The 57,671-nt window shown below is 46.0% G+C and carries 58 protein-coding genes, 1 pseudogene and 1 riboswitch (1 of these 60 running past the window's edge); of the genes and pseudogenes, 21 read left to right on the forward strand and 38 right to left on the reverse strand.

What is annotated here, in order from left to right; genetic code table 11:
- Positions 1–464: 464 nt before the first annotated feature.
- A complete protein-coding gene (locus B8880_RS06060; RefSeq protein WP_084256729.1) occupies positions 465–1,043 on the forward strand; it encodes a thymidine kinase in 579 nt (192 codons plus the stop codon).
- A gap of 56 nt (positions 1,044–1,099) precedes the next feature.
- On the opposite strand, the gene pfkA is transcribed toward B8880_RS06060, so the two are convergent.
- The 5 genes from pfkA to ung all read right to left on the reverse strand — a co-directional run bounded on the left by pfkA (position 1,100) and on the right by ung (position 5,263).
- Positions 1,100–2,065: a 6-phosphofructokinase gene (gene pfkA, locus B8880_RS06065; protein ID WP_084256730.1), complete on the reverse strand. Its 966-nt coding sequence runs from the start codon at positions 2,063–2,065 to the stop codon at positions 1,100–1,102.
- A gap of 166 nt (positions 2,066–2,231) precedes the next feature.
- Complete coding sequence (locus B8880_RS06070; protein ID WP_084256731.1) at positions 2,232–3,131, reverse strand: cation diffusion facilitator family transporter; 900 nt, start codon at positions 3,129–3,131, stop codon at positions 2,232–2,234.
- 17 nt (positions 3,132–3,148) lie between these two features.
- Positions 3,149–3,712, reverse strand: coding sequence for a hypothetical protein (locus tag B8880_RS06075; RefSeq protein WP_084256732.1), 564 nt, complete (start codon positions 3,710–3,712; stop codon positions 3,149–3,151).
- 3 nt (positions 3,713–3,715) lie between these two features.
- Positions 3,716–4,492 (reverse strand): peroxide stress protein YaaA, encoded by a 777-nt coding sequence (gene yaaA / locus B8880_RS06080; RefSeq protein WP_084256733.1) that lies wholly within the window; start codon positions 4,490–4,492, stop codon positions 3,716–3,718.
- A gap of 96 nt (positions 4,493–4,588) precedes the next feature.
- Positions 4,589–5,263: a uracil-DNA glycosylase gene (gene ung / locus B8880_RS06085; RefSeq protein ID WP_084256734.1), complete on the reverse strand. Its 675-nt coding sequence runs from the start codon at positions 5,261–5,263 to the stop codon at positions 4,589–4,591.
- Between the two features lie 302 nt (positions 5,264–5,565).
- Here ung and grcA point away from each other — a divergent pair, with 302 nt between their 5' ends.
- Entirely contained in the window at positions 5,566–5,949 is a 384-nt protein-coding gene (grcA, locus tag B8880_RS06090; protein WP_084256735.1) for an autonomous glycyl radical cofactor GrcA, read from the forward strand.
- Positions 5,950–6,203: 254 nt separating this feature from the next.
- A complete protein-coding gene (locus tag B8880_RS06095) occupies positions 6,204–7,178 on the forward strand; it encodes a TerC family protein (protein WP_084256736.1) in 975 nt (324 codons plus the stop codon).
- A gap of 94 nt (positions 7,179–7,272) precedes the next feature.
- Here B8880_RS06095 and B8880_RS06100 read toward each other — a convergent pair whose 3' ends face one another.
- The 5 genes from B8880_RS06100 to metN form a co-directional block, all read right to left on the reverse strand.
- A complete protein-coding gene (locus tag B8880_RS06100; protein ID WP_084256737.1) occupies positions 7,273–8,511 on the reverse strand; it encodes a saccharopine dehydrogenase family protein in 1,239 nt (412 codons plus the stop codon).
- Between the two features lie 142 nt (positions 8,512–8,653).
- On the reverse strand, positions 8,654–9,757 hold the full coding sequence (gene nspC, locus B8880_RS06105) for a carboxynorspermidine decarboxylase (RefSeq protein ID WP_084256738.1): 1,104 nt from the start codon (positions 9,755–9,757) through the stop codon (positions 8,654–8,656).
- 106 nt (positions 9,758–9,863) lie between these two features.
- A complete protein-coding gene (gene metQ / locus B8880_RS06110; RefSeq protein WP_084256739.1) occupies positions 9,864–10,664 on the reverse strand; it encodes a methionine ABC transporter substrate-binding lipoprotein MetQ in 801 nt (266 codons plus the stop codon).
- A gap of 40 nt (positions 10,665–10,704) precedes the next feature.
- Positions 10,705–11,370 carry a methionine ABC transporter permease gene (locus B8880_RS06115; protein WP_084256740.1) on the reverse strand — a complete coding sequence of 222 codons (666 nt, stop codon included), beginning with the start codon at positions 11,368–11,370 and terminating at the stop codon, positions 10,705–10,707.
- Complete coding sequence (gene metN, locus B8880_RS06120; protein WP_084256741.1) at positions 11,363–12,397, reverse strand: methionine ABC transporter ATP-binding protein MetN; 1,035 nt, start codon at positions 12,395–12,397, stop codon at positions 11,363–11,365. The genes B8880_RS06115 and metN overlap by 8 nt, the downstream gene beginning before the upstream one ends.
- A gap of 216 nt (positions 12,398–12,613) precedes the next feature.
- Between metN and gmhB the strand changes: the two genes are divergently transcribed.
- On the forward strand, positions 12,614–13,177 hold the full coding sequence (gmhB, locus tag B8880_RS06125) for a D-glycero-beta-D-manno-heptose 1,7-bisphosphate 7-phosphatase (protein ID WP_084256742.1): 564 nt from the start codon (positions 12,614–12,616) through the stop codon (positions 13,175–13,177).
- Between the two features lie 75 nt (positions 13,178–13,252).
- On the opposite strand, the gene dcuC is transcribed toward gmhB, so the two are convergent.
- From dcuC to B8880_RS06175, 10 genes are all read right to left on the reverse strand, one after another.
- On the reverse strand, positions 13,253–14,620 hold the full coding sequence (gene dcuC / locus B8880_RS06130; protein ID WP_084256743.1) for a C4-dicarboxylate transporter DcuC: 1,368 nt from the start codon (positions 14,618–14,620) through the stop codon (positions 13,253–13,255).
- A gap of 16 nt (positions 14,621–14,636) precedes the next feature.
- Positions 14,637–15,854, reverse strand: coding sequence for a M20 family metallopeptidase (locus B8880_RS06135; protein ID WP_244165612.1), 1,218 nt, complete (start codon positions 15,852–15,854; stop codon positions 14,637–14,639).
- Positions 15,855–15,994: 140 nt separating this feature from the next.
- Positions 15,995–18,061: a glycine--tRNA ligase subunit beta gene (gene glyS, locus B8880_RS06140; protein ID WP_084256744.1), complete on the reverse strand. Its 2,067-nt coding sequence runs from the start codon at positions 18,059–18,061 to the stop codon at positions 15,995–15,997.
- A gap of 41 nt (positions 18,062–18,102) precedes the next feature.
- Positions 18,103–19,071: a PDDEXK nuclease domain-containing protein gene (locus B8880_RS06145; protein ID WP_084256745.1), complete on the reverse strand. Its 969-nt coding sequence runs from the start codon at positions 19,069–19,071 to the stop codon at positions 18,103–18,105.
- A 4-nt stretch (positions 19,072–19,075) separates the two neighbouring features.
- The gene (locus B8880_RS06150; protein WP_084256746.1) at positions 19,076–19,339 is read right to left on the reverse strand and encodes a hypothetical protein; all 264 of its coding nucleotides are present in this window, start codon (positions 19,337–19,339) and stop codon (positions 19,076–19,078) included.
- Positions 19,340–19,352: 13 nt separating this feature from the next.
- A complete protein-coding gene (gene glyQ / locus B8880_RS06155) occupies positions 19,353–20,261 on the reverse strand; it encodes a glycine--tRNA ligase subunit alpha (protein ID WP_084256747.1) in 909 nt (302 codons plus the stop codon).
- Between the two features lie 149 nt (positions 20,262–20,410).
- Complete coding sequence (locus B8880_RS06160; RefSeq protein ID WP_336244926.1) at positions 20,411–21,088, reverse strand: DUF799 domain-containing protein; 678 nt, start codon at positions 21,086–21,088, stop codon at positions 20,411–20,413.
- Entirely contained in the window at positions 21,085–21,456 is a 372-nt protein-coding gene (locus B8880_RS06165; protein WP_115306339.1) for a DUF4810 domain-containing protein, read from the reverse strand. Before B8880_RS06165 ends, B8880_RS06160 begins: the two co-directional genes overlap by 4 nt.
- A 9-nt stretch (positions 21,457–21,465) precedes the next feature.
- The gene (locus B8880_RS06170; RefSeq protein ID WP_084256749.1) at positions 21,466–22,134 is read right to left on the reverse strand and encodes a CsgG/HfaB family protein; all 669 of its coding nucleotides are present in this window, start codon (positions 22,132–22,134) and stop codon (positions 21,466–21,468) included.
- Positions 22,135–22,204: 70 nt separating this feature from the next.
- Positions 22,205–22,702, reverse strand: a complete 498-nt coding sequence (locus B8880_RS06175; RefSeq protein ID WP_084256750.1) for a YbhB/YbcL family Raf kinase inhibitor-like protein — start codon at positions 22,700–22,702, stop codon at positions 22,205–22,207.
- Between the two features lie 149 nt (positions 22,703–22,851).
- A riboswitch (TPP riboswitch) is annotated at positions 22,852–22,949 on the forward strand.
- Between the two features lie 88 nt (positions 22,950–23,037).
- Here B8880_RS06175 and B8880_RS06180 point away from each other — a divergent pair.
- From B8880_RS06180 to B8880_RS06215, 8 genes are read left to right on the forward strand one after another with little or no spacing between them, the layout of a single operon-like run.
- Positions 23,038–23,772, forward strand: coding sequence for an ABC transporter ATP-binding protein (locus B8880_RS06180; RefSeq protein WP_084256751.1), 735 nt, complete (start codon positions 23,038–23,040; stop codon positions 23,770–23,772).
- Positions 23,759–24,514, forward strand: coding sequence for an ABC transporter permease (locus tag B8880_RS06185; RefSeq protein WP_084256752.1), 756 nt, complete (start codon positions 23,759–23,761; stop codon positions 24,512–24,514). Before B8880_RS06180 ends, B8880_RS06185 begins: the two co-directional genes overlap by 14 nt.
- Before the next feature lie 23 nt (positions 24,515–24,537).
- Positions 24,538–25,191, forward strand: coding sequence for a thiaminase II (tenA, locus tag B8880_RS06190; RefSeq protein ID WP_084256753.1), 654 nt, complete (start codon positions 24,538–24,540; stop codon positions 25,189–25,191).
- A gap of 27 nt (positions 25,192–25,218) precedes the next feature.
- Positions 25,219–26,163: an ABC transporter substrate-binding protein gene (locus tag B8880_RS06195; RefSeq protein WP_084256754.1), complete on the forward strand. Its 945-nt coding sequence runs from the start codon at positions 25,219–25,221 to the stop codon at positions 26,161–26,163.
- Between the two features lie 35 nt (positions 26,164–26,198).
- Entirely contained in the window at positions 26,199–27,044 is an 846-nt protein-coding gene (gene thiM / locus B8880_RS06200) for a hydroxyethylthiazole kinase (RefSeq protein ID WP_084256755.1), read from the forward strand.
- Positions 27,031–27,861 carry a bifunctional hydroxymethylpyrimidine kinase/phosphomethylpyrimidine kinase gene (gene thiD, locus B8880_RS06205; protein ID WP_115306454.1) on the forward strand — a complete coding sequence of 277 codons (831 nt, stop codon included), beginning with the start codon at positions 27,031–27,033 and terminating at the stop codon, positions 27,859–27,861. The genes thiM and thiD overlap by 14 nt, the downstream gene beginning before the upstream one ends.
- 1 nt (position 27,862) lies before the next feature.
- A complete protein-coding gene (gene thiE / locus B8880_RS06210) occupies positions 27,863–28,522 on the forward strand; it encodes a thiamine phosphate synthase (RefSeq protein ID WP_084256757.1) in 660 nt (219 codons plus the stop codon).
- A gap of 7 nt (positions 28,523–28,529) precedes the next feature.
- Positions 28,530–29,753 (forward strand): NRAMP family divalent metal transporter, encoded by a 1,224-nt coding sequence (locus B8880_RS06215; protein ID WP_084256758.1) that lies wholly within the window; start codon positions 28,530–28,532, stop codon positions 29,751–29,753.
- A gap of 723 nt (positions 29,754–30,476) precedes the next feature.
- Here the strand turns inward: B8880_RS06215 and cas2e are convergent.
- The 16 genes and pseudogenes from cas2e to B8880_RS06295 all read right to left on the reverse strand — a co-directional run bounded on the left by cas2e (position 30,477) and on the right by B8880_RS06295 (position 46,627).
- A complete protein-coding gene (cas2e, locus tag B8880_RS06220) occupies positions 30,477–30,761 on the reverse strand; it encodes a type I-E CRISPR-associated endoribonuclease Cas2e (RefSeq protein ID WP_084256759.1) in 285 nt (94 codons plus the stop codon).
- Positions 30,739–31,617 carry a type I-E CRISPR-associated endonuclease Cas1e gene (cas1e, locus tag B8880_RS06225; RefSeq protein ID WP_084256760.1) on the reverse strand — a complete coding sequence of 293 codons (879 nt, stop codon included), beginning with the start codon at positions 31,615–31,617 and terminating at the stop codon, positions 30,739–30,741. The genes cas2e and cas1e overlap by 23 nt, the downstream gene beginning before the upstream one ends.
- 10 nt (positions 31,618–31,627) lie before the next feature.
- On the reverse strand, positions 31,628–32,353 hold the full coding sequence (gene cas5e, locus B8880_RS06230) for a type I-E CRISPR-associated protein Cas5/CasD (RefSeq protein WP_084256761.1): 726 nt from the start codon (positions 32,351–32,353) through the stop codon (positions 31,628–31,630).
- Positions 32,346–33,395, reverse strand: coding sequence for a type I-E CRISPR-associated protein Cas7/Cse4/CasC (gene cas7e / locus B8880_RS06235; protein ID WP_084256762.1), 1,050 nt, complete (start codon positions 33,393–33,395; stop codon positions 32,346–32,348). The genes cas5e and cas7e overlap by 8 nt, the downstream gene beginning before the upstream one ends.
- A 15-nt stretch (positions 33,396–33,410) precedes the next feature.
- Positions 33,411–34,058: a type I-E CRISPR-associated protein Cas6/Cse3/CasE gene (cas6e, locus tag B8880_RS06240; RefSeq protein WP_159460728.1), complete on the reverse strand. Its 648-nt coding sequence runs from the start codon at positions 34,056–34,058 to the stop codon at positions 33,411–33,413.
- Complete coding sequence (gene casB / locus B8880_RS06245; RefSeq protein WP_084256764.1) at positions 34,051–34,566, reverse strand: type I-E CRISPR-associated protein Cse2/CasB; 516 nt, start codon at positions 34,564–34,566, stop codon at positions 34,051–34,053. Before casB ends, cas6e begins: the two co-directional genes overlap by 8 nt.
- A 3-nt stretch (positions 34,567–34,569) precedes the next feature.
- Positions 34,570–36,105 (reverse strand): type I-E CRISPR-associated protein Cse1/CasA, encoded by a 1,536-nt coding sequence (gene casA, locus B8880_RS06250; RefSeq protein ID WP_084256765.1) that lies wholly within the window; start codon positions 36,103–36,105, stop codon positions 34,570–34,572.
- 412 nt (positions 36,106–36,517) lie between these two features.
- A complete protein-coding gene (cas3, locus tag B8880_RS06255; RefSeq protein ID WP_084256766.1) occupies positions 36,518–39,160 on the reverse strand; it encodes a CRISPR-associated helicase Cas3' in 2,643 nt (880 codons plus the stop codon).
- A 72-nt stretch (positions 39,161–39,232) separates the two neighbouring features.
- Positions 39,233–40,255: a porphobilinogen synthase gene (hemB, locus tag B8880_RS06260; RefSeq protein ID WP_084256767.1), complete on the reverse strand. Its 1,023-nt coding sequence runs from the start codon at positions 40,253–40,255 to the stop codon at positions 39,233–39,235.
- Between the two features lie 70 nt (positions 40,256–40,325).
- Positions 40,326–41,072 carry a twin-arginine translocase subunit TatC gene (tatC, locus tag B8880_RS06265; RefSeq protein WP_084256768.1) on the reverse strand — a complete coding sequence of 249 codons (747 nt, stop codon included), beginning with the start codon at positions 41,070–41,072 and terminating at the stop codon, positions 40,326–40,328.
- Between the two features lie 131 nt (positions 41,073–41,203).
- A pseudogene (gene tatB, locus B8880_RS06270) lies at positions 41,204–41,605 on the reverse strand (Sec-independent protein translocase protein TatB); the annotation flags it as partial.
- A 3-nt stretch (positions 41,606–41,608) separates the two neighbouring features.
- Positions 41,609–41,836, reverse strand: coding sequence for a twin-arginine translocase TatA/TatE family subunit (tatA, locus tag B8880_RS06275; RefSeq protein ID WP_084256770.1), 228 nt, complete (start codon positions 41,834–41,836; stop codon positions 41,609–41,611).
- A 109-nt stretch (positions 41,837–41,945) separates the two neighbouring features.
- Positions 41,946–43,580: a ubiquinone biosynthesis regulatory protein kinase UbiB gene (gene ubiB, locus B8880_RS06280; protein WP_084256935.1), complete on the reverse strand. Its 1,635-nt coding sequence runs from the start codon at positions 43,578–43,580 to the stop codon at positions 41,946–41,948.
- Positions 43,576–44,256 (reverse strand): ubiquinone biosynthesis accessory factor UbiJ, encoded by a 681-nt coding sequence (locus B8880_RS06285; protein WP_084256771.1) that lies wholly within the window; start codon positions 44,254–44,256, stop codon positions 43,576–43,578. Before B8880_RS06285 ends, ubiB begins: the two co-directional genes overlap by 5 nt.
- Positions 44,257–44,271: 15 nt before the next feature.
- The gene (gene ubiE / locus B8880_RS06290) at positions 44,272–45,075 is read right to left on the reverse strand and encodes a bifunctional demethylmenaquinone methyltransferase/2-methoxy-6-polyprenyl-1,4-benzoquinol methylase UbiE (RefSeq protein ID WP_084256772.1); all 804 of its coding nucleotides are present in this window, start codon (positions 45,073–45,075) and stop codon (positions 44,272–44,274) included.
- A gap of 88 nt (positions 45,076–45,163) precedes the next feature.
- Positions 45,164–46,627: an aminoacyl-histidine dipeptidase gene (locus B8880_RS06295; protein ID WP_084256773.1), complete on the reverse strand. Its 1,464-nt coding sequence runs from the start codon at positions 46,625–46,627 to the stop codon at positions 45,164–45,166.
- Between the two features lie 207 nt (positions 46,628–46,834).
- On the opposite strand from B8880_RS06295, the gene gpt reads away from it, so the two are divergent.
- Entirely contained in the window at positions 46,835–47,296 is a 462-nt protein-coding gene (gene gpt / locus B8880_RS06300; protein ID WP_084256774.1) for a xanthine phosphoribosyltransferase, read from the forward strand.
- Between the two features lie 165 nt (positions 47,297–47,461).
- On the opposite strand, the gene typA is transcribed toward gpt, so the two are convergent.
- Entirely contained in the window at positions 47,462–49,324 is a 1,863-nt protein-coding gene (gene typA / locus B8880_RS06305) for a translational GTPase TypA (protein ID WP_084256775.1), read from the reverse strand.
- A gap of 281 nt (positions 49,325–49,605) precedes the next feature.
- Here typA and glnA point away from each other — a divergent pair, with 281 nt between their 5' ends.
- The 6 genes from glnA (at position 49,606) to ruvX (ending at position 54,880) form a co-directional block, all read left to right on the forward strand.
- A complete protein-coding gene (gene glnA / locus B8880_RS06310; protein WP_084256776.1) occupies positions 49,606–51,024 on the forward strand; it encodes a glutamate--ammonia ligase in 1,419 nt (472 codons plus the stop codon).
- Between the two features lie 240 nt (positions 51,025–51,264).
- Entirely contained in the window at positions 51,265–52,056 is a 792-nt protein-coding gene (locus B8880_RS06315) for a TatD family hydrolase (RefSeq protein ID WP_084256777.1), read from the forward strand.
- 120 nt (positions 52,057–52,176) lie between these two features.
- Positions 52,177–52,908 carry a 16S rRNA (uracil(1498)-N(3))-methyltransferase gene (rsmE, locus tag B8880_RS06320; protein ID WP_084256778.1) on the forward strand — a complete coding sequence of 244 codons (732 nt, stop codon included), beginning with the start codon at positions 52,177–52,179 and terminating at the stop codon, positions 52,906–52,908.
- Between the two features lie 19 nt (positions 52,909–52,927).
- On the forward strand, positions 52,928–53,881 hold the full coding sequence (gshB, locus tag B8880_RS06325; protein WP_084256779.1) for a glutathione synthase: 954 nt from the start codon (positions 52,928–52,930) through the stop codon (positions 53,879–53,881).
- A 4-nt stretch (positions 53,882–53,885) separates the two neighbouring features.
- Positions 53,886–54,446 (forward strand): YqgE/AlgH family protein, encoded by a 561-nt coding sequence (locus B8880_RS06330; RefSeq protein ID WP_084256780.1) that lies wholly within the window; start codon positions 53,886–53,888, stop codon positions 54,444–54,446.
- Positions 54,446–54,880 carry a Holliday junction resolvase RuvX gene (gene ruvX / locus B8880_RS06335; protein ID WP_084256781.1) on the forward strand — a complete coding sequence of 145 codons (435 nt, stop codon included), beginning with the start codon at positions 54,446–54,448 and terminating at the stop codon, positions 54,878–54,880. The genes B8880_RS06330 and ruvX overlap by 1 nt, the downstream gene beginning before the upstream one ends.
- 52 nt (positions 54,881–54,932) lie before the next feature.
- Here the strand turns inward: ruvX and B8880_RS06340 are convergent, their stop codons facing one another.
- Positions 54,933–56,288 carry a TolC family outer membrane protein gene (locus B8880_RS06340; RefSeq protein ID WP_159460729.1) on the reverse strand — a complete coding sequence of 452 codons (1,356 nt, stop codon included), beginning with the start codon at positions 56,286–56,288 and terminating at the stop codon, positions 54,933–54,935.
- A 160-nt stretch (positions 56,289–56,448) separates the two neighbouring features.
- On the opposite strand from B8880_RS06340, the gene nudF reads away from it, so the two are divergent.
- Positions 56,449–57,069 (forward strand): ADP-ribose diphosphatase, encoded by a 621-nt coding sequence (gene nudF, locus B8880_RS06345; protein WP_084256783.1) that lies wholly within the window; start codon positions 56,449–56,451, stop codon positions 57,067–57,069.
- A gap of 159 nt (positions 57,070–57,228) precedes the next feature.
- On the forward strand, positions 57,229–57,671 hold the 5' portion of the coding sequence (cpdA, locus tag B8880_RS06350; RefSeq protein WP_084256784.1) for a 3',5'-cyclic-AMP phosphodiesterase. It continues 388 nt past the right edge of the window; only the first 443 of its 831 coding nucleotides appear in the window; its start codon is at positions 57,229–57,231; the stop codon falls past the right edge of the window.

Raw genomic sequence — 57,671 nt, forward strand, 5'->3', positions numbered from 1 at the left:
ATTATGAATTTACTATCAGCACTCATTAAGACTTTAGTTTTTAAATCTTTTTTAATTACCAATGCCTTGCACAAGTGCCCACACAGATTGTCTGATATATTGTTAAAGAACAGTCACAACCGCCAACCTCTTAAACAGAACGCTGCGTCGTTGTGAGGTGCGCATTATAGACATTCGGCAAATCTTTGCAACCCCTTTTTCGACCTTTTTTCTAATCTTTTTCTCAACCGCTGTTTTTTTATACCGAAACACCGTGAAAATCACTTTCCAGCTCATCTTTTAAACTAAAGCCGCTTGATTTTTTATCTTGTTATTTATCGCTTGCTTTTATTTGCGAACTTCTTTGGTTATGGTAGCATTCTGCCAGAACTCTTTATTTTAAATAGCTTATACAAATCAGTCGATTAAGATTGCCAGGCTGGATTGGCAACTAAGCTAATTTTAACTACTGATGACAAAACAATATGGCAAAACTTTATTTTTATTATTCTTCGATGAACGCAGGCAAGTCGACGACCTTACTGCAATCCTCATACAACTATCAAGAACGGCAGATGAATACGCTGGTTTATACCGCAGCAATCGATAATCGCTTCGGTACCGCAAAAGTGACTTCTCGAATCGGTATCAGCCAAGATGCCTTAGTTTTCACAACGGAAACAGATTTATACCAACAAATCAAACACCAGATTAATCAGAAACCTTTACACTGTATTTTGGTAGATGAAGCGCAATTTTTAAGTAAAGCGCAAGTTTATCAATTAAGCGATGTTGTGGATAAACTTCATATTCCGGTGCTATGCTACGGCTTGCGCACCGATTTCCAGGGGGAATTATTTGAAGGCAGCCGCTATCTGTTGGCATGGGCGGATCAGTTGGAAGAACTGAAAACCATCTGTTATTGCGGACGCAAAGCCAATTTCGTGTTGCGCTTGAATGCAAACGGTGAGGTCGTGCAAGCCGGTGAACAAATCCAAATCGGTGGCAACGACAGCTATCTTTCCGTCTGTCGCCGCCATTATAAAGAGCGGTTGGGGAAATAAATAATAAAAAACCCATCGCATAATATGTGATGGGTTTCGTAGCATTCTGCAATGAATTAATACAGTTTTCTTGAGGCTTCAAACCAATCTGCTTTAAACGGACGTTTCATATTGGTAATGGCATCAATAATGTCATGGTGTACCAGTTTTTCATTCTGGATGCCGATGCAACGCCCACCGATGCCTTCTTTCAATAGTTCAACGGCATAAACTCCCATGCGTGAAGCCAAAATACGATCGAAAGCGCAAGGTGCGCCACCACGTTGAACATGTCCCAATACAGTAGCGCGGGTTTCCAGTTTCACTCGGGATTCGATTTCTTTCGCCAATTCATTTACATCGCAGATATATTCGGTAATCGCAATAATGGCGTGACGTTTGCCTTTTTGGAAACCGTATTCGACTTTCTTGATCAAAGCCTCACGCTCAAACGGACGCTCCGGCACCACGATAAATTCACAACCGCCGGCAATCGCCGCGCCCAGCGTTAAATCACCGCAATGGCGCCCCATAATTTCGATAATCGAAACCCGTTGATGTGAGCTTGAGGTGTCACGCAGGCGGTCAATCGCTTCCAATGCGGTTTCAAGTGCGGTTTGATATCCGATGGTATAATCCGTACCCGCCACATCATTATCAATAGTACCCGGAATCCCGATACATGGAAAACCATACTCTTCAGTGATCAATTTTGCCCCCATATAAGAGCCGTCACCGCCGATGACTACCAACGAATCAATACCGTGCGCTTTCAAGTTTTCAACCGCCTTAGCTCGAACCGCTGGATCTTTAAATTCCGGAAAACGGGCAGAACCTAAAAACGTGCCGCCGCGTCCAATAATATCAGAAACGGAAAATCGCTCTAACTTTTTGATTTCATTATTATAAAGCCCTGAATACCCATTATATACACCGTAAACTTCTATACCTTCAAACAGTGCCGAACGCACCACGCCACGAATGGCTGCATTCATACCCGGGGCATCGCCGCCGCTGGTTAAAATCGCAACTTTTTTTACCATGTTGAATTTCCCTTCTATTTCTTTAAATGATTAAAATAATTTTGTGTGTAGGGTACACGATCCCTTATTTACTCTCTATAGAAAAATGACGTTTTCTCAATTTTTTTATCTACTTTTAACATTTTGCCAATTTTATGTTTCGATTTTATGACAAACACAAAACACTTTAGCGTTTTATTAATTTTTGCTCTTTTTGCACCACCGAAGTTGGCTCTTGATGAATAATAATATCCGACATCGGAAACGCCATTAACAGCCGGTTTTCCAAATTATCGGTGATCTGGTGGGCTTTCCATAACGGCAGGCTATCGTCCAATTCCAAATGCAGCTGGATAAAACGAATCGCGCCGGAGCGACGGGTGCGCAGATCATGAATGCCGATAATATTTGCTTGGCTGGAAGCGATTTTCCAAATGAGATCAATTTCATCTGCTGGCAAAGTGCGGTCAAGCAACAGTTGCATCGCCTCAAACAGCATTTTGAGTGCATTCGCTAAAATATACAGCGCAATTAGCAAGGCAAAGATCCCGTCGGCATAAATATAACCAAACGCACTCAGCCCCAGTGACAACAACACCGCCACGTTCATCAACAAGTCGGTTTCATAGTGCAATTTGTCGGCTCGGATTGCCGGACTTTGGGTTTGGCGAATCACATAACTTTGATAACGAATCAAGACAAACGTCAGGATCAAGGCAATCACAGTGACCACAATCCCGACTGAAGCCGATTGTAACGGCTGTGGATTCATAATCCGTTCAATGCCCTGCAATAGCAGTAAAATCGCCGAACCGGAAATAAACGCACCTTGAATCAAGGTGGCTAAAGACTCTGCTTTTCCATGACCGAAGGAGTGGTTATCATCGGCAGGCATCAGCGAAAAACGCAGAATAATCATGCTGGTAAACGAGGCAAGCAGATCCAATAACGAATCAATGATCGATGCCAACATACTGACCGATCCGGTTTGCCACCATGCCACGCCTTTGATAAGAATCAGACCAAGTGCGGTCAACACTGCCAAAATTGAAGCGCGACGCACTAAGCGTCCATATTTTTCATACATAATCGGTCACTGCACGTTTAATCACACTGCCATATCCACGGCTGTTGTTGCAATTGTTGTAGGATTTTATGCGCCTTCGGATAAACCCGCTGTTGTAAAAAAGCGTTTTCTTTCGCTTTCGCCTGTTTTTCCCCATTCACGCCATAGCTGTATTGAAACTCCAGAAAGCCGCAATCAGCCATATTCCGCCCTTTCGCCACTTCGACGCCCCAATAAGCAAAGCGCTCGCTCGGGCGGTAAACCAGTTGTGAATAGAGGGTATCATCCGTAATCGTCATTTCGGCTAAGGTATTATCGCTCTGTTGATAACTTTTTTGGCGGAGTTCCAGCCGCTGTTGCAGGCTTAAGCCATACTGGTTGCGATCAAAAAACAGGACCACTTTCTCCCTTGAACTGCCATCGCCGTTCGGGTTATAGACATAACGCACCATTTCCACCAAATCCAGCATTTTGCCACGCTGAAAGGTTTTGCCGTTAAACGTCACTTTTTCACTGGCGCGAAAGGTTTTGCTCGGTTCCGTTGCCGAGCAAGCGGTCATCAGTAAGGCGAAAACAAGCAGCAAATACGATTTGAAGTGCATAGTTTAATCCTGCGAATCGCGTTTGAACACCAGTTCATCGCTACCGGAGGCATTGGAGTCAAACCAGTAACCGGCCGAATTAAATTGTTTTAAACCGTCCACACTGCTGATTCGATTTTGAATCAAATAACGGCACATCAAACCGCGCGCTTTTTTGGCATAAAAACTAATCACTTTATAAGTGCCGTTTTTATAGTCGAGGAAAATCGGTTTAACAATGCATGCCTTTAGTAAACGCGGTTTAACCGCTTTGTAATATTCATCGGACGCCAAATTAAGCAGAACGGCATCTTGTTGCTCGTCAAGTGCGGTTTGTAACTGTTCGGTAATCACATCGCCCCAAAACTCATACAGGTTTTTACCGCCTGGATTGGCCAGTTTCGTGCCCATTTCCAAGCGGTACGGCTGCATGAGATCCAACGGCTTTAATAAACCGTAAAGCCCTGATAACACTCGCAAATGCTGTTGCGCATATAAAATATCATCATGACTCAAGCTCTCCGCCGCCAGTCCGGTGTAAACATCGCCTTTAAACGCGTAAATCGCCGCTTTAGCGTTTTCCAAGGTATGTTCCGTTTGCCACTCGGCAAAACGTGCCGCGTTCAGGCCGGCCAATTTGTCGCTGATGTGCATTAAAGAACCGATTTGTGCCGGCGTCAGGTCACGGCATACCTCGATCAATTGTTGGCTGTATCGGGTTAGTGCCGGCCGAGTGAAATTAAATTGCGGAATTTCAGACTGAAAATCCAGCGTTTTCGCTGGAGAGATAATCGCTAACATAGGGTTTCCATAGATGAAGTAAAACCAAAGCGTGATTATAACAAAACTCACGCCAATTCTCTAATTCCAAATGCTAAACCGCACTTTTGCCTGCCGTTATTCAACACTCGGCGGTAGCCGCCAATCTATCGGCGGTTGCCCGTGCTGCTGCAAATAATCGTTGGTTTTAGAAAAATGCCGGCAACCGAAAAAGCCGCGATAAGCCGATAACGGCGACGGGTGCGGCGCGGTTAAAACCAGATGGCGTTGCCGATCAATAAACTGCCCTTTACGCTGCGCATGACTGCCCCACAATAAAAACACCAGCTTGTCACGGGCTTGGTTTAACTGCTCAATCACTTTATCGGTAAAGGTTTCCCAACCGAAATTGGCGTGCGAATGGGCTTGCCCGCGCTCAACGGTCAATACCGTATTCAACAATAATACGCCCTGCTGCGCCCAGCTTGCCAAATAGCCGTGTTGAGGAATGTCAAAACCGCTAATGTCCGTTGCCAGCTCTTTATACATATTTAGCAACGAAGGCGGCGGTGCGATCCCCGGCTTCACCGAAAAGGCCAAACCGTGCGCCTGATTCGGACCGTGGTACGGATCTTGTCCTAAAATCACCACTTTCACTTGCTCAAACTCCGTCAAGCGAAAAGCGGTGAACACTTCATCATGCGGCGGATATACCCTTTTACCGCTCTTTTTAGCTTGTTCTACCTGTTTTAAAATATTCAAAAAGTAAGGCTGCCGCTTCTCTTGCCCGATGGCGTCGCTCCATGTCTTCATTTTTATTTTTCCTGCAGTGGCTTTTTTACGAATTATAGGCAAAGGGCGACAAAAATCCTAGCAAGGATTTTTTATTCTCGTCCAATATTGTTGTTTAAATGTAACAAATAAATAGCGATAACGTTAATTAACCATCATTAATCGCAGTAATTTATTGACCCAAATCAAATAAGACAATTTGCCAAAAAAATAATCACTGGTTATGGGTCAATTCAACTTAAATTTATTTGATAATTTCAACCGATTTGATAAAATTCTGAGCAATTAATTTAATCCACCCACTATAATATTGGAGTTCTATCATGATTAAAGGTATTCAAATTACTCAAGCCGCTAACGATGCGTTATTAAATTCTTTCTGGTTATTGGACAGCGACAAAGGCGAAGCCCGCTGCTTATGTGCCAAAGGCGATTTCGCCGAAGACCAAGTTGTTGCAATCAACGAATTGGGACAGATTGAATATCGCGAACTGCCGGTTGACGTTGCACCGACCGTAAAAGTGGAAGGTGGCCAACACCTGAACGTGAACGTATTACGTCGTGAAACATTGGAAGATGCGGTTAACAACCCTGAAAAATACCCACAGTTGACCATTCGTGTTTCCGGTTATGCCGTACGTTTCAACTCATTAACCCCTGAACAACAACGCGACGTTATCGCCCGTACTTTCACTGAAAGTCTGTAATCATTCGCGGAATCCGCTGGTTATAACGCCTAACCGCACTTTTACGTTTTACTGCAAGCCGCCGTTAATCTGGTTAACGGCGGCTTGTTATTTATCCGTTTTCCCGATGAATGATTATCTGCTTTCCCTCCTTCTTGAGACGGAAACCGAGAAATCATGAGCCGATAAAGATAAAAATAAATTTCCGCATCTTGTATAAATGCCAAAATAGCCGATAATGAGCCATTATTTTTCTATGGAGTATTATTTTTTATATGGCTAATCCCTCTTTACCCGATATCGGCAGCCCGATGTTTTACGGAATATTTTCTGTTGTCGTTGTGATTATGCTGGCGATTGATCTGTTAAGCCTGAAAAAGAGCGGTGCGCATAAAGTCAGTGTCAAAGAAGCGATGTGGTGGAGCGTGGTCTGGGTCTCGGTTTCCTGCTTGTTTGCCCTATGGCTCTACTTCGAACTCGCTTCCAACCCCGCTTACGGCAGCAAACTCGCCGGCGAAAAAGTCATGGAGTTTCTGACCGGTTATGTATTGGAAAAATCGTTATCGGTCGATAACCTGTTTGTTTTTCTGATGATTTTCAGTTATTTCAAAGTGCCGCCGCAGTATCAGCACAAAGTATTATTGTACGGCGTACTCGGTGCCATCATCATGCGTACCATTATGATCGCAATCGGCGCTATTTTGATTCGCGAATACGAATGGATTTTGTATATTTTCGGTATTTTCCTCGTTTACAGCGGTTTCAAAATCTTCACGGCAAAAGAGGGAGAAAACGGGGAAGATTTATCGAAAAACTGGCTATTAAACTGGCTTCGTCGCCATTTACGTCTCAGCAGCCAATTTGATGGCGAAAAATTTCTGACCGTCGAAAACGGTAAAAAACTGTTTACCCCGCTGGTGTTGGTGCTGATTATGGTGGAATTGAGTGACGTCGTATTTGCTGTAGACAGCATTCCGGCTGTGTTTGCGGTCACCACCGATCCGTTTATTGTGCTGACCTCAAATATCTTCGCCATTCTCGGCTTACGAGCGATGTATTTTGTCTTAGCCGACATTGCCGATCGTTTTGTCTATCTCAAATACGGCTTGGCGGTGATTTTGATTTTTATCGGCATCAAGATGCTGTTGGTGATGACTGGGATCCATATACCGATTGCCTTATCCATGACAATGGTGTTTATCATTTTAATCGTCTCGGTTCTGGCTTCGTTAAGAAAGAAAGTGCTTTAACCGCTTAAACCGCCAAAAATAAACCGCACTTTTATGCTGAATTTTCGCTAATAAAAAGTGCGGTTTTTCTTACCTTAAAACAAGTTAAACGAGATTAAAACACTAATTCCCGATCGCCGTTTTCATCTTTAACCCGATTCGGCAAACCGATTTGATTCAACAAATTGAGGAACGGTTTCGGATCCAGCTCCTCCACATTTACCATTTTTTCTACGTCCCACACGCCTTGTGCCACCAAAATGGCGGCGGCGACCGGCGGCACACCTGCGGTGTAGGAAATACCTTGGCTGCCCACTTCTTCATAGGCTTCCTTATGATCCGCCACGTTGTAGATAAAGACTTCTTTTTCCTTACCGTCTTTCTTGCCTTTTGCAAGGGTGCCGATACAGGTTTTTCCGCTGTAATCCGGCGCCAATGAAGAGGGATCCGGCAACACCGCTTTCACCACTTTTAACGGAATCACTTCCAAGCCTTCGGCGGTGGTGACCGGCTGTTCGGATAACAAACCAAGATTCTTCAATACGGTGAAGACATTAATATAGTGTTCGCCGAATCCCATCCAGAAACGGATATTCGGCACATTCAGATTTTGCGACAGGGAGTGAATTTCATCATGTCCCGTCATATAGGAGGTTTGCTGACCGACAACCGGCAGGTCGTCCGTCCGCTTAATTTCAAACATTTGATTGCTGGTCCATTGGCTGTTCTGCCAACTCCAGACTTGTCCGGTAAACTCACGGAAATTGATCTCCGGATCGAAATTGGTGGCAAAATAGCGACCATGACTACCGGCATTAATATCAATAATATCAAGGCTATCGGTTTGATCTAAATAGTCATTGACCGCAACGGCGGCATAGGCGTTAACCACCCCCGGATCAAATCCCACGCCTAAAATCGCGGTAATCTTATTCTTTGCGCAGATTTCACGGCGTTGCCATTCGTAATTATTGTACCACGGCGGCGTTTCACAGATTTTATGCGGTTCTTCGTGAATTGCCGTATCCAAATAAGCCGCACCGGTTTCGATACAGGCTTGCAGCACCGACATATTGAGAAATGCCGAGCCGACATTGATCACAATCTGCGCTTCGGTTTCTTTGATGATGGATTTGGTCGCTTCAATATTGAACGCATCGAGTTCAAAACAGGCAATTTCAGCGGGAATTTTAAAGGCGTTTTTTTCACGCACGCTGTTGGCAATATCTTGGCATTTGCTGATGCCGCGTGAAGCAATGGCGATAGAACCTAAAATATCGTTGTGTTGGGCGCATTTATGTGCGACGACTTGAGCCACACCACCGGCACCAATAATTAAGATGTTTTTTTTCATGTTTGCATAATCCTCCTTAATGTCAGATTACAACCGCACTTTTCATTTCAAAGTGCGGTCATAACCGGCATGACGTTTAATCTTGCCAACTCGGCAAGACCTGATTGATTCGTTGAAACCACTTGCAATAACGCAGAAACGGTTAAGACAAGCTGTCAACGTAATCGTCAAAATCGAACTGCTTGATCAAGTTAATCTCGCCGTTCAATTCTTTCATGGCAATGGACGGCATATTGACGCCATTGAACCAATTCTTTTTCACCATGGTATAACCGGCGGCGTCGCAGAACGACAGGCGATCACCGATTTTCAACGGTTGTTCAAACTGATATTCACCGAAAATATCGCCCGCCAAACAAGATTTGCCGCAGACCATATAGTGATAATCGCCCTGATTCGGCTGTAGTTTAGCGCTTTGGCGGTAAATCAGCAAATCCAGCATATGCGCTTCAATCGAGCTGTCCACAATCGCCAGCTCTTTGCCGTTATGCAACGTATCCAGCACCGTCACTTCCAAACTGGTGCTGAGGGTAATCGCCGCTTCGCCCGGCTCTAAATAGACCTGCACGCCGTATTGTTCGGCAAACTGTTTTAAACGATCGGCAAATTGATCGAGCGGATAACCCTCACCGGTAAAATGAATGCCACCGCCCAAACTGACCCAATCCACTTGATACAGGAGTTCGCCGAATTCGTTTTCGATGTGCTTTAACATTTGATCGAAACGGTCAAAATCGCCGTTTTCACAGTTGTTGTGGAACATAAAACCGTTAATCAGCGGCAGCACTTCACGAATTTTATTCATGTCCCATTCGCCTAAACGGCTGTGCGGCCGCGCCGGATCCGCCAAGATAAACTCAGAGGTGCTGACGCGCGGATTGACCCGCAAACCGCGTTGAATGCCTTGCGCTTGCTCGGCAAAACGGTTCAGCTGACTAATCGAATTAAAAATAATTTTATCCGCATTGGCAACCACTTCGGCAATTTCCGCATCGCTGTAAGCCACGCTGTAAGCATGGGTTTCGCCGCCGAATTTGCTTTGTCCGAGCTTGACTTCATACAATGACGAGGAAGTCGTGCCGTCCATATATTCGCGCATAAAATCAAACACACCCCAAGTAGCAAAACATTTTAGTGCCAACAGTGCTTTGGCACCGGAACGTTCACGCAAATAAGCAATTTTCTGCATATTTTTCAGTAATTTGCTTTTATCAATCAAATAATACGGCGTTGCTAATTCAGTCATTTTTTCGCTTCACATTCTATAAAAAAATCGGTTGATTAAGAGAAACTCTCAATCAACCTATTGATACTATTATATATTTACTCATTGTAGAGCGGATTAAGGTTAATTACCAGCCTTTCACCACTGAGTCTTTAAACTCTTGTTTGGCTTTTTCATACACCGCTTCGGAGTTATACGCTTTAACAAAGTTAACCACATCTTGATCTTCTTTATTGTCTTCGCGTGCCACAATAATATTGACGTATGGCGAATCTTTATCTTCGACAAAGATCGCATCGGTGCTTGGGAACAAACCGGCTTGACCGGCGTAAGTATTATTGATCACCGCCAAATCCACTTCCGGTAATACTTGCGGCAGTAACGGCGCTTCTAATTCGCGAATTTTCAGTTTTTTCGGGTTTTCGACAATATCAAGTGCGGTCGGCGTTAAACCGGTGCCTTCTTTCAATTTCAACAGCCCTTGCGCTTGCAATAATAACAAGCTACGCCCACCGTTAGTCGGATCGTTTGGAATCGCCACGGTTGCGCCGTCTTTCAATTCGTCCAGTTTGCTGATTTTTTTGGAATAGGCGGCAATCGGATAAACAAAAGTATTACCGACAATCACCAACCCTTTCAGACCGCGCGCTTCCACTTGCGCATCTAAATACGGTTTGTGTTGGAACGCATTGGCATCAATCGACTTTTCTTCCAATGCCACGTTCGGAGTCACATAATCGGTAAACGGTACCAATTCAACCTCTAAACCGAATTGATCTTTCGCCACTTGCTTCGCTACTTCCGCGACGGAAAATTCGGGGCCGGTTTGAATGCCGACTTTAATTTTACCGTCTTTCGCCAATGCCGAACCGGAAAATGCAACCGCAGTCGCCAATGCGCTCAAGGTGAAAATGTTTTTTAATTTCATGATGGTATTTTCCTTTTTGGTAAATAGTGATGAATAAAACCTAACGGTGATCAACATAGCGAACCAGTGAGTCGCCCACAAATTGAATCAATTGCACCATCGCGACCAAAATGATCACCACGGTAGTTAAAATTTCCGGCACATTGGTCTGGTAGCCGTAACGGATTGCCACGTCTCCCAAACCGCCGCCGCCGACAATGCCTGCCATCGCGGAATAATTGACCAGCGTCACCAAGGTAATGGTTAAGCCGTTGATTAATGCCGGTAGCGCCTCAGGCAACAAAAATTTGCCGATAATTTGCAAATTGGTTGCCCCCATTGCCCGTGCCGCTTCGGTCAGCCCTGCCGGAATTTCCAACAGTGCGCCTTCCACCAAACGGGCGACAAACGGAATCGCCGCTACGGTCAACGGCACAACCGCCGCTGTGGTACCGATAGACGAGCCGACCAACGCACGCGTGAACGGAATAATCCAGAACAGTAAAATCACAAACGGAATCGCCCGCCCGATATTTACCGCCACACTGATAATGCGATACAGTTTCGGGTTTTGTTTGATTTCCCCCGGACGCGTGATAAACAGCAACACGCCCAATGGAATGGCAAACAGTGCTGCCAGAAAACCGGAAGCAAAAACCATATATAAGGTTTCACCGGTGGCATTTAAAATCATCTGCCACACTTGTGGCGTTAAGCGATCAAACATAACCTAACACCTCAACTCGCACATTATGTTCCATTAAATAAATTTTGGCTTCGGTAATCGCATCTTCCGGCCCCTCAACTTCGGCAATGGTAAAACCGAATTTTACGCCGCCAATATAATCAATCTGCGACACCAAAATACTCAAATCCACACCGAACTTTTTCGAGGTTTGCGACAACAGCGGTGCATCGACCGAACGGCCGGTAAACTCAAACTTGATAATCGGGTAGGAATCCGCCCCTTTCGGTGCTGGCGAGAGCTGCTCCATATACTCTTTCGGTAAATTGATACGGAATGTTGATTGAATAAAACTTTTCGCCAAATCGGTTTTCGGATTGGAGAAAATTTCACTCACGCTGCCGCTCTCGACCAACTGCCCTTTATCAATCACCACCACTTGATGACAAATCTGCTTCACCACTTCCATTTCATGGGTAATCAGCAAAATGGTCAAGCCCAACTTTTGGTTGATTTCCTGTAATAATGCCAAAATGGATTGGGTAGTTGCCGGATCAAGCGCACTGGTCGCCTCGTCACACAACAACACTTTCGGCTCCGACGCCAACGCCCGCGCAATCGCCACCCGCTGTTTTTGTCCGCCTGAAAGATTGCTCGGATAGATATTTTTTTTATCGCTTAAACCGACCAAATCCAACAGTTCGTCAACCCGCCGGTTTATCGCCGCTTTCTCGCTGCCGTTCAACTCCAGCGGCAACGCCACATTGCCGAACACCGTGCGATTGCTCAACAAATTAAAATGCTGAAAAATCATACCGATATGGCGACGGGCATTCACCAGCTCGCTGGCATTCATTGCCGTCAATTCCTGCCCGTCGACAAACACCTGACCGCTGCTCGGCTGCTCCAGCAGATTGGCACAACGGATTAACGTACTTTTCCCCGCGCCGGAAGCACCGATAACCCCACAAATCTGCCCTTTCGGAATCTCCAGATTGACATTATCCAATGCGGTCAGTTTTTTCCCATTTGCCTCAAAAATTTTATTTATATTTTTTAGCTTAATCATGTAAGCCCTTTTATCATTGGGATCATTAAAATCATTTCGCTATTTTAGACGTCCAGATTGCCATGTCAACCTGTAGTTAGCCCTTTTTTATAGTAAGCTGTTATAAGTTAGATGTTTTATGGCGCTTTGTATTAATAAAAGTGCGGTATTACCGATTTCCAGCCCGTTTTACGCTATAATCGCGACAAGAAAAACAAGCCAATCAGTGAGGCGAACATGAAAAAAGCCATTTTTTTAGATCGTGACGGTACCATCAATATCGATCACGGTTATGTACATCAAATCGATCAATTTGAGTTTATCGAAGGCAGTATTGAAGCCCTCCTCGAACTGAAACAACGGGGCTATCTACTGGTGCTGGTCACCAATCAATCCGGCATTGCCAGAGGCTATTTCAGCGAAGATCAGTTTCTGCAACTGACCGAATGGTTCGACTGGTCACTGGCGGATCGCGGTGTGGATTTCGACGGTATCTACTACTGTCCGCACTTGCCCGACGGCATCGGTGAATACCGCCAAGACTGCGACTGCCGCAAGCCGAAAGCCGGTATGCTGCTGCAAGCCGCCGCCAAACTCGGCATCGATCTCAACCGCTCTTTTATGGTCGGTGACAAAATCGAAGACATCATGGCCGGCAAAGCCGCCGGCGTAGCACACACCGTCTTGGTCCGCAGCGGAAAACCGGTTACGGCGGAAGGCGAAGCGCTGGCAGATGGCGTGTTGGATTCTATTGCGGATTTGCCGGGGTATGTTGGGAAAATGCAAAAATCAAAAAGGTAATGAGGATACCGTACCGTAGGAATCAGATAAAAACTTAGCCGTAATCAACACCATAAATTACGGCTAATCGCGTTATTAATGAAACAGCATAAATGTGCCGGATAACACCGTCAATAATGCCAAAGCCATCGGAATGGCTGTTCGTTTTACGACATCAAACGGCGATACATTGGCAACGCCGGACACAGCGACAATCACGGCTGTAATCGGAGAAACACTACGGGCGATCCCCGCCACCAGCTGCATTGGCAATAACATCAGCACTGACGGCACGCCCAATGAAGTCGCTACTTTGGGCGCTAATGCCGAAAAAGCAAAGAACGGCGCGTTGCCTGATCCCATCACAATGGCGGAGAGTGCGATGATCCCAACCATAACCGCCGTCATAGTAAAAATACCAAAACCCGATGTTTGCGCCCCAGAAATAATCGTATCAATCGCCCCTATCGCAGTTAAACCTTTGGCAAACGTTTCACCGGCGACAATTAACGTAATAACCACGGCAAATTGTTTTCCCATGCCATCAAAGAATACCTGAATATCGGCAAATACCGTTTTCATATCCCGTTTTCTTATTAATTCAAAAATCATTGCAGTAAATAAACTAATCAACATTGCAGTGACCACATTCATTCTTATACCGGCAATCACGAGTTTACTAAACGTTAAAATTAAAAAGAGCGGTAAGAGTGGTAATAAAATATAAATAATCGGCGGCGTTTCTTCCTCAGAATAAGAATTAACGGCTGCCGAAACTATCGTATTATCGGTTTGCTGACGGCTATCAAACCATTTCTGCACCAAAATATGTGAAACGGCAATCACCAGCATTGTCAATACTGCCAATGGAATCTGATATGTCACAAAATAACCAGCGATATCTATTTCGGCTGTTTTAGCGGCTAATACGGCATTTCCGGAAGCCGGTCCCAAATCCAAACAAGCTGTCGTTCCTATCACGGCGGTAGCCCCTTCACGGCTCACCCCTAAATTAACTAAAATCGGGAAGAGTGTAAGCATTAACAACAGCCCCAAACCAGAGGCACTTGGAATAAAAATATTGAGTAATTGTCCGATAATATAAGCAAATCCTAACATTAAATAGGGTGCTTTAATATTTTTTAACGGTTTGATCGAATATTTAACCAATGTTTTACTTGCGCCGGTATGATCCATATAGCGGGCAAACCCTCCGACTGCCATAATCATTAAGCCAAGATCTGCCGTTCTAGAACTAAAAACATTTTTAATAAACTCAAAAATATCAAATCCTACCCAACCTGTCGATTTATCCGCCGGTAAAATTTCGCCCAATCCAAACAACACGGCAAAACACATTAAAATAATACCGCCGCACAACAAAACAACTTGGGCTTTATATTTTTTAACGATTAAATAACCAACGGCTAGGGTAACAATAGATGCAATAATTAAACCAAGCATAAGCTATCTCTCCTTATCATTTGGATAAACAGAACTTCACAGTTTCATATAATAAAGTCGTGCGCGGAATAATCGAATCAATCTCTAAATACTCCTCCGGACTGTGCTGCCTACCACCGACAATTCCCATGCCGTCAATGGTCGGTACGCCTAATGCAGCAAAAAAATTACCATCGGAAGCGCCGCCGGTAGAAGCCCAGTCTGCTTGGATCCCAAGCCGCTGCTTAATTTGATCAACTTCGGCGCAAAACGCCAATCCGTTTTTTGTTTTTGCCCAAGGCGGACGGGTTATTCCACCTGCAACACCAATTCTAACCCCTTGTTTGGTGATCTTGCCGTGTAAATTTTGAATCAATGCATCCAATCTTTCCGACTCAAGCGCAGATATAAATCGGCAATCGATTTGAATTTTAGCGTAAGCCGGAACCGTATTCGGCGTGGTTCCGCCTTCAATCGTTCCGATATTCAGCATATTTCCTTTCTCCGGTTTCACTTGCGCTAATAGCATTTGGCACGTTTCGATACAGGCGTTAATCGCATTGGCACCGGCTTCCGGATTAACCGCAGCATGCGCTTCTTTTCCAAAAAACTCGAGTATGTATTTTCCCACCCCTTTACGTTCATTCACCAAATTACCATTTGCTCTGGCTGGCTCTAAAATAATGGCGTAACGACTTTTCGCTGCCAATTTTTCCAATAACGGGCGAGAATAAATCGAGCTGATCTCTTCATCAGGATTGAAAATAACACAGATATTCCCTTCACCGATTTCATTATTTTCGGTCAGAAGTCTGCAAACATGGTAGGCTTGGATTAATCCTTGCTTCATATCGCATACGCCGGGGCCATATGCCCTTTTCCCGTCTTCGCTAAACGGTCTGGTTTTGGTCGTACCTATTTTAAACACGGTATCCATATGCCCGGAGAGTAAAACATCAAAAGCGTCAACTTTGCGATTCATGCAGACCAAAGCCGAGCCGACCGATGAATCAAGGGGATATTCTTCAATGTGCCAATTTAACGCATGAAATTTTTCTCGTAAGAAGTTGATAACTTGCGCTTTTCCTTGCGGATCATAACTGTAAGATTCGATATTAACGATGGATTTTAGATCTCGCAGAAACATTTTCAGGTCTATTATCGACATAATGAGCACCTCATAGAGCGGTTTGGTTAGAAGGCTAATTCGACAGGTCAAGTTAACTTTTGCTGAAAAAACAAACAATTTCACCATAGAGACGGGACATAAAAATGTCAATGCAAATGCGCATTTTCACTATCAATTTGTGATACTCATCATAAAAACATTTCATTTGAAATAAAAAACCGTCACGACTTTCGCCGCAACGGTTCTCATTTTGCTACAATTTACGTTTACTGCAACAACGAAATATCCGCCACTTGTAGGAATAATTCTCTCAAGTTATGCAACAACGCCAAACGGTTGTTACGCAATGCCGGATCTTCCGCATTCACCATCACATTATCGAAGAAGTTATCAATCGGCTGGCGCAGGGCTGCTAGCTGCTCAAGTGCGGTCTGATAGCCGCCGTTGGCAAATAACGGTTGCAGTTTTTGCTGCAATTCCGCAACTTGCTCCGCAAGTGCAATTTCCGCAGGATCTTGGCATAAAGTGCGGTCAACCCGTGTCGGCAATTGCCCTTCGACTTTTGCCAGAATATTCGATACCCGTTTGTTGGCGGCGGCAAGGGCTTCGGCGGAATCTAAGGTGCGGAAATGCGCCACCGCACGCACACGTTTGTCAAAATCGGCAGGTTTGGTCGGACGACGCGCCAACACCGCTTGGATCACATCAACACTGAAACCTTCGTCTTGATACCACGCACGGAAACGAGCGAGCATAAAGTCCACCACGTCCGTTACTACGTTGGCGTTAGTTAATTTATCTCCGTACAATTCAACCGCACTTTGCACTAAGGTTTGCAAATCTAACGGCAGTTTTTTCTCGACGATAATCCGTAATACGCCCAGTGCCGCGCGGCGCAAGGCAAACGGATCTTTATCGCCTTTCGGGTATTGCCCGATACCGAAAATACCGCTCAAGGTATCCAATTTATCCGCCAGCGCCACCGAACACGCCACCAAACTGTGCGGCAATTCGTCACCGGCAAAACGCGGCATATACTGTTCGTTCAACGCTACCGCCACCGCTTCGTCTTCGCCGTCATGACGGGCGTAGTGCATGCCCATCACGCCTTGGGTATCGGTAAACTCAAACACCATGTTGGTCATCAAATCGCATTTTGACAGCAACCCGGCACGTTTGGCTTGGGTTTCGTCCGCACCGATTTGCGCCGCGATAATGCCGCTTAACTGTTCGATTCGTGCAGTTTTATCGCGTAACGTGCCCAATTGCTGTTGGAATAACACGGTTTCCAAGCGTGGCAAATTGTCTTCCAAACGCTGTTTTAAGTCGGTTTTAAAGAAAAATTCCGCATCGGTTAAACGTGGACGCACCACTTTTTCGTTGCCTTCGATGATCGCGCTCGGATCTTGCGGATTGATATTGGAAACAAAGATAAAGTGCGGTAGTAATTTGCCGTCTTTATCGTAAATCGGGAAATACTTTTGGTCGCCTTTCATGGTGTAAACCAAGGCTTCCGCCGGCACGGCCAAGAACCGCTCTTCAAAGGTGGCGCTTAACACATTCGGGTATTCCACCAATGAAGTGACTTCATCAAGCAGATCCTCTTCAATATCCGCCACACCGCCAAGTGCGGTGGCTTTCTCTTGTGCTTTGGCTAAAATCAAGGCTTTCCGCTGGTTGAAATCGGCAATCACCGCCCCTTTTTCCGCTAACAACGCAGGATATTGATCCGCATGGCTGATTTGGAATTCGCGCTCGACTAAGAAACGGTGTCCGCGAATAGTCGTGCCGCTCGCTACGCCCAAAATTTCGCCCTGAATCAATTCATCACCCAATAATAAAGTGACGGTATGCACCGGACGCACAAACTGCTCGCTTTTATCGCCCCAACGCATGGTTTTTGGAATCGGTAATTTTGCCAGTGCACTACTGATAATGCCAACCAACAGATTTTTAGTCGCCTGTCCCTCTACCACGGCACGGTAAGCCAGCCATTCGCCTTTATCGCTGGCGATACGCTCGGCTTGATCAACGCTAATCCCACAACCACGCGCCCAGCCTTCTGCCGCTTTGGTCGGCTTACCTTCCGCATCAAACGCCGCCGCAACCGCAGGCCCACGTTTTTCCACTTCTTTGCTTGGTTGTGAAGTTGCTAATCCCAACACTTTCACCGCTAAACGACGCGGTGCGGCAAACCATTCAACCTGTTCAAAAGCCAAACCCGCTTGATTTAACTCTTGCTCTACATTCTCCGCAAACGCTGTAGCTAATTTTTTAAGTGCCTTCGGTGGCAACTCTTCTGTGCCGATCTCGGCAAGGAAATTTTGTTTCATTTTTATTTCTCTTTCTAAATGTGGGATCACCACGCTATGTATTAATATTTTGCTTTATAAACTGCCGCCGCTTCTCGCACTTGCAGAACACTAGTCGTCAATTGCCGCTCCAATTCTTGTTCGGTTGGTAAATACGCGACGTATTTTGAGCTGAAAATCTGTTTTCTGTCGGCAAGCACCGAATATTTCGCCACCGCTTCACTCTGCTCGCTGCATAACACTAACCCGATGGCCGGGTTATCATCTTCGCCTTTAAATTGCTCGTCATATAGACGCACATAGGTATCCATTTGCCCGATATCTTGATGCTTCAATTTGCCGATTTTAAGGTCAATCAATAAAAAACATTTCAGTTTGAAATTATAGAAAACCAAATCAATATAAAAATCTTGCAGATTAGAGATAATCGCTTGTTCTATTTGATTTTCTTGATAAGTTTTATCTTGCAAGTTCAAGAAATCTAAAATATAGGGATCACGCAGATAATCTTGAATAGTTTCTTTCAGCGGTTCGGTTTTTTTCTCGGCTTCCTGTGCCACAACAGCTTTATTTTGGCTTGCCAATAAGCGTTCGTAGTATAAAACGGAGATTTGGCGATCCAAGGCTCTAGCAGACCAGTTATTTTCAATCGACTCTCGCAAATACCATTGTCTCGCTTGCGGATTTTCGATACGAATTAGACTTCGATAATGTGTCCAACTCAATTCGCGACGCACTGCGTCGCGAATTGGAAACACTAAATAAAACAAGCGCATATTACGCAAATTGGTAACATCAAATCCCTTACCAAACATGTCCGTTAAGCGTTGAGAAATCTCTTGTAACAGATGTTTTCCGTATTGCGCGCGCTGTTCGCCTTGTTGCTCATCTTCCACAATCAAACGTCCGATTTCCCAATAGCTTTGCACCATCGCGATATTCACCGTCTGCCGCACTTGCTGGCGTGCGGCGGTGATAATATTCGCAATATTACTGATTAATTGGTGCTCGGTCGTTTGCAGCGAATTCATAGACTTAACCCAATCGGCGTTTTAATTCATCGAGTTCAAGAATAACCTCGCCATTTACCAGCAACAACGCCGGAATGCCGATATAACCATTTTGTTTCGCCTCATCAAAAGTGCGGTCGCTATCGCGCAGTTTTAAAAAGCGTTTAAAATTTGCCATACTTTCAAAGATATTCACACTTTCATACTCGACCTTTAAGCCGTTTAATTCCGCCACAAACGGCTCGGTGTCCGGGCAAAGATGCGTGAAAAACAGAACTGGCTTCGTCATATTTACCTACTTATTATTTATTGCAACCGGGAAAACCCAAGGCTTCGCGCGAAGCGTAATAGGCTTCGGCAACGCCTTTGGTTAAGGCGCGAATGCGTAAAATATAACGCTGGCGTTCGGTGACGGAAATCGCTTTGCGCGCGTCAAGCAAGTTAAAGCTGTGTGCCGCTTTCAAAATGCGTTCGTAAGCCGGTAACGGCAACGGTTTCTCCAATGCTAACAGTTGTTGCGCTTCTTTTTCGTATTGCTCGAAGCAGTAGAATAAAAACTCGGTGTTAGCATATTCAAAATTATACGTCGATTGCTCCACTTCATTTTGGTGGAACACATCACCGTAAGTGGTTTTGCCCAGCGCACCGTCCGACCACACCAGATCATACACGCTGTCCACACCTTGAATGTACATCGCCAAGCGCTCTAAACCGTAGGTGATTTCGCCGGTCACCGGTTTGCACTCCAAACCGCCGACTTGTTGGAAATAGGTAAACTGGGTCACTTCCATGCCGTTCAGCCACACTTCCCAGCCCAAGCCCCACGCACCTAACGTCGGGTTTTCCCAGTTGTCTTCCACAAAACGAATATCATTTTGCGTCGGATCAAAACCGAGCATTTTCAAGCTGTCTAAATACAGTTCCTGAATGTTATCCGGTGACGGTTTGATCACCACTTGGAATTGGTAATAGTGCTGCAAACGGTTCGGGTTTTCACCGTAACGCCCGTCTGTCGGACGGCGCGACGGCTGCACATAGGCAAACGCCATCGGCTCAGGCCCTAAGGCGCGCAAGCAGGTCATCGGGTGCGATGTGCCTGCGCCCACCTCCATATCAAAAGGTTGCACCACCGTGCAGCCCACGTTTGCCCAGTATTCTTGCAGGGCGAGAATCATACCTTGAAAGGTTTTTACGTTAAATGTTGAACTCATATCGGCTTTTTTATGTTAGTTGAGTTAAGAATAGAAAATGGCAGACATTATACTTTAAAATCACTGGATTTGTTGTAATTTCTTCCGAATATAAAAAACGATCGGCGTTTTTACACCCCGATCGTTTTTAAGCCCAGATAAACAAGTCGTTACCGTGCGTTTAGCTGCGGATCTTTGCCGTAGTGCGGTGAATAAGGTCCGTACAACAAACCGCCGTTATAACCGCTGTTGAGCAAACGTTGGCTTGCCAGCACCGAAATATTGAAACCTTCGTCGGCAACGGTGTTGATAATCTGTTTAACCGCCGCCGTGATTAAGGTTGCAATAGGATTACCGGCGTTGCTGTTCCCTTGTTCGCTGCTGGAGGCAACGGCTTTACCGCTCCATAACACCGCCCCGTTACGCAAATCGACCAGTTTGCCTTCCACGCTGACTTGAGTGACACTGTCGATCACCATATACGTCGAGCCGTATTGGGTGACATTCAGATAAAGTGCGGTATCCGCGCCGAAAATCTCTTGCAATTTTTTAGCGGAAACCTGCTGAATATCATGCCCTTCATACACACCGTTATGACGGAAAGTGTCATTGGCAAGCGCAACCGGAAAAACATAATATCCCGCTTCCGCCAACGGTTTGACCGTATTCGCCAATACCGCACTTGCCGCTTTCACTTCGGTCGATTCGTTAGTCGGCATCAACACCAAAATCGAACGCGGTTTGCTGTTTAAAAAGTTTGAGTAGTCATAAGGCTCGCTATTTGTCGAACAACCGGACAAAACAGCGCCGATCAAAACAAGCATGAGTATCCATAATGTTTTCATCATTTGCCCCCTCTTTTCTGATTTTGTAGGAAGTGAATATATTGCGCCGATTCAGGAAATGCTTGTTTTTCCAGATTAAAATACTCCTGCGACTTACTCCAGTCGCCTTGTTTGGAGTGCAATAATCCTAATTGCGCATATAAACCGGGCGGCACTTTTTTGCCTTTTTGATTCGCTTCCGCCAAAATTGAGTCTAAGGTTGCAATTTGTTCGGTTTCATCGCTGCCGCTATTCATATAATCATACAAACTCTGGGCATAACTATTGCCTTTCCAAGCGTAAAGATCAGTATTCGCCGCACAGCCGGCCAAAAATAACGCGCAACAACACACCCCTGCTTTAACAGCAGGTTTTAATACATTTTTCATCATGACCGTCCCTTACTTACTCGGCGACCAAGCACCGCTCTCCATTCCGGTCACCAAATTATCAACCGCTTCACGAATAGCCAAGCTCAACACTTTACCGTTTAGGGTCGAATCATAGCCCGCCGTACCGCCGAATCCGATCACTTCGCGGTTGGATAAACTGTATTCGCCCGCCCCTTGAGAGGAGTACACCACTTCGGAGGTTTGCACATCGACGATATTCAAATTCACCCGGGCATAAGCCACTTGCGATTTGCCTTTGCCCAAAATTCCGAATAACTGATGATCGCCGGTGGTTTTGCGCCCGAATTCGGTGACATCACCGGTAATCACATAACGCGCACCTTTGACATTTTGGGCGATTTTTTTCAGCTGCGCTTCGTTTTTAATCGCATTCATATTGGTTCTGTCCAGCACGGAAAAACGTCCGCTTTGCTGTAAATCGCTCATCAACAGCGTTTGCGCCTGACTGCCTAAACGATCGACACCGTCTGAGAAAATACCGTTTTGATAGTCCGAACGGTTATCGAACTGTCCAATTGCCACCGGCACTTTAACGCCTTGATACACGGTTTTCGACGCAGCGACACGCGGCGTTTCTACCGTACGGGAAGATTCCGTGGCACAACCTACCAAGAGAAAAGCACTTGAGATCATTAAATAGCGGGATAATTTTTTCATATAATTCCTTATTATAATTGTTAGTTTTTTAATAAAAGCAGCATACTCAAACTCTCGGATGATAAAATTTTTATTTTTTATAACAACCAACTAAATATGCCTGCGCTAAGATATGCCCCTGCATTCCAAAATGCAAATCATTATAATTAAAACCTTGAGCTAGATCTAATTTACAGTCCAACGCATAGACATAAAGCTCATAACGGTGATCGGCATTCGGCGGTGCCATGCCGCCGTAAAACGAGGCTTCTTCCGCCGATAAGCCGCCCAATTTGCCCGACCAACTGTTTCTGCCCTGCACATAATCGGTGGCGGAAATGCTGTCGTTTTCCGGCAGCGAAGTGCGGTTCAGATTGGCAACCAACCAATGAATCCACACATAACCCGCCGCCCCGACAGCGTCTTTATCTTCCAACACCAACGCAAACGACTTTGTGCCTGCCGGCGCATCGCTGATTTCCAACGGAATCGAATAGTTCGGCATTCCGTTTGGGCTGAATTGTGTGCCGCGCTTACCGTATTTGTCGGCAAAATAACCGTTTTCAATTGCTGCACTGCTGACTTTCATTTTTGCTCCTCCGTTCAACTGATCAAAATCCGAATTTATCTTAGCACTAATTCTCAATCCTATAGGCTCTGCCAGTCGCAAGATTTGATCAACTTCAAATTTATTTAACAAAACAGTTGTGTTTGCAACGCAATTTTTATAGATTAAACGTCCACTAGTCGGGGTGCTGCTTTTTTGAAGCGGCTGAGATTAAACCCGTGAACCTGATCCAGTTAATGCTGACGTAGGAAACTATTATGCTGATGTCAAATCAAACCGCACTTTCTCTTTTCTTCGATTATTCTCTCTGCATAACATCCGCTTCATCGCATTAAGCGCCGTGAGTGGTACGCACGATGAATGCTGTTGAAATTCGTCATTTAACCCTCGCTTTCGAGCAACAGCCGCTGTTTGCCGATTTTAATTTTGCTTTGCCGCAACAACAGTGGACGGTGCTGCTCGGATGTTCCGGCGTGGGCAAATCCACCTTGCTGCGTGCGATTGCCGGCTTGGAGAAAACGGCAATCCGACAAGGGCAGATTCACTTTCCCCGTCCGCTTAAACTGGCGTGGCTGGCGCAGCAGGATTCGCTCTATCCGTGGCTGTCGATTATGGATAACGTGCAGTTGGAGCTACACCTCAAAGGCGAAAAAAGCGCCCAATCCCGACAACACGCCGAGCAGTTACTATGCGCGGTACAGATGAAACCGCACTTGCATAAACGCTGCCACCAACTCTCCGGCGGGCAACGACAACGGGTCGCGCTGGCGCGCACTTTAATGCAAAACGCCGATCTGATTTTAATGGACGAACCCTTTTCGGCGTTGGACGCAGTTACCCGTCTGCAATTGCAGGATCTGGCTTGCGAACTGCTGCAAAACAAAACCGTATTGTTGATCACCCACGATCCGCAAGAGGCGATCCGTTTGGGCGATCGGATTTATGTGCTGCAAGATCCGCAGCTGCCGTTGGGCGAACCGCACTTTCCACAAGGGCAGAAACCGCGTTGTTTAAACCGACAGCCGCAATCGGCATTGCAACAAGCGCTGTTCGCGCAACTTTTGCAAGGAGCGAAACATGGCGTGGTTTAAACAGCTCGGTAAAATCCTATTGCTGACCGCACTTTTGCTGTTGCTGTGGCAAAGTGCGGTCAGCCTGCTGGCGTTGCCGCACTATATGTTACCGTCACCGACGGCGGTTTGGTTGCAACTGCAAAAACATCACCTATTGCTGTGGCAGCACGCCCAAATTACCGCACTTGAAATTCTGCTCGGCTTAACCCTTGGTTTTTTACTCGGCTTGGGTTCGGCGCTGTTGCTTTCGCTTTCCGCGCCGATTTCCGCTTTTTTGATGCCGTTACTCGTCATTTCGCAGGCGATTCCGGTATTTGCTATTGCGCCGCTGTTGGTGCTGTGGTTCGGTTACGGCATGGCATCGAAAATCGTGATGACGGTGTTGATCATCTATTTTCCGGTCACCGCCGCCTGTTACGACGGGCTGCGCAACACACCGCAAGCCTGGCTGGATTTAGCCCACAGTATGCAAATAAAACGTTTACCGTTGCTGTTCAAAGTGCGGTTGCCGGCAGCCCTGCCCGCGCTGGCTTCGGGGCTGCGCATTGCGGTTTCGGTTGCGCCGATTGGCGCGGTGGTGGGCGAATGGGTCGGATCGTCACAAGGTTTGGGCTATCTGATGCTGCACGCCAATGCGCGAATGCAAGTGGATTTAATGTTCGCCGCCTTGTTTTTACTGCTCATCATCGCCCTGTCGCTCTATTTTTTGACCGACTATATGCTGCGCCGTTTGATTCCATGGGCTTCGCATCTTCGTTAATGGATTAATCTAAAAGGAAAAACATGTCTATTTGTCAACAACTGATTGAAAACGCCCAACCTTATTGGCAAGCCTATACCGAACACGATTTCGTGCGGCGGCTTGCCGACGGCACACTGGAGAAACGCTGTTTCCAGCACTATTTAAAGCAGGATTATCTTTATCTGTTCCAATATAACCGCGCGCTGGCACTGGCATTGTTCAAAGCGGAAAATTTTACGCAAATGGAAGCCGCACACCAATCGATCAGCACGATTTTAGCCGAAAGCAAATTGCATATTCAATTCTGCAAAAGTTGGGGAATTGAGGAAACGGAACTGTTGCAAACGCCGGAATCGGCGGCGTGCGTTGCCTACACCCGCTATGTGTTGGACTGCGGCATCAACGGCAGTCTGGCGGATCTGTATGCGGCGATTGCGCCCTGTGCACTCGGTTACGCCGAAATTGCCCGCTGGATCGTCGAACAACAACTCAGTCCAGCGAATAATCCTTATCAAGACTGGATCGACACCTACGCTGCCGCTGATTTCCAACAAGCCGCCACGCAACTCGGCGAACTACTCAACACATTATGTGCCGATTTAACAGCCAGACAACGCACTAAAGTACAACAGATTTTCACCACCGCCACCCGCATGGAAATTGCCTTCTGGCAAATGGGATTGGATTTAAGTTAATCATATCAAAGGAAAAAGGAAATAGAGATGAAAAACAGCACATGGTTTACCCTCCTGACCGCACTTTTACTGCTAAGCCAGCCGTTACAGGCGAAAGAGAAAATCACGCTGCTACTGGATTGGTTTGTCAATCCCGATCACGCCGCATTGATTGTGGCGCAACAAAAAGGCTTTTTTGCCGCCCACGATTTAGACGTTGAGATTATCGAGCCTGCCGATCCGTCAATGCCGCCGAAACTGGTCGCCGCCGGACAAGCGGATATCGCAGTCGACTACCAGCCGCAGCTGCAAATGCAGGTCAGCGAAGGCTTACCGTTGGTGCGAATCGGCACGCTGGTTTCCACGCCGTTAAACAGTGTGGTGGTGTTGGAAAAGAGCGGTATTCAATCCATTGCCGATTTGAAAGGCAAGAAAATCGGTTATTCGGTCAGCGGTTTTGAAACCAGTTTATTGAAAGCGATGTTGGCAAAACACGGTTTGAGTGAAAAAGACGTTGAAATGGTCAATGTCAACTGGTCGCTGTCGCCGTCGTTAATCAGCGGACAGGTCGATGCGGTGATCGGCGCATTCCGCAATTTTGAGCTGAACCAAATGGATTTGGAAAAACAGCCCGGTTTGGCGTTTTATCCGGAAGAACACGGCGTGCCGGCTTATGACGAGCTGATTTTGGTTGCCAATAAAAACCGGCTTGCCGACAAAAAATTGAGTGCGTTTTTAAGCGCACTGGAAGACGCCACGATTTATTTGATCAACCACCCTGAGCAGGCTTGGCAAGATTTCGTCAGCTATAAACCGCTGGAGCTGGATAACGAACTGAACCGCCTTGCTTGGCGCGACACCTTGCCACGCCTGAGTTTGCGTCCGCGTGCGTTAGACAATCAGCGTTACCAAAAAATGGCGGAATTTATGCAGCGACAGGGTTTAATGAAAAACGTTGTGCCGTTAGCGGATTATGCGCTGCAGTTGCCATAATTTATACAAACTATCGAGAGAAAATGGAGAATAAAATGCTTAAAACCGATTATTTAAACAAAATCCGCCGACAGAATCCGCTGATTCACAATATCACCAATATTGTGGTCGCCAATTATGTTGCCAACGGTCTGCTGGCGCTGAGGGCATCACCGATTATGTCAAGTGCGGTCGAGGAGATGGACGAACTGGCGGCGATTTGCAATGCGCTAGTGATCAATATCGGCACGCTGACCGCCGATCAGGTCAAGGCGATGTTGCAGGCTGGCAAAGCGGCAAACCGACAAGGTATTCCGGTGGTGCTGGATCCGGTCGGCGTGGGCGCCACCCGTTTCCGCCAGCATACCGTTGCCCGTCTGTTGGCGGAGGTGCAATTCAGCGCCATTCGCGGTAATGCCGGCGAAATGGCGTACCTCGCCAATGTCACTTGGCAAAGCAAAGGGGTAGATGCCGGACAAGGCAGTGCGGATTTGGACGATATCGCCAATATTATTGCGCAGCAGCACCGCTGTGTTGCCGTGATCAGCGGAGCGACCGACGTGATCAGCGACGGCACGCGGCTCGCCAAAATCCACAATGGCACGCCACTGTTCCCACGCATTACCGGCTCAGGCTGCTTGCTAAGTGCGGTCTGCGGTGCATTTTTGGCGGTTGCCGATCCTGCCGACGCCTTCTCCGCTTTAAGCGAAGCCTGTAGCGCTTATGCCATTGCCGGCGAACTGGCGGCACAAGGTTTGCAACCGAATCAAAACGGACAATTTTATACCGCACTTTTGGATCAACTGGCGGCATTGCAAGCTGGGCAAGTGCGGCAATTAGCCAAACTACAACTGGCAGAATTAAATCCGAAGGGAGTGAATGATGAAGATGAAGAAGTGTAATACCGCACAAGCCATGACGATTGCCGGCTCAGACAGCGGCGGCGGTGCCGGCATTCAGGCGGATCTGAAAACGTTCCAAATGCGCGGCGTGTTCGGTACGACGGCGATCACCGCCATTACGGCGCAAAATACCTTAGGCGTGTTCGATATCCACCCGATTCCGCTGAGTACAATTGAAGCGCAGTTAAAAGCCATTGCCGAGGATTTTGAGATTCGCGCCTTTAAGGTCGGCATGCTCGGCACGGCGGACATTATCGAATGTGTCGCCGACAATGTCCGTCGCTACCATTTCGGCAAAATGGTACTCGATCCGGTGATGATTGCCAAAGGCGGTGCACGATTAATGCAACAAAGTGCGGTGCAGGCGCTGAAACAACATCTCATTCCGCTGGCGGACATTATCACGCCGAATTTGCCGGAAGCGGAAGCTCTGACAGGCATTCAAATTATTGATCAGCGCACGGTGGAACAAGCCGCCCGTGCCTTGCAACAATTGGGCGCAAAAACGGTGGTGATCAAAGGCGGACACAGCGGCAATTCACAAAGTGCGGTTTGTCGCGATTGGGTTTTTCCCCCTGCACAATATTTTAATCTGGAAAGTCCGCGTTACCCGACAACGCAAACTCACGGCACCGGTTGCACCTTTTCCGCCTGCATCACCGCCGAGCTTGCCAAAGGGCAAAACGAATTGGTCGCCATTCGCTTGGCAAAACAATTTATTACCGCCGCAATCAGCAAACCGCTGAATATCGGACACGGACACGGCCCGACCAACCACTGGGCATTCTCTTTTTTGCCGCGTTCGGGGGCACGCTGATATGCGCGATATCCGAAAAATGCTGACCGTGTATTTTATCGCCGGTACGCAAGATTGCCGCCACCTCAACCTGCCTGCCGAACAAGCGCTATTATCGCGGTTGCAACAAGCCTTAAAGTGCGGTGTCAGCTGTTTTCAATTGCGTGAAAAAGGGCAATATGCACTGCAAGATCCGGCTAAAATCCGCCAATTGGCGGAAAAATGCCGCGATCTGTGCCGGCAATATCATGTGCCGTTTTTTATCAATGACGATGTTGACCTCGCCTTAAGCCTGCAAGCTGACGGCGTGCATGTCGGGCAAGACGACCGCCCGATCCGACAAGTGATCGATCAATGTCAAGGCAAACTGCTGCTCGGGCTATCAATCAATACGCTGCAGCAGGCAAATCAAAACCGCACTTTGCACGAAGTGGACTACTTCGGAGTCGGTCCGATTTTCAGCACGCAATCGAAAGCCGATGCCAAAGCGGTGGTCGGCTTGGATTTATTAAAACAGATCCGACAACAAGGCATTGCAAAACCGCTGGTGGCGATTGGCGGAATCACGCCCGAAACCGCACTTTCGATCCGTCAGGCCGGAGCCGACGGGGTTGCCGTGATTTCGGCGATTACCCAAGCACAAGATATCAACACAACCATTCTTCGTTTACAAGGAAACTAGAAACCCGATGAAATCCTTCACCAAACAATTCGGCCCCGGCATTATTATGGCTTCGTCCTGCGTGGGCGGCTCGCACATTATCGCTTCTACCCAAGCCGGCGCTTATTACGGCTACCAACTGGCGCTCTTAATCGTTGCCGTCAACCTGCTGAAATACCCGTTTTTCCGTTTTGCCTTTGATTACAGCGCGTTGAATAATAAAAGTGTGTTGCAGGGCTACGCCGAAAAAGGCAAGGGCTATCTATGGCTATTTTTGACTTTCAACCTGTTCGCCACCATGGTCAATGTGGCTGGCGGCACATTGCTGTCGGCAGTATTACTCACTATGCTGATTCCCGGCGATATTCCGCTTAATATTCTCAATATTATCGTTCTGTTCAGTTTTCTGGCAATTCTGTTCACACGCCAATATCCACGCCTTGATAAAGTCTCGAAAAGTATTATGTTTCTGCTTTCGTTAATCACCCTGATTGCGCTGTTAATCGCATTCAGCCGCCAAACCAGCAACATCAGCCCCGATTTTGTCGCGCCGTCCGCTTGGACGCTCGGCGCTATTCCGTTTTTAATCGCCCTGATGGGCTGGATGCCGGCACCGATGGAGTTGAGCGTATCCAGCTCCCTTTGGGTCATGGAAAAAAGCCGCCTCGATCCAAGCTACCGCCAAAAACGCCTATTGGACTTCAACAGCGGCTATGCCGTCACCATTATCCTCGCCTTAATGTTTATGGCGCTCGGCGCATTGGCGCAATACGGCAAACCGACGCCCCCTCTCGCCGGCGGGCAATTTATCCGCCAGTTCGTCGAGATGTACGCCTTAAGCATCGGCGAATGGACACGCTGGTTTATGGCGTTGGTCGCCTTTATCTGCATTTACGGCACCACCATCGTCGCCGTGGACGGCTACTCACGCTGCAATCAGCAAACCGTCGCTTTATTACGCCAAAGCGCAACACCAAGTGCGGTCAGCGCACATCATGACAAAGCCCTGCGCTACTCCATGCTGTTCACCACCCTCTCCGCCTTTATCGTGATTCAGTTTTTCAGCAGCGCCATCGGCAAAATGATCCCCTTCGCCATGACCGCCTCCTTCATCTCTGCCCCAGTGTTTGCTTGGCTTAACTTTAGCCTCGTACGCCAGGATAAACAACAAAAAGGCTGGCTGACGTATTTGGCGTGGGCAGGAATTGTGTATTTGGTGGCGATGGTGGGGGTTTATTTTGTTTATAGATAAAATCATTAAAGTATGTCATATATTTAAAATATCTACTATTTTCATAGAAAAATAGCACCTCAAATAGTTGATATTTGCAGAAATGCGAAACACCTCCATGTGCGTGGCGAAAACGCTGCTCGGTGGCGATGTGGTCTTCATAGTAGAAATACCTCCACATGCGTGGAGAAAACTCACCGGTAATCGTGGTTTGTGGGCAGCTGATAGAAATACCTCCACATGCGTGGAGAAAACACAGTTGCGAAAAAATCGGGTGACTGCTTAAAGGAAATACCTCCACATGCGTGGAGAAAACAGGCTAGTCGCATAGCTAATCGTGCGTCTGAAGGAAATACCTCCACATGCGTGGAGAAAACTAGTTCACTTTCCGAACTAGTCCGATTTCTGAAGAAATACCTCCACATGCGTGGAGAAAACTATATTTCCCTTTGGCTTGACACAGGGCGAGAAGAAACACCTCCACATGCGTGGAGAAAACTGGAAACACTTTGTCTATTTTTTAACCCAACTGGAAATACCTCCACATGCGTGGAGAAAACTTTGCTCAGTATGTGTTTGTTGTGAATGCGTTGGAAATACCTCCACATGCGTGGAGAAAACCGCTCATGCTGTTACCTCTTCATTGGTTTGTGAGAAATACCTCCACATGCGTGGAGAAAACACCATTATATTGTTAAAGAGCATAGCTTTTAACACTATATTTTGGGATTACGGGCTATAAAGCTATTCAATAAATTTTTCGATCACTAATTGTAAACCAGAAATGCTAATTAGCTCCCTCTTAGTATGACCTAGAGTACGAATCTCATAACCTGGAGCTTGGGGAATTTTTCTAAAAATAATCAATCCACTTTCTATTGGACAATGTCCTAATAGATATTCGGTAACAGTCTTAGCTACAGAATCTTTTATTCCCGAAACAAAAACATTAGGACGTGGTTCAATAAACCATAATTTCATACGCCCACGAACTGCTGGAGGTAGATCATTTGCTAGTACGACCAGCATTTTTTCGTCCCCCTAGTAACTCAATGATATCCAATCCTATTTGCGTTAATAACTCAGATTCAATTACACGCGTTCTAAAAGCAGACGAAACCTGATGCTTATCGTACATTCCTGCCATTTCTTTCGTTAAGGAAAATGCCAAATCAATACATAGGTGCTCTTTATAAAGATCGGCCAAATCATAAACAAATGGTAAAGGGCTACCGGAGTGGATAAATCCGATATAAGGAGAATATCCCATACTGTGTATCGAAGAGCATAAAATTCCATAAAGAGCAGTATTAGCTGCAGTCAACACCTGATTAGTCAAATCGCTTAACTCAAATTTATTGGGTATATATTGGCGACCTTTCCAACCCACCTGATAATATTCTGCTTTGGTTTGATATAAGCTTCTGACCCGCTGCCCTTCAAGTCCCATCATCTCTCTTAATGTTTTACCACTTAAGTCAATATCAGGGAAACGTTTCTCAAATAATTTACGCGCAATCTCCAAAGACTTTTTGGGATCAGCAGAGAGTTGCATTTGACGGCGAAAATTACGAGAATCACTGGTCGGAGAAATCCCAGAGGCATAATACAGTAAGCTATCTTCCCCAACCCAACATAAACCACAATTAGCCGTAGCAATCACTTTCACTGCCTCATGTGTCAAACTGGTTCCCGGACCAAGTAATAAACAATTAATATTAGCAATAGGTAAACGAACTACATTTCCATCACAATCGAGCCATTTGACACTGCTATCATCAATTTCCAAACGCCCTCGTTCAAGGTAAAGATAAGGATATTTATCTTTCACCTGAGGCAGAGAATCCCGGGTAATTTTCACTAATAATCGTTTACTATCAGCCATCAATGAAGCCTTATGCGTAAATTTCCGAAATTACTGTTACAAATCGATCTTGATATTGTTTATTTTCACCAAAACAAAGTGGAACATCATTCAATGTGAAAGTATCACCTAAGTCAGAATAACTCCCCTGAATCACACGAAAACTAAGATATCTTGATTTTTTATTTTTAATTAAAATAGTTTCTACGGCAGAGAATGCTTGCATTGCATCAGAGAAAGTACCTTGATAAATAAATTCACTTGGTACACAACATTTACGTCCCAAATAAAGATTCCATACTGGGTTTTGTAAAGCATAAATAATAACATCTAATTGTTTTATCGGCACTTCAAGCGCTACTGCGAACGCCATATCCTGCAAATAATAACGGTAAGTCAACTTTGCACCACCACCAACAGCAGGTTTTCCTTCGCTAGTCTTGGGAATCAACATTTTTTGCCAAGGATCTGAATCATCAAAGCCACTTCCCACCATATGGAAATCTCTTAGCTGTGTCGGTGTGAGCTGACAACCCTTCCCATTTTTTTGAGGATACGCCGCCACTTGAAGATCCAATTCAGAAAATAGGGACAAAAATTCTCGTTGCTCACCGCCATAACCTAAAGCACAACAAAGCAGTCCCAAAACACCTGATTTTGTCGGAAACGATAGTGTTTCACGTCGACCAAATTTTGAATCAAATCCCCAAGATTGCAATGGACCTTCCAGCCATAACAAAATATAAGGGTTATTCATTCGTTACCTCAACATGTTTAACTAATTCTGCCGTTAATTGATCAATGTTAAAATTCTCATCTTCACCAAAATCGTATTCAGCAAGTTTACCAAATAGCGATGCCGACAACTTTTCTTTATGAGCAATATATTCTTTTAATGCCCAGATACTCGGTTTTAAATAACCCTCTTGCTTTTCTGCTTTAACCGCACTTTCAAATGATGCCTGTAAACCTTGCCCTTTTCTCACTAAAATTTTTGCATATTCCCACCCACAAGCTCCAGTTTGTGTGGTTTGACGGGCTGATGGAACGGCTAAATACAAGGCTTTTGTAAAGGCTTCGACTGCTTTATCCAAATCCTGCCCTTGTAAAGTTTGATTCAACTGCCCTAAATCCAGGCTGATATAACGGTAATAGGTCGCAGAATTAAATTCTAGTGCTCCCATATGTGCCGAGCCTGTTTCCTCTTCACCCAATCGGTCATCAAGCGCAGTAAAAAAATCAATTTCCGAATTAACTTTATGTGTCGAGATAGCATGCGCAAAAGAAACTGACGCTTCGACATTTAACTCTGCAGCTTGAGCGACCATTCTGCCAAATAATGCAATATCTAAACCATCTAAGGCAGGGTTAAATACCTTTTTAGCAATCTTATAAATATCTTTATCCTTTAGTTTTTCATCATCAAATTCTAATTGTTGACAATAAGCAGCAAAAGCCTCCGCCTCTTTTTCTGTCATAAAATGCAAGGTATCCTTACTCAAAAAAGAGGCGACTTTTTTACTACATTTTTCTGCTTGCTCGGCGTTAGCGCCCTGAGCCAAGCAAATCTGTGAAATCCATTCCGCAATTTTTTTCGTCCGTACGGCTAACTTGATTCCCATATCAGCCAACATTAATCGCACTTGACGCTTCCAACATTGTGAACTGACTCTTGCTCTCATCACACCACCAATCAAAGCAGATTTAGGTGCGCCAACATCATCACGATTTAAACAAGTAACCGGGAAAGATTGTAAAATATGAAATTCGATACGGATATTCTTCAATGGATTCGTCATGTTATGCTCCTAAAATCAAATAGAAAATAAATTATCACTAAGTGGTACCAGCTGTAATAATCCCAGACCAAAACTACGGCCCCGGCCAATACCATATATAAAACTATTGGAAAAAAGCTGGTGATTTTGAACCTGTAAAACCCCTTGGAATGTCACCGCATTTAATGTCACTGTTTTCTCATTTTTACTAAAACACATGACATTATGAGCGTTAATTTGTAGCATTCTTGGATCAGCTTGAAATCCCCAATCTGCATTCTTTTGTAAAAACCAAAGTAGTATTTCTTCTTTATTTTTTAGAGGAATAATTTTTTTACTTCGATTAATACGTTTAGCGACATTCATACGGATCTCAAACCGATAATTCCTGTGATTTAAGAATGTCTCCGGGATAGATTTCGTTTGAATATTTACCTGATAATTCCCAATTACTGATTTGGGTGGCTGTTGTGACAGTAAAATAACCTGCTTAACATACTCCTTTTTGTACAGGTCAAATGCACTGCCTTTTTCACAAAATAAGAAACGGCGCTTTTCCGCCAATTCATCTTTATCAAATAAAGAATAAATAACTTTATGCAAGCCATATTGATCTTTAATAGAAAATTGTTTAATGTCTTGACGGCCTAATTTTAATACGCTGGCATACAAAGAATTATTCATATATTGACTCCTGGTTACGATAAAAATCCATCGCCCAATCTCGTTTGGTTTGTTCATTAAACCAGCATAAATTAGCTAACAATCGTACATAATCTAAGTTTGCTGCAAACCCCTTTGCCCTGATTAAACTGAATATAGGGCGTAATGCCGCGCAAATTTCAGTAGTATTCTGACACGCAAGCAAACGCCGTAATTTAATTTTAGCCGGTTCCTCCTGGTTGCCTACTGTATTTGCCGTGTCATAACATTTTGATAATACTCGCCCAATACCTAAATCACCATTTTTAAGAACCTTCCCATCTGCAATCGCCGCTGCAATATAGGCATATGGCAAACGCTCATAATCTTTTGTTAAATCGATAAATCTGACTAAAATATCCCAACTGTAGTACTCTGTATTTGGATTATCTGCACGCTTTATTTTTGCTGCAAATCCTTTATCGTTCTGACACTGCGTTATAATATAGTCAACAAAATCTTGCATTTTTTCTGATGGTCGTAATGTCATTTTTTATCCCCCTTCTGATGAAATTTTGGTAAAATGCGGGCGATATTTTGCCCAAATTTCCATCTGTCTACTCGTTTGAGTCATCGTATTTTGATCATAAATCTGATAAGCATAATTGACGAAAGTGCGGTACAACTGATTTAACGGTTCCATATTACATGTTTGGTCATCAGTCACCTGTTGACAGGCAAGAATCAAGTTTTGCACTTGCAGTTCGCAGAGTTGCCAAAACTGATTCGTTGCCATTCCAGCTTGCCCTGCACCATCTAATTTCTGTTCAGAATAAAATTGGTTAACACATTTATACACAGTACTTGCATATCTATCTAATTGCCCCATCGCTTTTTGCCACTGCTCAAACCACGTTTGTTGGAAGCATTCCTTATACAAGAAGGTGGTTGATACAACAAAATCATCCAGACCTGAAACATATTGCTCTCCGGCATTACTACTAACACGCAAGCCACCCGACCAAATCCCAAACATTGAACATTTAGTTTTTACCCGACGAGCAGGCAAACTTAACTGTATACAATTAAATGTTGTTTGCTCTATGAAGCTCAAAAGTGCAGTTAACTCCCTCCAGGGTCTCTTTTCCGGATTCACCCATAATACCTTTCCATCTTTTCCACTAAGGTTAAGCGCAACCGTTGGATCCGCTATTTTTTCTACTTTATGACTATAATGCTGAATCCCTTCACTATAGTGCAGTCCATTCTCAGTCAATAAACAAAAACGGCCTAACGGTATCAAACGCCCCATCAAGGAATCTTTTAGTTTTCTTGCAATGTCATCATCTTCCCCTGCCGGCATATGTTCCCATGGGGCAACACCCACCCCTTCATTAAAAATTTTGAGGTGTTGAATATCTTCATGAGTCAATAAATTGAGGTAAATAGTTTCTAAAATTGACGAGCCGACATAATAACTGTGCAGCATTCCCATAAACCCGAGAGAAGAGCCCGTTTTCCCAGTTGTTCCCTTGCCATTATCCTTCGTTTTCCCTCGATAATCAGGCGTTAATACTACGGTATTGTCCGTTTTCTTTCCACCTAACGCAAACCCCATTAATACAAGTAATAACAAAGCTTTATCCGCATCAGATAATGGTTTTTGCTGTTGGATTTGAGTCAGGATTGTGGTATTCCCCGTTGATATTTCAGGCTGCACAGCACCAAAATCCTGAAGCGCGGCACATCGAATCGCTGGTACTTGTAAAAACGGTTTCTCACCATAAAGATAAAAATGTTCCCGCCAATGCGCTAAATATTTAAGACAGTTTTGCCCCAATTCATCCAGACAATAATCAGTCCAATCTTGGTCGTTTTGCGGTGTATATGCCGATTGCGCTATTGCTAGAAAAAATTTGATCAATGCGATTTGCTGAATGGCATTGCCACCTAAGGTGGGTAGCGTTGGATCGCTAAAAATTTGTTGTAAACTGACGAGTCCACGATTAACAACCGGAATCCAAGGAGAATCAATAAGATTAAATCTAGATTGTCGATGAAGAGCGTGATCTTCAATCGTATTTACCATATAGCCTCCCGTACGTTTTAAATATAATATTACGATGACAATATTACACTATATATCATATCGTTAACGTTACTAAGATCACAAATATCAATTCTTTGATAAAAGATTCTTCCTACTCACTTCCACCAGTTATATTTTCTTAAAAATACTTTTATAAACACATGAAAAACTGACATTAAATTAAATATAACCAACTGTTTTGTCTACTATGCTAAATTATTTATAATTAACTTTCATGTGAATGAAGAAGCTTTATCTATGCTATAAGACATAGAAACCACCTCTTGCTACGAAATAACTAAACAGGAAATTAAATTAATTCTTATACAGTTATAAAAAAGCGTACTATACTCATAATTATTATTATACTAATCCTTTTTCTCTTCAGCTTTCCTACTTATTAAACCCATTATTAGTCATTCCCTATTATCAAACCTAAGTGCGGTTGGTAATAAAGCGGTTTTCTTAGTTCTAAGGGAAACATATTGCTTCCTCGCAGGCATCCATCGTCCGCTACAATCGCAACGAGAAGAGCCGCTTCCGATTCCTTATTATTAAAATGCCCTAAATAACAATAATCTCGCAAAAATTTCAAATTGCCAATCAATTGAGCTTTAGGTGCATTAACAATATTAATACTGACTATTTGTCGGATTAACTGTGCTGCATACTGCTTTTGCTGCTTGGGGTGTAATGAGCGTCCGTTTAAAGGTAATATAACAACAGAACCATCAAGGAAAGTTAATTCTGTTGCTTTGGATTCTGCTAATAGTTGGATTTTACTGAGTAATAAAATCTCTATGTTATCCTGCTCACTAAAACGTGTTTGAACCCTATCATCATTTTCTGTTATTCCAATATTCATCTGCGCAGCTAATGCCAATTTACGCAACTGTTTTCTACCATATGTATGTGGCCTCCCATAAGCTCTACACCCCTCTTCCAATTCGTCTTTCCACTGTGCCATCTGACCATGCTCAGGCTGTTCAAGATAAGTTGCCTCTAAAAGTTCTCGGATATCATCAGGTAAAACTAATTGGTTTTTATGCTGCCAAACAGCTAAACTTCGGCAAAGTATATAAGGTGCATAAACAAATGCAGAAACACCAAATGCATTAATCGGATTATCAACTGCACTACCAAGCTCCGGCACTAACAACCAAGCCTCTGCGTTAGCACTTTGCACTCTAGGTGTGGCTTTATGACGCCATAAACGCCCCAGCCGTTGTAATAACATATCTGTTGGTGCAAATCTTGAAATTAAAAAATCCGCATCAATATCTATCGATTGCTCCAACACTTGGGTTCCGACTAAAATACGTCCTTGCTGTAAACGTACAGGCTCTTCCAGCCCTTGCCATCCTGATTTACCAAATAAATCTATCCATTGCTGCTCATGCCGATTTCTGTCTAATGCCGTAAAACGGGAATGTAATAAACCGCACTTTATTCCTAATCCAGCACTACGAGCTGCTAACATTCGATAAATATTTTGTGCTTCCGCAACGCTATTTTCAATCCATAACACCTGTTGTCCTTGTTCAGCCCGCAATAATGCCTCCTCTATTGCCTTAGTATCTACTACACGGCTGATCCGAATACATTGCCCCTCCGGCTTCTCCGAGGTTAATGTGGTAATTTGTTCTCCATTCACTGCCGTAATCATTGGATAAGGTTCTATTTTTTCAGATATCGACGATTGTCCGTTTAACGGTAGTCCCAACAATTCGTGGCGACGATGACGAGTTAAAGTAGCACTTAAAATTAATACACTACATCCCAATTTTCTTAGCTCTTCTATCAAACGCTGTACCAGCATACCGGTATAGACATCGTAAGAATGAATTTCATCTAATATCACCACCTTTCCGACCAAGCCGAACGCACGGACAAATCCATGCTTTACCCGCATTACGGACAATAAAACCTGGTCGATAGTCCCGACTCCAAACGGGGCTAAAACCGCTCTTTTCTTTTGATTAAACCAAGAGCCTGCAACCGAGCCGTCTTCTCCCATTTCAAATTGCTGTAACCACGCACTACCATGCACTAATAAAGCCTCTTGATGAAAACTTTGTAATGGTATAATTTTCTCTAAAAATTGGTTTACACGTTGATAAATCTTGTTAGAGGTCAATTGGGTAGGTAAAGCGAAATAGAAGCCGTTAGCTTCTCCACGCTGCAACAAATTATAAGCTGCATATAACGCAGCTTCAGTTTTTCCTAACCCCATAGGCGCTTCCAATACATAACAACCATTTTTTTTCACAACATCCATCAACTGTTGTTGTATCTGGTGCGGTGGAAAACCGAAAACATCTTGAAAGATCAATCCGCTATTAAACCGTAAAGGGATATATCCCGCTTCGATTACTGCTTTTTCAATATATGACTGCCATGGTTGCTCCGGATCTTCAAATAGTATCCCTGAGCCAATCCAATCGGCCACAGTAATAAGTCCGGATACAGCTAACACTTGCTGCTCATTTTGCAATTCAGGAAAATCACATTGAAAATGCTGTTTTAATGCTTCAATTAATTGTAAACGCTGCTGATGATATGCTTTACCACCTAGCATTTCTGTATTTTCAGGATCCGTAATATTATTTTTAGCTTTACTAGGATAACTACCATGATGTTGTCCTGCCGCTCTTGCGGATTTTTCCCCGATTAACGGTAAGAGAGTAAGAAAAGTAACACCGCCATGGTAATCCCAATTAGATTCGTCCGTATTGACATCTAATGTCGGATCAAAGACTTTACGTAATTTATTTTGAAAACGTAATGATACCTTACCAATATCATGACTTGCTGCCAGTAATTCGGTACCCGCAGGAAATAAGGTTGCCCGAATGGAAGAAGGTATTTGTGCCAATAATCGCTTTGCAATTTCACCAACAATAATGCAATGCTCCAATATCGTCCTACCCGCAACATAGTTACCATTCACTAATCGTCGAGTTTTTGCCAAGCAGGTCAGATAAGAAACTGAATGTATGTTTTCTGAGGTGGGCAGGCGGCCTGATTTTAGTTGGGCAGCAAGAAAAGCACACATAAAAAATCCTCCATTATCATCATAATATAGGAGGATATTACTCGGAATTAATATAAAGAAAAACAGATAAAATTAATTACTGTCGCCTTGCTCATACAACCACTGCGCCACTTGTTTGGCATAATAGGTCAAAATGCCGTCGGCGCCGGCGCGTTTGAAGCAGAGTAAGGCTTCCATAATTGCCGGTTTTTCTGCGAGCCAGCCGTTTTGGATTGCGGCTTGCAGCATGGCGTATTCGCCGGAGACTTGGTAGGCGAAAGTCGGGACGCCGAAGTGCTGTTTGACGCGGTAAACCAAATCCAGATACGGCATTCCGGGTTTTACCATCACCATATCCGCGCCCTCTTGTAGATCTAACGCCACTTCTTGTAGCCCTTCGTTGCTGTTGGCAGGATCGAGTTGGTAGGTTTTCTTATTACCGCCTTTGAGGTTGCTACTTGAACCGACGGCATCGCGGAACGGACCGTAAAAACTGGAGGCGTATTTGGCGGAATAGGCCATAATTTGCGTATTCACAAAGCCGTTTTGTTCAAGTGCGGTGCGGATTGCGCCGATTCGTCCGTCCATCATATCGCTCGGGGCGACAATATCCGCGCCGGCGGCAGCGTGTGACAAGGCTTGTTTGACCAAAATCTCGGTGGTGGTGTCATTGAGCACATAACCTTTGTCATCAATAATGCCGTCTTGTCCGTGCGTGGTGTAGGGATCGAGCGCCACATCCGTCAGCACGCCCAGTGCGGGATAAGCCGCTTTCAGGGCTTTGACCGCACTTTGCACCAAGCCGTTTGGGTTATAGGCCTCTTCTGCCAACAGGGATTTTTTATCTTGTTCAATCATCGGAAACAGGGCAATCACCGGTACGCCGTATTTCACCAATAAACCGGCTTCAATCAGCAGTTGATCCAAGGTTAGCCGCTCAACACCCGGCATCGACGGTACGGCTTCGCGCTGATTTTCGCCTTGCATAATAAATACCGGATAAATCAAATCGTCGGCAGTCAGTCGATTTTCCGCGACCAAACGGCGGCTGAAATCATGGCGGCGCAGGCGGCGCATACGGTTAGCGGGGAAATGAGCGAAAATTTGTTGAGTCATAAAATGTCCTTAAAACAAGCTAGCTTAAAAGTAATAAAGACGCACGGCGGCGTCTTTTTTAATTATTCTGTTAACCGACCGCACTTTCTTCGGCATCTCGCGGTTTGTAGAAACGGGAAACCAATAAACCGACCTCAAACAGCAGCCACATCGGAATCGCCAGCAAGGTTTGCGAGAACACGTCCGGCGGCGTTAAGAACATGCCGATGACAAACGCAGCTACGATAATATACGGGCGTTTTTTGCGTAGATCTTCTGCGGTGGTTACTCCGCTCCAGCACAGCAAAATAATCGCGATCGGCACTTCAAAACAGATACCGAATGCCAAGAAGATAGTCAGCACAAAATCCAGATAATTGCTGATATCGGTAGCTATCGCCACGCCCTCAGGGGCGGTTTTGGTCAGGAAGCCGAAGACCAGTGGGAATACCACATAATAGGCAAACGCCACCCCAAGATAAAACAACAGGGTGCTGGAAAACAGCAATGGATAAATCAGGCGCTTTTCGTGTTGGTACAACGCCGGCGCAACGAAAGCCCAAACCTGATATAACAGGTAAGGCACTGACAAGAAAATGGCAACCACGCCGGTTAATTTTAGCGGCGTAAAGAACGGAGCCGCTACGCCGGTCGAGATCATGGTCGAACCTTGCGGCAACTGCTCGATTAGGGGTAATGCAACCAAACGATAAATATCATTGGCAAAAAACACCAGCCCACAAAAGATAAGCAGAATACAGACAATCGCTTTCAATAAGCGGTTGCGCAATTCGATTAAATGGCTGATTAGCGGTTGGGTGTCTTCAACTGACGACATACGACGATCCTCACGGTATCAGACTAAGCCGGCGCTTTGTCGGATTTTGCGGTTTGTTCAGCACGTTTTTCAGGCTGTGGCGTTTCTGGTTTATCGGCAAGCGCTAACATATTTTCAGCGTCTTCAGGCAGCAAGTGCGGTTCGCCGTCTTCGGCTAATGCCGCCCTTTCATCTGCACTCAGCGTATCTTCGATGCTTTTCACACCGTCTTTCAGCTCTTTGTTCAGCTTGCTTTCCTGTTGTTGCACATCTTGCTGTATTTTTTGCGCCGATTCTTTCAAATCTTGAATATTTTTTGCCAACTCGGGAGAAAGTTCGCTCAAATTCAGTTTTTCCGCTTTTTTAATACTCTCCTGCAATTCATGCAGTTTCAGCTCTTGGCTCAGTTCATTTTGCACATTGTTGGCAATGCCGCGAATGGTGCGAATCCAGCCGACTACCGTCCTGATAGCCACCGGCAAACGCTGCGGGCCCAGCACTACCAAGCCCACCACAAAAATCAAAACCAGTTCGGAAAATCCAATATCAAACACGGGTTATGCCTGCTCTTTGTCTTTGGTTTGCGCTTTGGTTGCCGTTTGATCGGCGTTGTTTTCTAACGATTGTTTAAAATCCGCATCTTTAACATCGTCTTCTTTAATCGCTTTTTTAAAGCCCTTCACCGATTCGCCCAAATCGGAACCTAAACTTTTCAGTTTCTTAGTTCCGAATAACAAAACCACGATTAATACGATGATTGCCAATTGCCAAACACTGATACCCATAAAATTACCTCTTAATATGGTGAAAAAATTCAAAATAATAAATAAAACTGTAGTAGAACTTTAAACTATCGCTTCACTTCGGTCAATGCGCAATAAGCCTGCGCTTGAATTAATTTTTAATTAACCCGTAGCCCCAGATTATAACCGCACTTACCAATAGACCTATACTAAAAAAGCGCGGTAAATGCGCAAACTGCAACAGAGTTGTGACAAAAATCACACTCCCGATAACCGCACAATATCGGTTCCGCTGGTTAGCCTGTTGATTTTTAAGCAAAGTGCGGTTTAATTCGCCAACTTGCTTGCCAATCTCTTTTTGTTGCTGCAAGGCATGATACAACGCTTCCGGCATTTCGGCAAAATGCTCGCGGAAATACGGTAACCGCTCTTTAATGCCGCGATACACCGATTTAAAGCCAACCTGATCATTCAGCCAATCCTGTAAAAACGGTTTGGCGGTTTGCCACAAATCCAACTGCGGATAAATCTGCCGCCCCAAGCCTTCGATATACAACAAGGTTTTTTGCAATAATACCAGCTGCGGCTGCACTTCCATATTGAAGCGGCGCGCGGTATTAAACAGATTCAACAACACATGTCCAAAAGAGATTTCACTGAGCGGTTTGGCAAAGATCGGATCGCAAACCGTGCGGATCGCCTGCTCGAACTCCTGCACGTTGGTATCTTCCGGCACCCAACCGGAATCGACGTGCAGCTGCGCCACCCGTTGGTAATCACGATTGAAAAACGCCAAGAAATTCTCCGCCAGATAGCGTTTATCCTCCCGATTCAACGAGCCGACAATCCCGCAATCAATGCCGATATATTGCGGATCTTCGGGGTGATTCGGGTTGACGAAAATATTGCCGGGGTGCATATCGGCATGAAAAAAGCTGTCGCGGAACACTTGGGTGAAAAATACCTGCACGCCGCGCTCTGCCAGCAACTTCATGTCGGTACCGTTGGCTTCTAACGCCGCGATATCAGACACCTGAATGCCGTAAATCCGCTCCATCACAATCACATTTTTATAGCAAAACTCGCTGTACATTTCCGGAATATACAACATCGGGCTGTTTTCAAAATTGCGCCGCAGCTGAATTGCATTTGCCATTTCACGCCGCAAATCCAATTCGTCCAAAATCGTTTTTTCATATTCGCGCACCACTTCCACCGGCCGCAAACGGCGTCCTTCGCTGGAAAGGCGCGGAATCCAGCCCGCCAAGCGATACATCAAACTGATGTCGGCTTTAATGTCTTTTTCAATGTTGGGACGAATCACTTTCAGCACCACATCCCGCCCGGCAAATTCACCGTCGGCATTGAATTTTGCGGTATGCACCTGCGCAATCGAGGCGGAAGCCAGCGCGGTTTCATCAAAATCGCTGAACCACTTTTCCAATTTATCGCCAAGTGCGGTTTCAATTTGTCGGCGCGCCAGTTTGCCCGAAAACGGTTCGACCTGATCCTGCAACAGTGCCAATTCGTCGGCAATCGCATTCGGGAAAAGATCTCGTCGGGTGGACAACATTTGTCCCAGTTTAATCCAAACCGGCCCCAACTCCTGCAACGCCAAACGCAGCCGCAAACCGAACATTTTCTCTTGATGTCGGTTGCGCAACCAAAACAGCAATCGGCGTCCGCAACGAATCGGACGAGTAAACGCATTCTTCGGCAAGGCTTCGTCCAAGCCGTACTGTAAAATCACTTGAATGATACGGTAAAAACGCAATGTTGATTTAATCACGCTGTGCCTCTTGCTCGGCTAATGTTTGTTCAAGCCGCAGTTGTAAACGTTGCGCCTTTTGTTCGAGCCGCTCGGATTGCAACTGTAACTGCTCGACCTGCTGCTGAAAATCCGACACCGCCGATTTAGGCGCTACAAGCCGCCACTCTTCGCTTAAGCGCTCGCGCCAATGCCGTTGTGCGGTTTGCCGTTTGGATTTGAAAAGCGCCCAGCCCTGCCGCACGAATTGCGTACCGTTATACGCCAACACATCACCTACATACGGCGACAGCAACTCCGCCGGATCTTTTTGCAAAAAATCCATCAAACCGAGAAAATCCTGCAACACTTGCAGATCACCGTGGATCACAATCGATTTATCATTAATATATTGTGTTAATTCTGACTTTTTCGGCAATTTTAGCAACGTTTTCGCCGATGTTTGCACTTCACAATCCGCCTCGCCGTCATAACGCTGCAACACATCAATATTGCATTCGGAAAACACAAAATAGTAAATCATTTCGGGTTGTTGTAATTGCAGCGCCAACACTTTGCCTGCCAATTTACGCAAGTGCGGTTGGTAATTTTCCGTGCGTTGCAACAAGTATGAAAGTGCGGTTTCGATCGCGCCGTTAGCCAGTTGCGGCAACAACAATTGCGCTTTCAATTGTTCCCAATTCGGTAGCTTCATGCGCTTTCTCCAAGCTTAAAACTTATAGCCACGGTGCAGCGCCACAATGCCGGCACTGAGATTATAGTATTCCACGCTTTCAAAACCGGCGTCATTCATCATCTGTTTCAAGGTATCTTGATTCGGGTGCATACGGATCGATTCCGCCAAATAGCGGTAGCTTTCGCTATCGTTCACCACCACTTCGCCGACTTTCGGCAGAATATTGAACGAATAGAAGTTGTATAACTTGCTCAACGGATCGAGAATCGGTTTAGAAAATTCCAATACCAATAAGCGCCCGCCCGGTTTCAGCACGCGATACATCGAGCGTAACGCTTTATCTTTGTCGGTGACGTTGCGCAGCCCGAAGCTGATAATAATACAATCGAAAGTATTGTCGGCAAACGGCAGCGCTTCGGCGTTCGCCTGCACATATTCCACGTTGCCGACCACGCCCAGATTACGCAATTTATCACGCCCGACCTGCAACATCGAATCATTGATATCCGCCAACACCACCTGTCCGCTTTCGCCGACAATACGGGAAAACTTGGCGCTGAAATCACCGGTTCCGCCCGCCAAATCCAACACTTTCTGCCCCTTGCGCACGCCGCTGCAATCAATGGTAAACCGCTTCCACACCCGATGTACGCCGAATGACAGCAAATCATTCATCAAATCGTATTTATCCGCCACCGAATGAAACACATTGGCGACCAATTGTTGTTTTTCGTTTTTGGCAACGGTTTTAAAACCGAAATGTGTGGTTTCCGCCTGCGTTTGCGTAGCATTGGACGGCTCATTTGGATTTTGCGCGTGATTGGTGTCTTGGTTCATGGCATTTTTCTGTTTGAATTGTCGGTATAAATAAAGAAGTTCACTCTAACATAAAAGTGCGGTTTGCACCGCACTTCCCGTCACTTATTTAATCTTTTAACGGAATATCCGCCAAAAGTGCGGTCAGCAATTTCCAGTAGGTTTGCACCGCCGGAATATGCACTTTTTCGTCCGGCGAATGCGCACCGCGGATAGTCGGCCCGATTGAAACCATGTCCACATCCGGATACTGTTTTTTGATTAAACCGCATTCCAGTCCGGCATGAATCACCTGAATCAGCGGTTCTTCCCCCAAAATCTGCCGGTAATGTTTCTGCGTGACCGGCAGCATGGCGGAATGCCGGTTCGGCTCCCAGCCCGGATAGTCGTGACTGAATTCAATCTCTGCACCGGCCAGATTCACCAACGAATCCAGCACCGAGCAAACGTAATGCTTGCCGCTTTCGATCAAAGAGCGGATCAAAATCACCACCTGCAATTGCCCGTCGTTGAGCTTCAATACGCCGATGCTTAACGAGGTTTCCACCACGCCCGACACCACATCGCTGTTGCGGATCACACCGTTCGGCAAGGTGTTGAGCAAATCAATAATGCGATCGGTGCTGACTTCGCTGATCACTTGCGCCGTCGGCTGTGCGCTTTCCAGTTTCAATTCCAGCGTCGGTTCGCTTAACGCCAATTCGGTTTGTAGCTCTTGTTGCAACGCCGCGACCACACTTTGCGCCGTGTGCAATGTTTCGTCGCCGCCGTCAAACGCCAACAGTGCAAAGGCTTCGCGCGGAATCGCATTGCGCACCGAGCCGCCGCCGATATCCGCCAGTTGGAAATCGAAATGCGCCTGCAATTGCGCCAAAACCCGTCCTAACAATTTGATCGCATTGCCGCGGCCGGTGTGAATATCGGCGCCGGAGTGACCGCCTTTCAAACCTTTGAGCACCAGTTTCGCCGCCTGCGGCAAGCGGTTTGCTTCAGAATCCAGATCCAAGCGTAAATCGCCGTCAATCCCACCGGCACAGCCGATATAAATCTGGCCGTTTTCTTCGGTGTCGGTATTAATCAACATTTCGCTTTGCAACCAATTCGGTTGCAAGCCGTTAGCGCCGACCATGCCGCTTTCTTCGGTCATGGTCAGCAGCACTTCTAAGTCGGGGTGCGCCAAATCTTGACTTTCCAACACCGCCAGCGCCGATGCCAGACCAATGCCGTTATCTGCGCCCAAGGTGGTGTTTTCCGCGGTCACCCATTCGCCGTCGATATACGGTTTAATCGGATCGCTGCTGAAATCATGCGCCGTACCTTCATTTTTTTGCGGCACCATATCCAAATGCGCCTGCAACGCCACTTTTTTACGGTTTTGCATACCGGCGGTCGCCGCTTTGCGGATTAAAATATTGCCGACCTGATCGCGTTCCACCCACAATTTTTGCTGTTTTGCCCACGCCACAATGTGCTCGGCCAGTTGTTCTTCTTGATAAGAGGGGTGCGGAATATCACAAATTTGTTGGAACCATTGCCATAAAAGTGTCGGTTGAAGCTGGGTTATCTGTTGCATAATCAGTCCTCTATTTTAGAAAGGTGAATTTAGGAATCCGTCACGGACGGACATTGCCGCCGCTGCAAAAAATGCGTGAAAAACAGCGGAAAATTAGGATTAATAATAGCATGAAATCGCTTTTCGGGTTATCCTATCGCAATTTTAAAATCAGGCTGGTCAAAGAATCACCGCCGCTATTTTCTTTTCTTCTGTTAAGGGTTCATTATGAGCGAAAAATACATTGTAACTTGGGATATGTTCCATATGCATGCCCGCAAACTGGCCGAACGTTTAATGCCGGCTTCCCGTTGGAAAGGCATTATTGCCGTTAGTCGCGGCGGTCTGTTTCCAAGTGCGGTATTGGCGCGCGAATTAGGCATTCGCCATGTGGAAACGGTGTGTATAGCCAGCTACGATCACGATCAGCAAGGCGAATTGAAAGTATTACACGCCCCGCAAATCGGTGACGGCGAAGGCTTTATTATCGTTGATGATTTAGTGGACAGCGGCAATACCGCGCGTGCCGTGCGTCAAATGTATCCGAACGCCCATTTGGTCACGGTGTTTGCCAAACCTGCCGGCGCTTCATTGGTGGACGAATATGTGGTGGATATTCCGCAAGCCACTTGGATCGAACAACCTTGGGATATGGGTATTACATTCGTACCGCCGCTTTCCAGAAAATAATTTGCAGAATACTGAATTGAAAAACGCCTGATAGCTGATGTTATCAGGCGTTTTACTATTTACAACGCTGTTTGGCAAAGCAAAGTAGCGATTGTGTATTCAAAAAGCAAAAAACCGCACTTTGATGATTCAAAGTGCGGTTTGTAAACCTAAACCGAATCCGGATTAACGGGTGCTGGTGCTGGTGCTGGTGCTGGTCGTAGTACGGCTGGCGCGTTTGCGATCGACTTCGGTCAGTAATTTCTTACGGATACGCACCGAAACCGGCGTCACTTCAACCAGTTCGTCGTCATCAATAAATTCCAACGCCTGTTCTAAGGTATAGCGCACCGGCGGCACGAGCACCACCGCATCGTCCTTCCCGGAAGCACGCATATTGGTCAGCTTTTTACCTTGCAAACAGTTAACGGTTAAGTCGTTGCCACGGCTGTGAATGCCGATCACTTGTCCTTCGTACACTTCCGCACCGTGATCGATCATTAATTTGCCACGCTCTTGCAAGCTGAACAACGCATACGCCAAGGCTTTGCCGGTCGCATTCGAAATTAATACCCCGTTGATCCGTTGTCCGATCTCGCCGGCTTTGATGTCGTCATAGTGGCTGAAGCTGGAATACAACAAACCGGTACCGGAAGTCATCGTCATAAATTCGTTACGGAAACCGATTAAACCGCGGCTTGGAATGATATATTCCAAACGGGTGCGGCCTTTGCCGTCCGGCGCCATGTCGCGCACTTCGCCTTTGCGAATCCCCAGCGCTTCCATCACCGAACCTTGATGTTGCTCTTCGATATCGATCGTCACTTGCTCGAACGGCTCTTGTTTACGCCCGTCAATCTCGCGGAAAATAACTTTCGGGCGGGAAACCGCCAATTCATACCCTTCACGGCGCATATTCTCGATTAACACCGACAAGTGCAGTTCGCCGCGACCGGACACGCGGAATGCGTCCGGATCTTCGGTCTCTTCCACACGCAACGCCACGTTGTGCACCAATTCTTTGTTCAAACGCTCCAGAATTTGGCGCGAAGTCACGAATTTCCCCTCTTTACCGCAGAACGGCGAGGTATTCACGCAGAAAAACATGGTCACGGTCGGCTCGTCCACGCTTAACGCCGGCAGCGCTTCCACACTGTTGACATCGCAAATGGTATCGGAAATATTCAGTTCGCCCAAACCGGTGATGGCAATAATATCGCCTGCGCTGGCAATGTTCGCTTCATAACGCTGCAACCCCAAATGACCCAGCACTTGTCCCACTTTACCGTTACGGGTTTTGCCTTCGCTGTCGATAATCGTCACTTGTTGGTTTGGTTTAACCGAACCGCGCTTGATCCGTCCGATGCCGATCACGCCGACGTAGTTGTTGTAATCCAATTGCGAGATCTGCATTTGGAACGGTTTGTCGCTTTCCACTTTCGGCGGTTCAACATATTTGACCACCGCTTCAAACAGCGGCGTCATATCTTCGGCAAGATCTTCATGTTCCACGCCGGCAACGCCGTTTAAAGCCGAAGCATAAATAATCGGGAAATCTAACTGCTCGTCGGTTGCACCTAAATTCACGAACAGATCGAACACCTGATCTACCACCCAATCCGGACGCGCGCCCGGGCGATCGACTTTGTTGATCACCACAATCGGTTTCAAACCGTGGGCAAAGGCTTTTTGCGTCACAAAACGGGTTTGCGGCATCGGGCCGTCAAAGGCGTCAACCAGCAGCAACACCGAGTCGACCATTGATAATACGCGTTCCACTTCGCCGCCGAAATCGGCGTGTCCTGGGGTGTCCACGATATTAATGCGGTAGTCGTTCCAGTTAATCGCCGTATTTTTGGCTAAAATGGTAATGCCACGCTCTTTTTCCAAATCATTGGAATCCATCACGCGTTCATCGCTGTCGCCACGCGCGTTTTCCAGCGTGCCGGATTGTTGTAGCAGTTTATCGACCAGCGTGGTTTTGCCGTGGTCAACGTGAGCAATGATCGCAATGTTGCGCAATTTGCTGATATCTAATTCATTATTCATGTGAAAATCTTCGTTGTAGTAAAAGAAAAGTGATTCCAAAAAACCGTCAATGCGGTGGCTTTGAGATAAAATTCATTGGAAGGTGGCGAATTATAACGTTTTTCAAACAAAACGGCTATTAAATATTGAAAATTTAACAAAACATCAGTTTTAATGAAAATCTAACAAAGTATCGAAAAAATGTATTGATTTTTTATTTTTATGGATTATATTTTAGTCATGCTTTAAACAAACCCTAATATTTTTATATTTTATCACTTTAACCAATAGAGGATTTAGTTATGTCTCAAGCAGCTATCGCTAACGTATTTAAGCTCATTGAAGAGCATGATGTCAAATTTGTCGATTTACGTTTTACCGACATTAAAGGCACCGAACAGCATGTTTCCATTCCTAAAAGTGCGGTAGATGAAGATTTCTTTGAAGATGGAAAAATGTTTGACGGCTCTTCCATCGCCGGCTGGAAAACGATCAATAAATCCGACATGGTGCTAATGCCGATTGCCGAAACCGCAATTCTCGATCCGTTTTTTGCCATTCCGACCCTGAGTATTCGCTGCGATGTTTACGAACCGACCACTATGCAAGGCTATGACCGCGATCCGCGCTCTATTGCGTTGCGTGCCGAGGAATATCTGAAAGCCTCCGGCATTGCTGATACGGTTTTAGTCGGGCCGGAGCCGGAATTCTTCCTGTTTGATGACGTGCGTTTCCAAGTCGGTATGGGGGCAAGCTCATTTGCGATTGACGACATTGAAGCGGCATGGAACAGCAACACCGAATACGAAGGCGGCAACACCGGCTACCGTCCGGCGGTGAAAGGCGGCTACTTCCCTGTTCCTCCGGTCGATTCTTCACAGGATATCCGTTCTGAAATGTGTTTGTTAATGGAAGAGTTCGGTTTGGTGATCGAAGCGCACCACCATGAAGTGGCAACCGCCGGTCAAAATGAAATCGCCTGCCGTTTCAATACGTTAGCCTTAAAAGCCGACGAAACCCAAATCTATAAATATGTGGTGCGCAACGTCGCCCATGAACATGGCAAAACAGCTTGCTTCATGCCGAAACCACTATTCGGCGACAACGGCTCCGGTATGCACTGCCATATTTCATTGGGCAAAGACGGGGTTAACTTGTTCTCCGGCGACAAATATGCCAACTTGTCGGAAACCGCACTTCACTTTATCGCCGGGGTGATCAAACACGCCAAAACGTTGAATGCCTTCACCAACCCGACCACCAACTCCTACAAACGCTTGGTACCGGGTTATGAAGCGCCGGTGTTGTTGGCTTATTCGGCGAGCAACCGTTCCGCTTCAATCCGTATCCCGACCGTCAGCAGTCCGAAAGCACGCCGTATCGAAGTGCGTTTCCCGGATCCGGGTGCGAACCCATATTTGGCTTTCTCCGCAATCTTGATGGCGGGCTTGGACGGTATCATCAACAAACTGAATCCGGGCGATGCGATGGATAAAAACCTGTATGACTTACCGCCAGAAGAGCTGAAACAAGTGCCGCACGTAGCCGGCTCCTTGGAAGAAGCGTTGCAAGCGCTGCAGCAAGACCACGACTTCCTGACGCGCGGCGGCGTATTCAGTCAAGATTTCATCGAAGCCTATATCGAGCTGAAATCAAAAGACGTACAGCGTTTAAGAATGTTGCCGCATCCGGCTGAATTTGAAATGTATTACGCGATGTAAGTTAAGTTTAAATCGTCGGATTTAAAATAAGGGCGTATGTTAATGCGCCCTTTTGTCGTAATATTGGCACAATTCCCTTCTCCCTTGATGGAAGAAGGTGTCCGATAGGACGGATGAGGGTGAACGTGCCCTCATCCTGATTTTAGCGTCTGAACGACGCTAAAACCTGTCCTTCTCCCCTTGTGGGAGAAGGAATTCTTAAAATTTATACTGTACCGCCATTTAAACAAGAGAACCGCCATGCCCTTTTTCGATACCCATACCCATTTTGATTATCTACTGGTACAACTGAAACAAAGCGTGGCGCAAGGCGTTGCCGTGGCGCAAAGCGGCAAGGTGGAAAAAATTCTGATTGCGGCGGTGGCGGCGGAACAGTTTGACAGCCTGACCGCACTTTGCGCCCAAGCCCCTGCACAACTTTGCTACGGCTTGGGGCTGCACCCGCTGTATATCCGCCAACATCAGGAACAGGATCTACAGCAGTTAAAAGTGCGGTTAAGCAAAAAACCGCACTTATGCAAAGCCGTCGCGGAAATCGGTTTGGAAAGAGCGGTTGCCGAGCTGATTACCGCTGAAATGTGGCAAAAACAGTGCCATTTTTTGGAAAGCCAACTCTATTTGGCACGCGATTTTAACCTGCCGGTCAGCCTGCATTCGCGCCGCAGCCACGATCAGCTTTATACCTTTCTGAAACGGATTTCGTTGGGCAAAAAAGGCGTGGTGCACGGCTTTGCCGGCAGTTATCAGCAAGCCAAACGTTTTGTCGATTTGGGCTATTTTATCGGTGTCGGCGGCACGATCACCTACGAAAGAGCCAACAAAACCCGCCAAGCGATTCGTCAGTTACCGTTAGATTGCCTCGTGTTAGAAACCGACAGTCCGGATATGCCGCCGTTCGGCTTTCAAGGGCAGCCCAATCAGCCAATCCGAATCAATCAAATTTTGCACAGTCTGACCGAACTCCGACAGGAAAGTGCACTGCAAATCGAACAAACAATCTGGCAGAACAGCCGTGCGCTTTTCGATTTTTAGACGATAACGGATTAAGTTATACCACACCGTTCTATCCGTGCCGAAAGTGCGGTTAGTGTTTTATTTTTATCGGTGTTATCATTAACGCAACATAACATCAGCCAAGCAAACAAGATTATTATGCGAATTCCAAGAATTTATCACCCGCAACCGTTGAACAACGCCGCCGCTTGCGAACTGAGCGAAGACGCGGTTAATCACGTTGCGCGCGTGTTGCGCATGAACGTCGGGCAGCAGCTTGAACTGTTTGATGGCAGCAACTGTGTTTATCCGGCGACCATTGAAGAAATCAGCAAAAAACAGGTCAAAGTGCGGTTAGATGCTGCGATTGAGGACGATCGCGAATCCAATTTGATTCTGCATTTGGGGCAGGTCATTTCACGCGGCGACAGAATGGAATTCACCATTCAGAAATCGGTGGAATTGGGCGTGAACGTGATTACGCCGTTATGGTCGGAACGCTGTGGCGTGAAGCTAGACAGCGAGCGCATGGAGAAAAAAATTCAGCAGTGGCAAAAAATTGCGATTGCCGCCTGCGAACAGAGCGGCCGCAACCGCATTCCGCAGATCCGCCCGTTAATGAAACTGAGCGACTGGTGTGCGGAGGAGACAGCAATGCTGAAGCTGAATTTACATCCGCGGGCGGCGATCGGCATTCGCCAATTGAGCAATATTCCGCCGCAAGGCGTGCGCCTGCTGATCGGCTCGGAAGGCGGTTTGTCGGCACAGGAAATTGCTATGACCGAGCAGCAACAGTTTCAATCGGTCTTATTGGGCAAACGTGTACTGCGCACCGAAACCGCGGCGTTGGCGGCAATTACCGCCCTGCAAGTCTGCTTCGGCGATTTATAATCTGATAAGGAATAACAGTATGATTAAACTCGGCATTGTGATGGATCCGATTCAATCCATCAATATTAAAAAAGATTCCAGTTTCGCCATGTTGGAACAGGCGCAAGCGCGCGGCTACCAGCTGTATTATATGGAAATGAATGATCTGTTCTTGCACAAAGGCGTCGCCAAAGCGCGGGTGCGCGAACTGAAAGTGCGGTATGACTATAACGATTGGTTTGAATTTTTAAGCGATGAAACGCTGGAACTGGCGGAATTGGACGTGATTTTAATGCGAAAAGATCCGCCGTTCGACACCGAATTTATCTACGCCACCTACATTTTGGAGCGGGCGGAAGAGCAAGGCTGTTTAATTGTGAATAAACCGCAAAGCCTGCGCGATTGCAATGAAAAACTCTACACTGCTTGGTTTGCCGATTTAACACCGGAAACCTTGGTCACCCGTGATGCCCGACGGCTCAAAACCTTTCACCAACAGCACGGCGATATTATTTTAAAACCGCTGGACGGCATGGGCGGCAGTTCGATTTTTCGGGTGAAACAAGACGATCCCAATCTGTCGGTGATTATCGAAACCTTAACCGATTTAGGGCAACGTTATTGCATGGCGCAAAGCTATATTCCGCAAATCGTCAACGGTGACAAACGTATTTTGGTGGTGGACGGCGAACCCGTGTCTTACTGTCTGGCACGGATTCCCTCAAAAGGCGAAACCCGCGGCAATCTGGCCGCCGGCGGTAGCGGCGAAGCGCGTCCGTTGACCGATAGCGATTGGGCGATTGCCAAAACGGTTGCGCCGTATTTAAAGCAAAAGGGATTAATTTTTGTCGGTTTGGACGTAATTGGCGATAAACTGACCGAAATTAATGTCACCAGCCCGACCTGTATTCGTGAAATCGAAGCGGCATTTCCGCAAGTTTCGATCACTGCCATGTTAATGGACGCCATTGAACGGCGCTTACAGGACGCATAACACGATGAAACTACAAGATCATTTTTTACTGGCAATGCCCGGAATGGACGATCCGTTTTTCAAAAATTCACTGATTTATATTTGTGAACATAATGAAGATGGCGCAATGGGAATTATGTTGACCCAAGCCACCGAGCTGAGTGTGGCGGAAATTATCGCCAAAATGAATTTTCTGATCGCCGACAAACGGGAGTACCAACAAGATGATATTGTGTTGATGGGCGGTCCGGTCGGCATTGAACGCGGCTTTATTTTACACACGAAATGCATTCCGCCGTTTCAGCACAGTTTTGCCGTGTCCGATCAGGTGTGGCTGACCACTTCCGCCGATGTGCTGCAAACCATCGGCCGAGCCGATGCGCCGGAAAAATACCTAGTGGCGCTGGGTTGCTGCAGTTGGAAAGCGGAGCAATTGGAACAGGAAATTGCCGATAACGCTTGGTTGGTGATAGAGGCTAACCAACATCTGTTATTTGACGTGCCTTATGATCGCCGTTGGCTGGAAGCCAGCCGTTCTTTAGGCATCGAGCCAACTCATCTTGCCACGCACGCAGGACACGCCTGATGGGATTTACCGCACTTGCGTTTGATTTCGGTATAAAAAGTATCGGCTGTGCCGTCGGGCAAAGTATTACCGGCACGGCACAAGCCTTGGCAGCTTTCAAAGCCAATGACGGCATTCCTAATTGGGACTTGATCGAAAAATGTCTGCGAGAGTGGCAACCCAAAGTGGTTATCGTCGGTTTGCCACTGAATATGGACGGTACGGAGCAAGAGATCACCCGACGGGCGCGCAAATTTTCACAACGGATTCACGGCCGCTTCGCCGTTCCGGTGGTGCTACACGACGAGCGCCTCAGCACAGTGGAAGCGCGTGCGGAAATTTTTTCCCGTCGCGGTTTCAAGGCGTTGGAAAAAGGGAAAATCGATTCGATCTCGGCTTGTATTATTTTAGAAAGCTGGTTTGAAACTCAAACGGACTATTCGGCGATCAATTAAGGGGTGAATGTCACCCCTTATCATATCCGACGCTTTTCTATGCCACCTGTTTTTACAGTTTGGTTCTGAGCGTCAATAAATTATTCAAACGGCTTAAATCATTTTCATTCAGCGTGCCCGACAGTTGGCGCAATTGCAGTTCCAGCAACAGATAATTATAACGTGCGGAAGACAATTGACGTTGCGCTTCATGGCGGGTGCGGGTGGCGGTCAACACGTCCAAAATCGTTCTGGTGCCGGTTTCATAACCGGATAATGTCGCACGATAAGCACTTTCTGACGAGATGACATATTGCTGATAGGCTTTAATCGAGCTAGAAGCGGCATTCAAGCTGTTGACGGTCGAACGAATATTGCGTACCAAATCACGATAGGTCGATTCCAGATTTTCCGAGCTGCTGACGAAAGCGTGTTGCTGCTGACGGACTCGCGAGCTGGTTTGCCCGCCGGTGTACAACGGCATTGACACTTCCACGCCGATTGTTGCCTGATCCACATTGCGATCTGCAATCCCGTAATTGCTGGCGATCGGCATGCGCGAATTGCTGTGGGTCAAGCCCGCCACCAGATTTACCGTTGGCAAATATGCGCTTTGCGCCACTTTAATCCCGTCTTTTGCCAATTCTTTGCCCATTTTGTAGTAGGTCAAGGTTAAATTCTGCTCTTCCCCTTGCGCAATATACTGGTTCGGATTGGCATAGGTTTGGGTTTTGAATTTTTTGGTATCCAGTTTGTTAATATCTAACGGATACTGACCTGTAATTTCATACAAGGCTTCAATACTATTATCCACATCATTCTTCGCCACGATTTCGCTGGCAATCACGCTGTCGTATTGCGCTTGGGCTTCGTCAACATCGGTAATCGCCACCAAGCCGACTTGATATTGCTGATTGGTGTTGCTTAATTGGTTGTAAACCGCACTTTTTTCGGATTGCACCGATGCCAAGGTATCAATGCTGTTCAGCACCGAAATATACGCGGTTGCCACGCGGTAAAGCAAGTTTTGCTGGGTTGCCTGATAAGAGACTTCCGCTTGTTGCGCCGTTTTTTCCTGCAATGACAAATTACGCCACAAGCTCATATCAAATAATGTTTGGCTTAAATTCAAGCCGATACTGAAAGCGCGGTTTTGGTTAAAACTGTTGTTATAGCCGCTGTCGTGAGTCTTGCCGTGATCCACATAACGGTTGCTGCCATAACTGGCGCTCGCGTTGAGTTGCGGTAACAGCGCGCCTTTTGCCTGATTTTTGCCCTCCATAATCTGTTGGCTGTCCGCATAGGCTTTTTTCACAACAGGATCACTGGCTTTCGCCTGTTCGTAGGCCTCCATTAAAGATGCAGCCATCACTTGTTGCGTCATCAACCCTACACTTAACACCGACAGCAACAATGTTGTTTTTTTCATGTGTTTCTCCACTAAATGATCGTTCATTTTTTCATTTTACCTAAAAGCGTTTGGAAATGTAAGTGAAAAAAAAGCCTAATTTGGTACACTATGGCGCAATAATCTTTTGCTCCGCTATCCTTACCCTAAGCCATAAAATATCAAGATTAAGGAAACCAATATGTCGATAGAACAATTCTCCGCCGCAGATTTAGCGATCCAACAACAAGAGCTGGTCTATGACGGCTTCTTCAAGCTCTACAAAATCCAATTCCGCCACAAACTGTTTGCCGGCGGTTACAGCGGCACGGTCACCCGCGAATTATTGTATAAAGGTGCGGCGTCTGCCGTAATCGCTTATGATCCGCTGCGTGATGAAGTGGTATTGGTCGAGCAAGTGCGGATCGGCGCTTATGTCGCCGAGAGTGAAAAATCCCCTTGGTTGCTGGAGTTGATCGCCGGCATGGTGGAAGAGAACGAGCAGCCGCTTGACGTGGCACAACGGGAAGCACAAGAGGAAGCCGGCGTTGACATTCAGCAAATTCTGCCGGCACTCAGCGTGTGGGACAGCCCGGGCGGTGTATTCGAACGGATTCACCTGTTTGCCGGTAAAGTGGATACAACCCAAGCCGGCGGTTTGCACGGGCTGGCGGAAGAACACGAAGATATTAAAGTGCATGTCGTCAGCCGTGAACAAGCCTATCAATGGGTTGAAAGCGGTCAAATTGACAACAGTATTGCGGTGATCGGTTTACAGTGGCTGCAACTGAATCACCAACGCTTAAAAAAATTATGGTTATAAGTTAAAAAACAGTGATGTAACTCTAATTCTTCGCGATTATTTAATACAAAATGTGCGCCTACTAGCATTTTTAATATAAAAATACTGACATTTTTATCAAAAACAGTATCTTATCAGTTACGAATTATTTTTATTTTTTATAAATTTTGTTGGTATATTTTGAGAACGACTTTTTTACACCATTCGGACAGTACGCCGGTGCGGTTTATTCAAGTAACCGATCCCCATCTGTTTGCCGATAAAAAATCCGAACTACTGGGGATTAATACCTTTGATAGTTTCGCTGCGGTTTTATCCGAAATTAAGCAAACCCCCTTTAATTTCGAATTTGTCTTGGCGACCGGTGATTTGGTACAAGACAGCAGCTTGGAGGGGTACCGCTATTTCAGCGAGGAGATTACACGCCTGCAAAAACCGGTGTTTTGGATTCCGGGCAATCACGATTATCAGCCGCATATGGTCGATGTGCTCAATCAGCAGTCCGACTATATTTCTCCGTTGAAACACATTATCATTAATGAGCATTGGCAAATTCTGATGCTCGACAGCCAAGTGCTGAACGTGCCGCACGGCTATTTGAACCAGTATCAACTCGATTGGCT

Origin of the sequence: Pasteurella testudinis DSM 23072 (assembly GCF_900176075.1) — a bacterium.
Classification (GTDB): domain Bacteria; phylum Pseudomonadota; class Gammaproteobacteria; order Enterobacterales; family Pasteurellaceae; genus Chelonobacter; species Chelonobacter testudinis.

Coding starts and splice junctions, on each gene's coding strand:
- thiM (WP_084256755.1), top strand. CDS start 26,199: ATGCTTAAAACCGATTATTTAAACAAAATCCGCCGACAGAATCCGCTG.
- rsmE (WP_084256778.1), top strand. CDS start 52,177: ATGCGAATTCCAAGAATTTATCACCCGCAACCGTTGAACAACGCCGCC.
- metQ (WP_084256739.1), bottom strand. CDS start 10,664: ATGAAATTAAAAAACATTTTCACCTTGAGCGCATTGGCGACTGCGGTT.
- B8880_RS06185 (WP_084256752.1), top strand. CDS start 23,759: ATGGCGTGGTTTAAACAGCTCGGTAAAATCCTATTGCTGACCGCACTT.
- thiD (WP_115306454.1), top strand. CDS start 27,031: ATGAAGAAGTGTAATACCGCACAAGCCATGACGATTGCCGGCTCAGAC.
- hemB (WP_084256767.1), bottom strand. CDS start 40,255: ATGACTCAACAAATTTTCGCTCATTTCCCCGCTAACCGTATGCGCCGC.
- nudF (WP_084256783.1), top strand. CDS start 56,449: ATGTCGATAGAACAATTCTCCGCCGCAGATTTAGCGATCCAACAACAA.
- ubiE (WP_084256772.1), bottom strand. CDS start 45,075: ATGAACCAAGACACCAATCACGCGCAAAATCCAAATGAGCCGTCCAAT.
- B8880_RS06150 (WP_084256746.1), bottom strand. CDS start 19,339: ATGACGAAGCCAGTTCTGTTTTTCACGCATCTTTGCCCGGACACCGAG.
- tatA (WP_084256770.1), bottom strand. CDS start 41,836: ATGGGTATCAGTGTTTGGCAATTGGCAATCATCGTATTAATCGTGGTT.
- B8880_RS06315 (WP_084256777.1), top strand. CDS start 51,265: ATGCCCTTTTTCGATACCCATACCCATTTTGATTATCTACTGGTACAA.
- typA (WP_084256775.1), bottom strand. CDS start 49,324: ATGAATAATGAATTAGATATCAGCAAATTGCGCAACATTGCGATCATT.
- glyQ (WP_084256747.1), bottom strand. CDS start 20,261: ATGAGTTCAACATTTAACGTAAAAACCTTTCAAGGTATGATTCTCGCC.
- B8880_RS06180 (WP_084256751.1), top strand. CDS start 23,038: ATGAATGCTGTTGAAATTCGTCATTTAACCCTCGCTTTCGAGCAACAG.
- casA (WP_084256765.1), bottom strand. CDS start 36,105: ATGGTAAATACGATTGAAGATCACGCTCTTCATCGACAATCTAGATTT.
- gpt (WP_084256774.1), top strand. CDS start 46,835: ATGAGCGAAAAATACATTGTAACTTGGGATATGTTCCATATGCATGCC.
- cas5e (WP_084256761.1), bottom strand. CDS start 32,353: ATGAATAACCCTTATATTTTGTTATGGCTGGAAGGTCCATTGCAATCT.
- tatC (WP_084256768.1), bottom strand. CDS start 41,072: ATGTCGTCAGTTGAAGACACCCAACCGCTAATCAGCCATTTAATCGAA.
- B8880_RS06160 (WP_336244926.1), bottom strand. CDS start 21,088: ATGATGAAAACATTATGGATACTCATGCTTGTTTTGATCGGCGCTGTT.
- grcA (WP_084256735.1), top strand. CDS start 5,566: ATGATTAAAGGTATTCAAATTACTCAAGCCGCTAACGATGCGTTATTA.
- pfkA (WP_084256730.1), bottom strand. CDS start 2,065: ATGGTAAAAAAAGTTGCGATTTTAACCAGCGGCGGCGATGCCCCGGGT.
- B8880_RS06195 (WP_084256754.1), top strand. CDS start 25,219: ATGAAAAACAGCACATGGTTTACCCTCCTGACCGCACTTTTACTGCTA.
- B8880_RS06060 (WP_084256729.1), top strand. CDS start 465: ATGGCAAAACTTTATTTTTATTATTCTTCGATGAACGCAGGCAAGTCG.
- B8880_RS06075 (WP_084256732.1), bottom strand. CDS start 3,712: ATGCACTTCAAATCGTATTTGCTGCTTGTTTTCGCCTTACTGATGACC.
- B8880_RS06295 (WP_084256773.1), bottom strand. CDS start 46,627: ATGCAACAGATAACCCAGCTTCAACCGACACTTTTATGGCAATGGTTC.
- B8880_RS06175 (WP_084256750.1), bottom strand. CDS start 22,702: ATGAAAGTCAGCAGTGCAGCAATTGAAAACGGTTATTTTGCCGACAAA.
- B8880_RS06285 (WP_084256771.1), bottom strand. CDS start 44,256: ATGAAGCTACCGAATTGGGAACAATTGAAAGCGCAATTGTTGTTGCCG.
- B8880_RS06170 (WP_084256749.1), bottom strand. CDS start 22,134: ATGAAAAAATTATCCCGCTATTTAATGATCTCAAGTGCTTTTCTCTTG.
- casB (WP_084256764.1), bottom strand. CDS start 34,566: ATGACATTACGACCATCAGAAAAAATGCAAGATTTTGTTGACTATATT.
- metN (WP_084256741.1), bottom strand. CDS start 12,397: ATGATTAAGCTAAAAAATATAAATAAAATTTTTGAGGCAAATGGGAAA.
- B8880_RS06215 (WP_084256758.1), top strand. CDS start 28,530: ATGAAATCCTTCACCAAACAATTCGGCCCCGGCATTATTATGGCTTCG.
- B8880_RS06330 (WP_084256780.1), top strand. CDS start 53,886: ATGAAACTACAAGATCATTTTTTACTGGCAATGCCCGGAATGGACGAT.
- B8880_RS06100 (WP_084256737.1), bottom strand. CDS start 8,511: ATGAAAAAAAACATCTTAATTATTGGTGCCGGTGGTGTGGCTCAAGTC.
- tenA (WP_084256753.1), top strand. CDS start 24,538: ATGTCTATTTGTCAACAACTGATTGAAAACGCCCAACCTTATTGGCAA.
- B8880_RS06135 (WP_244165612.1), bottom strand. CDS start 15,854: ATGGTGAAATTGTTTGTTTTTTCAGCAAAAGTTAACTTGACCTGTCGA.
- glyS (WP_084256744.1), bottom strand. CDS start 18,061: ATGAAACAAAATTTCCTTGCCGAGATCGGCACAGAAGAGTTGCCACCG.
- B8880_RS06145 (WP_084256745.1), bottom strand. CDS start 19,071: ATGAATTCGCTGCAAACGACCGAGCACCAATTAATCAGTAATATTGCG.
- ruvX (WP_084256781.1), top strand. CDS start 54,446: ATGGGATTTACCGCACTTGCGTTTGATTTCGGTATAAAAAGTATCGGC.
- cas3 (WP_084256766.1), bottom strand. CDS start 39,160: ATGTGTGCTTTTCTTGCTGCCCAACTAAAATCAGGCCGCCTGCCCACC.
- B8880_RS06095 (WP_084256736.1), top strand. CDS start 6,204: ATGGCTAATCCCTCTTTACCCGATATCGGCAGCCCGATGTTTTACGGA.
- cas1e (WP_084256760.1), bottom strand. CDS start 31,617: ATGGCTGATAGTAAACGATTATTAGTGAAAATTACCCGGGATTCTCTG.
- B8880_RS06165 (WP_115306339.1), bottom strand. CDS start 21,456: ATGATGAAAAATGTATTAAAACCTGCTGTTAAAGCAGGGGTGTGTTGT.
- gshB (WP_084256779.1), top strand. CDS start 52,928: ATGATTAAACTCGGCATTGTGATGGATCCGATTCAATCCATCAATATT.
- dcuC (WP_084256743.1), bottom strand. CDS start 14,620: ATGCTTGGTTTAATTATTGCATCTATTGTTACCCTAGCCGTTGGTTAT.
- B8880_RS06070 (WP_084256731.1), bottom strand. CDS start 3,131: ATGTATGAAAAATATGGACGCTTAGTGCGTCGCGCTTCAATTTTGGCA.
- gmhB (WP_084256742.1), top strand. CDS start 12,614: ATGAAAAAAGCCATTTTTTTAGATCGTGACGGTACCATCAATATCGAT.
- ung (WP_084256734.1), bottom strand. CDS start 5,263: ATGAAGACATGGAGCGACGCCATCGGGCAAGAGAAGCGGCAGCCTTAC.
- cas6e (WP_159460728.1), bottom strand. CDS start 34,058: ATGAATAATTCTTTGTATGCCAGCGTATTAAAATTAGGCCGTCAAGAC.
- glnA (WP_084256776.1), top strand. CDS start 49,606: ATGTCTCAAGCAGCTATCGCTAACGTATTTAAGCTCATTGAAGAGCAT.
- nspC (WP_084256738.1), bottom strand. CDS start 9,757: ATGACTGAATTAGCAACGCCGTATTATTTGATTGATAAAAGCAAATTA.
- yaaA (WP_084256733.1), bottom strand. CDS start 4,492: ATGTTAGCGATTATCTCTCCAGCGAAAACGCTGGATTTTCAGTCTGAA.
- thiE (WP_084256757.1), top strand. CDS start 27,863: ATGCGCGATATCCGAAAAATGCTGACCGTGTATTTTATCGCCGGTACG.
- cas7e (WP_084256762.1), bottom strand. CDS start 33,395: ATGACGAATCCATTGAAGAATATCCGTATCGAATTTCATATTTTACAA.
- B8880_RS06115 (WP_084256740.1), bottom strand. CDS start 11,370: ATGTTTGATCGCTTAACGCCACAAGTGTGGCAGATGATTTTAAATGCC.
- B8880_RS06340 (WP_159460729.1), bottom strand. CDS start 56,288: ATGAAAAAAACAACATTGTTGCTGTCGGTGTTAAGTGTAGGGTTGATG.
- cas2e (WP_084256759.1), bottom strand. CDS start 30,761: ATGCTGGTCGTACTAGCAAATGATCTACCTCCAGCAGTTCGTGGGCGT.